The 56,606-nt window shown below is 46.8% G+C and carries 54 protein-coding genes, 1 tRNA gene and 1 other annotated feature; of the genes, 42 read left to right on the forward strand and 13 right to left on the reverse strand.

The window, feature by feature from the left end; genetic code table 11:
• The coding region (locus BI182_RS06015; RefSeq protein WP_286806248.1) for a formate--tetrahydrofolate ligase at positions 1-245 on the forward strand (245 nt) is incomplete at its 5' end.
• A 142-nt stretch (positions 246-387) separates the two neighbouring features.
• Entirely contained in the window at positions 388-1,161 is a 774-nt protein-coding gene (locus tag BI182_RS06020) for a formate/nitrite transporter family protein (protein WP_148638424.1), read from the forward strand.
• Positions 1,162-1,231: 70 nt separating this feature from the next.
• On the opposite strand, the gene BI182_RS06025 is transcribed toward BI182_RS06020, so the two are convergent.
• Positions 1,232-3,226 carry a fructose-1,6-bisphosphatase gene (locus BI182_RS06025; RefSeq protein WP_286806251.1) on the reverse strand — a complete coding sequence of 665 codons (1,995 nt, stop codon included), beginning with the start codon at positions 3,224-3,226 and terminating at the stop codon, positions 1,232-1,234.
• 214 nt (positions 3,227-3,440) lie between these two features.
• On the opposite strand from BI182_RS06025, the gene BI182_RS06030 reads away from it, so the two are divergent.
• From BI182_RS06030 to BI182_RS06055, 6 genes are all read left to right on the forward strand, one after another.
• Positions 3,441-4,070 carry a cobalamin B12-binding domain-containing protein gene (locus BI182_RS06030; protein ID WP_286806253.1) on the forward strand — a complete coding sequence of 210 codons (630 nt, stop codon included), beginning with the start codon at positions 3,441-3,443 and terminating at the stop codon, positions 4,068-4,070.
• A 14-nt stretch (positions 4,071-4,084) separates the two neighbouring features.
• Complete coding sequence (locus BI182_RS06035; RefSeq protein ID WP_070370427.1) at positions 4,085-4,789, forward strand: GntR family transcriptional regulator; 705 nt, start codon at positions 4,085-4,087, stop codon at positions 4,787-4,789.
• A 96-nt stretch (positions 4,790-4,885) separates the two neighbouring features.
• Positions 4,886-5,044, forward strand: a complete 159-nt coding sequence (locus tag BI182_RS06040) for a hypothetical protein (protein ID WP_187389321.1) — start codon at positions 4,886-4,888, stop codon at positions 5,042-5,044.
• Positions 5,045-5,112: 68 nt separating this feature from the next.
• The gene (locus tag BI182_RS06045) at positions 5,113-5,430 is read left to right on the forward strand and encodes a DUF4258 domain-containing protein (protein ID WP_148638430.1); all 318 of its coding nucleotides are present in this window, start codon (positions 5,113-5,115) and stop codon (positions 5,428-5,430) included.
• A complete protein-coding gene (locus BI182_RS06050) occupies positions 5,427-5,657 on the forward strand; it encodes a type II toxin-antitoxin system MqsA family antitoxin (protein WP_070370429.1) in 231 nt (76 codons plus the stop codon). The genes BI182_RS06045 and BI182_RS06050 overlap by 4 nt, the downstream gene beginning before the upstream one ends.
• On the forward strand, positions 5,641-6,024 hold the full coding sequence (locus tag BI182_RS06055; RefSeq protein WP_286806257.1) for a tyrosine-type recombinase/integrase: 384 nt from the start codon (positions 5,641-5,643) through the stop codon (positions 6,022-6,024). The genes BI182_RS06050 and BI182_RS06055 overlap by 17 nt, the downstream gene beginning before the upstream one ends.
• 66 nt (positions 6,025-6,090) lie before the next feature.
• Here BI182_RS06055 and BI182_RS06060 read toward each other — a convergent pair.
• Together BI182_RS06060 and BI182_RS06065 are read right to left on the reverse strand one after the other, a co-directional pair.
• Positions 6,091-6,166, reverse strand: a tRNA-Val gene (locus BI182_RS06060).
• Between the two features lie 302 nt (positions 6,167-6,468).
• Complete coding sequence (locus tag BI182_RS06065) at positions 6,469-7,230, reverse strand: hypothetical protein (protein WP_286806259.1); 762 nt, start codon at positions 7,228-7,230, stop codon at positions 6,469-6,471.
• 244 nt (positions 7,231-7,474) lie between these two features.
• Here BI182_RS06065 and BI182_RS06070 point away from each other — a divergent pair, with 244 nt between their 5' ends.
• The 3 genes from BI182_RS06070 (at position 7,475) to BI182_RS06080 (ending at position 9,630) form a co-directional block, all read left to right on the forward strand.
• Entirely contained in the window at positions 7,475-8,272 is a 798-nt protein-coding gene (locus BI182_RS06070) for a M50 family metallopeptidase (RefSeq protein ID WP_286806260.1), read from the forward strand.
• Positions 8,273-8,395: 123 nt separating this feature from the next.
• Positions 8,396-8,536, forward strand: coding sequence for a hypothetical protein (locus tag BI182_RS06075; protein WP_175440908.1), 141 nt, complete (start codon positions 8,396-8,398; stop codon positions 8,534-8,536).
• Positions 8,533-9,630, forward strand: coding sequence for a 6-phosphofructokinase (locus BI182_RS06080; RefSeq protein WP_286806262.1), 1,098 nt, complete (start codon positions 8,533-8,535; stop codon positions 9,628-9,630). The genes BI182_RS06075 and BI182_RS06080 overlap by 4 nt, the downstream gene beginning before the upstream one ends.
• A 138-nt stretch (positions 9,631-9,768) precedes the next feature.
• Here the strand turns inward: BI182_RS06080 and BI182_RS06085 are convergent, their stop codons facing one another.
• Positions 9,769-10,053 carry a hypothetical protein gene (locus tag BI182_RS06085; protein ID WP_070370436.1) on the reverse strand — a complete coding sequence of 95 codons (285 nt, stop codon included), beginning with the start codon at positions 10,051-10,053 and terminating at the stop codon, positions 9,769-9,771.
• Between the two features lie 225 nt (positions 10,054-10,278).
• Between BI182_RS06085 and BI182_RS06090 the strand changes: the two genes are divergently transcribed.
• Positions 10,279-11,082, forward strand: coding sequence for a ZIP family metal transporter (locus tag BI182_RS06090; protein WP_070370437.1), 804 nt, complete (start codon positions 10,279-10,281; stop codon positions 11,080-11,082).
• A gap of 47 nt (positions 11,083-11,129) precedes the next feature.
• The gene (locus BI182_RS06095) at positions 11,130-11,957 is read left to right on the forward strand and encodes a deoxyribonuclease IV (protein ID WP_286806266.1); all 828 of its coding nucleotides are present in this window, start codon (positions 11,130-11,132) and stop codon (positions 11,955-11,957) included.
• Between the two features lie 126 nt (positions 11,958-12,083).
• Here BI182_RS06095 and BI182_RS06100 read toward each other — a convergent pair whose 3' ends face one another.
• The gene (locus BI182_RS06100) at positions 12,084-12,236 is read right to left on the reverse strand and encodes a hypothetical protein (protein WP_228881208.1); all 153 of its coding nucleotides are present in this window, start codon (positions 12,234-12,236) and stop codon (positions 12,084-12,086) included.
• 11 nt (positions 12,237-12,247) lie between these two features.
• Entirely contained in the window at positions 12,248-13,405 is a 1,158-nt protein-coding gene (locus BI182_RS06105; protein ID WP_286806269.1) for a uroporphyrinogen decarboxylase family protein, read from the reverse strand.
• A gap of 191 nt (positions 13,406-13,596) precedes the next feature.
• Between BI182_RS06105 and BI182_RS06110 the strand changes: the two genes are divergently transcribed.
• The 8 genes from BI182_RS06110 (at position 13,597) to BI182_RS06145 (ending at position 22,157) form a co-directional block, all read left to right on the forward strand.
• Complete coding sequence (locus BI182_RS06110) at positions 13,597-13,908, forward strand: ArsR/SmtB family transcription factor (protein WP_070370440.1); 312 nt, start codon at positions 13,597-13,599, stop codon at positions 13,906-13,908.
• A gap of 24 nt (positions 13,909-13,932) precedes the next feature.
• Positions 13,933-16,143 (forward strand): heavy metal translocating P-type ATPase, encoded by a 2,211-nt coding sequence (locus BI182_RS06115; protein ID WP_286806271.1) that lies wholly within the window; start codon positions 13,933-13,935, stop codon positions 16,141-16,143.
• Between the two features lie 337 nt (positions 16,144-16,480).
• Complete coding sequence (locus BI182_RS06120) at positions 16,481-17,110, forward strand: cobalamin B12-binding domain-containing protein (RefSeq protein ID WP_070370442.1); 630 nt, start codon at positions 16,481-16,483, stop codon at positions 17,108-17,110.
• A 244-nt stretch (positions 17,111-17,354) separates the two neighbouring features.
• Positions 17,355-18,134 (forward strand): formate/nitrite transporter family protein, encoded by a 780-nt coding sequence (locus BI182_RS06125; RefSeq protein WP_148638446.1) that lies wholly within the window; start codon positions 17,355-17,357, stop codon positions 18,132-18,134.
• 249 nt (positions 18,135-18,383) lie between these two features.
• On the forward strand, positions 18,384-19,037 hold the full coding sequence (locus BI182_RS06130; protein ID WP_148638448.1) for a cobalamin B12-binding domain-containing protein: 654 nt from the start codon (positions 18,384-18,386) through the stop codon (positions 19,035-19,037).
• 24 nt (positions 19,038-19,061) lie between these two features.
• A complete protein-coding gene (locus BI182_RS06135) occupies positions 19,062-19,766 on the forward strand; it encodes a GntR family transcriptional regulator (RefSeq protein WP_070370445.1) in 705 nt (234 codons plus the stop codon).
• A gap of 22 nt (positions 19,767-19,788) precedes the next feature.
• Positions 19,789-20,484, forward strand: coding sequence for a DUF1638 domain-containing protein (locus BI182_RS06140; protein ID WP_148638449.1), 696 nt, complete (start codon positions 19,789-19,791; stop codon positions 20,482-20,484).
• Between the two features lie 185 nt (positions 20,485-20,669).
• A complete protein-coding gene (locus BI182_RS06145; protein WP_148638451.1) occupies positions 20,670-22,157 on the forward strand; it encodes a UDP-N-acetylmuramoyl-L-alanyl-D-glutamate--2,6-diaminopimelate ligase in 1,488 nt (495 codons plus the stop codon).
• A gap of 37 nt (positions 22,158-22,194) precedes the next feature.
• Here BI182_RS06145 and BI182_RS06150 read toward each other — a convergent pair whose 3' ends face one another.
• Positions 22,195-24,093 carry an ABC-F family ATP-binding cassette domain-containing protein gene (locus BI182_RS06150; RefSeq protein ID WP_286806275.1) on the reverse strand — a complete coding sequence of 633 codons (1,899 nt, stop codon included), beginning with the start codon at positions 24,091-24,093 and terminating at the stop codon, positions 22,195-22,197.
• A gap of 137 nt (positions 24,094-24,230) precedes the next feature.
• On the opposite strand from BI182_RS06150, the gene BI182_RS06155 reads away from it, so the two are divergent.
• Positions 24,231-24,704, forward strand: a complete 474-nt coding sequence (locus BI182_RS06155; RefSeq protein ID WP_084633523.1) for a gamma carbonic anhydrase family protein — start codon at positions 24,231-24,233, stop codon at positions 24,702-24,704.
• Between the two features lie 56 nt (positions 24,705-24,760).
• On the opposite strand, the gene BI182_RS06160 is transcribed toward BI182_RS06155, so the two are convergent.
• The gene (locus BI182_RS06160; RefSeq protein ID WP_070370449.1) at positions 24,761-25,255 is read right to left on the reverse strand and encodes an ECF transporter S component; all 495 of its coding nucleotides are present in this window, start codon (positions 25,253-25,255) and stop codon (positions 24,761-24,763) included.
• 221 nt (positions 25,256-25,476) lie between these two features.
• Positions 25,477-26,067 (reverse strand): hypothetical protein, encoded by a 591-nt coding sequence (locus BI182_RS06165; RefSeq protein ID WP_228881240.1) that lies wholly within the window; start codon positions 26,065-26,067, stop codon positions 25,477-25,479.
• A gap of 236 nt (positions 26,068-26,303) precedes the next feature.
• Positions 26,304-26,530 (forward strand) — a binding site (T-box leader).
• Positions 26,531-26,678: 148 nt separating this feature from the next.
• On the opposite strand from BI182_RS06165, the gene ileS reads away from it, so the two are divergent.
• Positions 26,679-29,777, forward strand: coding sequence for an isoleucine--tRNA ligase (ileS, locus tag BI182_RS06170; RefSeq protein WP_286806278.1), 3,099 nt, complete (start codon positions 26,679-26,681; stop codon positions 29,775-29,777).
• 66 nt (positions 29,778-29,843) lie between these two features.
• Here ileS and pheA read toward each other — a convergent pair whose 3' ends face one another.
• On the reverse strand, positions 29,844-30,740 hold the full coding sequence (pheA, locus tag BI182_RS06175; RefSeq protein WP_250933645.1) for a prephenate dehydratase: 897 nt from the start codon (positions 30,738-30,740) through the stop codon (positions 29,844-29,846).
• A gap of 1 nt (position 30,741) precedes the next feature.
• The gene (locus BI182_RS06180) at positions 30,742-31,377 is read right to left on the reverse strand and encodes a lactate utilization protein (RefSeq protein ID WP_286806280.1); all 636 of its coding nucleotides are present in this window, start codon (positions 31,375-31,377) and stop codon (positions 30,742-30,744) included.
• A gap of 121 nt (positions 31,378-31,498) precedes the next feature.
• Here BI182_RS06180 and BI182_RS06185 point away from each other — a divergent pair, with 121 nt between their 5' ends.
• From BI182_RS06185 to BI182_RS06205, 5 genes are all read left to right on the forward strand, one after another.
• Positions 31,499-32,233: an HAD family hydrolase gene (locus BI182_RS06185; protein WP_070370456.1), complete on the forward strand. Its 735-nt coding sequence runs from the start codon at positions 31,499-31,501 to the stop codon at positions 32,231-32,233.
• Positions 32,234-32,403: 170 nt separating this feature from the next.
• A complete protein-coding gene (locus BI182_RS06190) occupies positions 32,404-32,676 on the forward strand; it encodes a Veg family protein (RefSeq protein ID WP_026395084.1) in 273 nt (90 codons plus the stop codon).
• A gap of 139 nt (positions 32,677-32,815) precedes the next feature.
• Entirely contained in the window at positions 32,816-34,048 is a 1,233-nt protein-coding gene (locus BI182_RS06195) for an arginine deiminase (protein ID WP_286806284.1), read from the forward strand.
• Between the two features lie 57 nt (positions 34,049-34,105).
• A complete protein-coding gene (gene argF / locus BI182_RS06200) occupies positions 34,106-35,089 on the forward strand; it encodes an ornithine carbamoyltransferase (RefSeq protein WP_286806286.1) in 984 nt (327 codons plus the stop codon).
• A gap of 67 nt (positions 35,090-35,156) precedes the next feature.
• On the forward strand, positions 35,157-36,641 hold the full coding sequence (locus BI182_RS06205; protein WP_148638462.1) for a phosphohexomutase domain-containing protein: 1,485 nt from the start codon (positions 35,157-35,159) through the stop codon (positions 36,639-36,641).
• 67 nt (positions 36,642-36,708) lie between these two features.
• Here BI182_RS06205 and BI182_RS06210 read toward each other — a convergent pair whose 3' ends face one another.
• Positions 36,709-37,419, reverse strand: a complete 711-nt coding sequence (locus BI182_RS06210; RefSeq protein ID WP_070370460.1) for a FadR/GntR family transcriptional regulator — start codon at positions 37,417-37,419, stop codon at positions 36,709-36,711.
• A 456-nt stretch (positions 37,420-37,875) separates the two neighbouring features.
• Here BI182_RS06210 and lctB point away from each other — a divergent pair, with 456 nt between their 5' ends.
• From lctB to BI182_RS06245, 7 genes are all read left to right on the forward strand, one after another.
• Positions 37,876-38,679: a lactate dehydrogenase subunit LctB gene (gene lctB / locus BI182_RS06215; RefSeq protein ID WP_286806290.1), complete on the forward strand. Its 804-nt coding sequence runs from the start codon at positions 37,876-37,878 to the stop codon at positions 38,677-38,679.
• A 19-nt stretch (positions 38,680-38,698) separates the two neighbouring features.
• On the forward strand, positions 38,699-39,955 hold the full coding sequence (gene lctC / locus BI182_RS06220) for a lactate dehydrogenase subunit LctC (protein WP_148638463.1): 1,257 nt from the start codon (positions 38,699-38,701) through the stop codon (positions 39,953-39,955).
• Between the two features lies 1 nt (position 39,956).
• On the forward strand, positions 39,957-41,357 hold the full coding sequence (gene lctD / locus BI182_RS06225) for a lactate dehydrogenase subunit LctD (RefSeq protein WP_286806292.1): 1,401 nt from the start codon (positions 39,957-39,959) through the stop codon (positions 41,355-41,357).
• Between the two features lie 8 nt (positions 41,358-41,365).
• On the forward strand, positions 41,366-42,907 hold the full coding sequence (locus tag BI182_RS06230) for an L-lactate permease (protein WP_070370464.1): 1,542 nt from the start codon (positions 41,366-41,368) through the stop codon (positions 42,905-42,907).
• 234 nt (positions 42,908-43,141) lie between these two features.
• A complete protein-coding gene (gene larA / locus BI182_RS06235) occupies positions 43,142-44,413 on the forward strand; it encodes a nickel-dependent lactate racemase (protein WP_286806294.1) in 1,272 nt (423 codons plus the stop codon).
• A 122-nt stretch (positions 44,414-44,535) separates the two neighbouring features.
• A complete protein-coding gene (locus tag BI182_RS06240; RefSeq protein ID WP_070370466.1) occupies positions 44,536-44,799 on the forward strand; it encodes a type II toxin-antitoxin system Phd/YefM family antitoxin in 264 nt (87 codons plus the stop codon).
• On the forward strand, positions 44,792-45,052 hold the full coding sequence (locus tag BI182_RS06245; RefSeq protein ID WP_070370467.1) for a Txe/YoeB family addiction module toxin: 261 nt from the start codon (positions 44,792-44,794) through the stop codon (positions 45,050-45,052). The genes BI182_RS06240 and BI182_RS06245 overlap by 8 nt, the downstream gene beginning before the upstream one ends.
• A 59-nt stretch (positions 45,053-45,111) precedes the next feature.
• On the opposite strand, the gene BI182_RS06250 is transcribed toward BI182_RS06245, so the two are convergent.
• Positions 45,112-45,537: a pyridoxamine 5'-phosphate oxidase family protein gene (locus BI182_RS06250; RefSeq protein ID WP_286806298.1), complete on the reverse strand. Its 426-nt coding sequence runs from the start codon at positions 45,535-45,537 to the stop codon at positions 45,112-45,114.
• A gap of 267 nt (positions 45,538-45,804) precedes the next feature.
• On the opposite strand from BI182_RS06250, the gene BI182_RS06255 reads away from it, so the two are divergent.
• The 7 genes from BI182_RS06255 (at position 45,805) to BI182_RS06285 (ending at position 56,462) form a co-directional block, all read left to right on the forward strand.
• A complete protein-coding gene (locus tag BI182_RS06255; RefSeq protein ID WP_286806300.1) occupies positions 45,805-46,431 on the forward strand; it encodes a hypothetical protein in 627 nt (208 codons plus the stop codon).
• Between the two features lie 563 nt (positions 46,432-46,994).
• Entirely contained in the window at positions 46,995-47,588 is a 594-nt protein-coding gene (locus tag BI182_RS06260; RefSeq protein WP_286806302.1) for a type IV toxin-antitoxin system AbiEi family antitoxin domain-containing protein, read from the forward strand.
• Positions 47,585-48,472: a nucleotidyl transferase AbiEii/AbiGii toxin family protein gene (locus BI182_RS06265; RefSeq protein WP_286806303.1), complete on the forward strand. Its 888-nt coding sequence runs from the start codon at positions 47,585-47,587 to the stop codon at positions 48,470-48,472. Before BI182_RS06260 ends, BI182_RS06265 begins: the two co-directional genes overlap by 4 nt.
• Positions 48,473-48,870: 398 nt before the next feature.
• Positions 48,871-52,206, forward strand: a complete 3,336-nt coding sequence (gene hsdR / locus BI182_RS06270) for a type I restriction-modification system endonuclease (protein ID WP_286806305.1) — start codon at positions 48,871-48,873, stop codon at positions 52,204-52,206.
• Positions 52,203-53,612, forward strand: coding sequence for a class I SAM-dependent DNA methyltransferase (locus tag BI182_RS06275; protein WP_286806307.1), 1,410 nt, complete (start codon positions 52,203-52,205; stop codon positions 53,610-53,612). Before hsdR ends, BI182_RS06275 begins: the two co-directional genes overlap by 4 nt.
• Before the next feature lie 3 nt (positions 53,613-53,615).
• Positions 53,616-54,995, forward strand: coding sequence for a restriction endonuclease subunit S (locus BI182_RS06280; protein WP_286806309.1), 1,380 nt, complete (start codon positions 53,616-53,618; stop codon positions 54,993-54,995).
• Positions 54,996-55,241: 246 nt separating this feature from the next.
• Positions 55,242-56,462, forward strand: a complete 1,221-nt coding sequence (locus tag BI182_RS06285) for a nucleoside/nucleotide kinase family protein (RefSeq protein WP_286806311.1) — start codon at positions 55,242-55,244, stop codon at positions 56,460-56,462.
• The last annotated feature ends 144 nt before the right edge of the window (positions 56,463-56,606 follow it).

Below are 56,606 nucleotides of genomic sequence, written 5' to 3' on the forward strand. Positions count from 1 at the left end.
CCCTTGGCTTTGACAAGGTGCCAATCTGTATGGCTAAAACCCAATATTCTTTAACCGATGACCAGACCAAACTGGGTCGTCCAACTGGTTTTAGAATCACAGTACGTCAGGTTAATATCTCAGCCGGTGCTGGCTTTATTGTCGCGCTGACCGGAGAAATCATGAAAATGCCTGGTCTTCCTAAAATACCAGCGGCCGAAAAAATTGATGTTGATGAAAACGGCGTAATTGCTGGTTTATTCTAGAAACAGCTAAAATTTAGTAGAAAACTGAGGGATCCTTCGGGATTCCTCTTAATTCATTATTCATAAACAGTTAAGTGTGAAAACGATAAACTAATCCTGAAAGAGTCCTTATAATTTTTAATTTTGAAAGAGGAGAACGAATATGAATTTTTTTAGTCCCGCAGAAATCTGTGATAATATGGTAAAAGGCTGTAACAATAAGGCCAAATTGTCAATTGGAAAAATGATCGTATTGGGTATTTTTGCTGGCGTTTTTATCGGATTTGGCGCCTATGGCTTTACAGTTATTACATCTGGTGCTGGTACCGGTTTTGAAGCGACCTTTGCCAAGTACATCGGGGCGGGGGTTTTCCCGGTTGGCCTGATGTTGGTAGTAATTTGTGGTGCCGAGCTGTTTACCGGTAACAACCTGATGACTTTATCACTTTTCAAAAAAGAAATTACCGTCGGCGCAATGTTGCGTAACTGGGGTGTGGTCTGGGCAGCCAATTTGGTGGGATCTGTTTTACTGGCTTATTTAATGTCACAAAGCGGTCTCTATGGTGAAGCGATGACAGCAAAAGCTATCGGTATTGCCGAAGCTAAATGTGCGATTCCTTTAATGCCAGTGATTATCCGGGCGATTTTCTGTAACATGCTGGTTTGTTTGGCAGTCTGGATGCAATCCGGGGCCAAAGATATCATTGGTAAGATCTTTGCGATCTGGTTCCCCATCATGCTCTTCGTTTTGTCCGGCTTTGAACATAGTGTGGCCAACATGTTCTTTATTCCCATGGGGATTTTATGTGGCGCAGACGTAACCTGGGCTCAGGCATTCCTCAACAATATTCTTCCGGTTACCCTGGGAAATATTATTGGCGGAGCTATTATTATCCCTGTTTGCTATCATTTTACTTATGCAAAAAAAGCAGCTTAATGAAGGCTGAAAATAGAAAAAGAATCTCTACCAAAGTCTGGTGGAGATTCTTTTTTTTAGGGGTTGATTCTTAGTATTGTTTTTCCTTGATCAGGCCTTTGCGGTAGGCAGTGATCAGCATTTCCAAGTCCTCCACTTGAGCCATGATCGCTTTGCCGGTATCGGTGTCGCGAACTCGTTTTCGTTCGGTGGTTTTTTCCACTACCATTAGGGTGGATTTGATATCAACCCCGTCAGAAATGGCCTTTTCTACGGATTCAAAAGGATCGTGGCTGATCAGAATCAGCCCATAGGAATTGTAGGTCAGGGTATAGCCAGCGATGCCGGTGGTTTTCTGGTAGGCTCGGGCAAAACCACCGTCAATGACCAGTTGTTTACCCTTGGCCCGGATCGGGCTTTCGCCAGAGGTGGCTTTCACCGGAATATGGCCGTTGATCAGGTGACCATGATCCGGGTCAACCCCGAATTCGATCAGAATTTTTCGGGCCAGCTCTTCATCGTCGTCAATTAACAGGTAGAAGGGTGCATGATGTTCTTTATGGGGTACTTTGTCATCGATGAAATAACGTTCAAAGGTGGCCATTTTGTCTTTGCCAAAGAGGGGTGAATCCTCATGGCACCATAAGAACCACAAAAAGTCGGTGCGGGTGGGGTTTTCATCCTGATCAGTTTTGCCAAAATAGGCTTCACGAGCCATCTGGTCGAACTTGTCCATCAGACTTTTGCCGATATAGGTTTTCCCGGCGATCTCTTTGGCTTTAAAACTGCCGTCTTCATTTAGTAAGACACAGGCGTGAAAAAGCAGGTTATCATTAAAGACCTTGTACATACTGCCCTTGGCATACATAAAACGGATATGTTTCTGAAGCTTTTCACTGTGTAGAAAAGCGTAAACAAGACGATCCATTACCAGCGTTTCTTCTTCAGTCAGGGTACAGGGGTCGGACGGATTCAGGGTGGGGAAGTTGGTATCATTAAGCTGGTAAACAACCCCCTCGACATCGACGGTGCCATTGTCAAAGTCAATGCGGCGTAACAGTTGCCGTTTGGCCATGTTGTACTCGGGGTGGTTGTCGATCATGGTTTCTTCCAGCTTGAATTGGATCATGGCAATGGCCTTGTGCATTTTGGCCATTAGTGCTGTTTCCTGATCGGAGACGGTGTGGCTATCAGAAATTTTGGGAGTAAACTTGGTACAGGGATCGTCACCATAAACCCGGTTGGCAAATGAAGCCAGTGGTAACAGGTTAATGCCGTAGCCGTTTTCCAGAACATCCATGTTGGCATAACGCAGGGCGATTCGGACGGCGTTGGCGATACAGGCTGCGTTACCGGCAGCAGCGCCCATCCAGAGAATGTCGTGGTTGCCCCACTGCATATCCAGTGAATGATGGCGCATCAGAGTATCCATGACTTCGTCAGGACCGGCCCCCCGGTCATAAATATCGCCGATGATATGCAGGTGATCAATGGTCAGCCGTTTGATCACCCCGGAAATCTCCACGATAAAGTGTTGGGCTCGTTCCAGACTGACCAGGCTCTCAATAATCTCATGGTAATACTCCCGTTTATTAAAACGGTGCTCGTCTTCCTGAAGCAGCTCCTCCATAATATAGGCAAAGTCTTTAGGAAGCGCCTTGCGAACCTTGGAACGGGTATATTTTGAAGCCGCCGCCCGGCATACCTTAACCAGCCGGTAAATGGTCAGTTTATACCAATTATCCAGAGATTCCCGACTCCGTTCTTTTTTTATCAGATCAATTTTTTCTTCGGGATAGTAAATCAGAGTAGATAGTTCTTCCAGTTCTTCAAAGGCGATGGTGTTTCCCAGTTCCTGATGAACCTTGCGTTTAATGGCACCGGAAGCGTTTTGCATGACGTGATTGAAGGCCTCGTGTTCACCATGAATATCGGTAAGAAAATGCTCGGTTCCTTTGGGGAGGTTGAGGATCGCTTTGAGATTGACCACCTCGCCAACAGCACTGGTAATATTAGGGAAATTTTGAGACAACAGTTCCAGATATTTTTGATTTTCTTGTAATTGCGTTTTTGTATAACCGTTCATATCGACCTCTATCTTTAAAATTCAAATTATGATGTAAATGTTTTCGTCCTGATTATACACTTGAAACCATTAAAAAGCCATTAAAAAATATCAAGGTCAGCTAAAGACAAAAGTTGGATTCCATGATAAAATGAGACACATGAAATGGCCGGCCAGTCTGGAAAAGACCAGGTAAACGATCACAAATCTTAGTTTTAATATACAGGTGGGAAAAATGGAGACAAAAATTATTGCCGCGGTAGAAGCAATTGACGAAAAACGGGCGATGGCTCTGGTGGCTGCAGAACTGGAAAGCGGAAAAGACAAGAAAGAAATTGCCAATCAACTGAATTTTGCTCTGCAGCGGGTGGCGGTTCGTTATGAAGAAGGTGAGTACTACATCGCCGATCTGATTATGGCCGGGGAACTGGTATCTAACCTGCTGAGCATGATGGGCATGGACAGCACCCAGCTGATTGATGGGAAGAGTCTAGGGAAAATCGTGGTGGGTACAGTTTTTGACGACATCCACGATGTCGGAAAAAATATCTTTATCAGTATGCTTCGGGCCGAAGGTTTTGAAGTCATTGACATGGGAACCGATGTTTCCACGGAACGGTTTATCGAAATTATCCGCAAAGAAAAACCCGCTATTCTGGGAATCAGTGGAATTCTCACCTCAGTAGTAGAGAACATCAAGGAAGTCATTGATGAAATCGTTGCCCAGGGGCTCCGGGAAGATCTGAAAATCATTTTAGGAGGTGCTCTGGCGGGAACCGATTATGCCAAATATGTAGGTGCCGATGACTACTCCAGCGATGCCATCGAAGGGGTCAGTATCTGCAAGCAATGGCTTTTGAAGTGAATGGGTGATGGGCAATGAGAAAAATTCTATATCTTGATATTGTCAATGATATCAAAGGAAAAATTGAAAAAGGTATCTTAAAACCCGGAGATCTATTACCATCGGAAAACGAAATGGCTGAGCAGTTTGATGTCAGCCGAACCACTCTGCGCAAAAGTCTGGCCTTGTTGGTAAATGAAAAATATATCTACACCATTCCCGGCAAGGGGAACTATGTATGTGAACCCACGGCCAATCAGTACCAGTTCTATTTTGATGAAATCGACAGCCTGAAGGGGGAAGTGGAAGAAGTCAAACTGGTCAGTGTGGGCGTTATTACCCCGGGTCGCAAACTGATGCGGGAACTGAAGATCGGCTCCTTTGAAAAGGTCATTAAAATTCAGAAAGCCACCAAAATAAAAGAAGAGGTGATCCAATATGCGTCCATTTTTCTACCCTATCAGAAGGGAAATCCGATTGTGGAAGACGTGATCAACTTTGCTAATTTTCATGGGCTGATGGAAAAGGGGAAACTGCAGTTCCAGCATAAAAAAATTCTCAACATCGATATCGTTCACCCCCCTCTGGAAGTTCGGGAAAACCTGCAGCTTGATCATGACGACTGTTGTTTTCTGGTATCTCAAAATATCATTTCCATGGAAGATAACATGCCGATTAGCTATAATGAATTCTATATTAAACGGAATTACTTTACCCTGACAGCAGAAACGACTTTTTAATCGCGTTGGTGATAATGCGTTAGTTTAAAACGAGATACATTTCCTGGCAGGGGGCATTTTGCTGGCCAGGTAAACAATGGAAAGGCGTTAATTTGTATGACCTCACCAGTAAAAGAACCCAAACAAAATTTATTTGAACAAGAACTGTTTAAGGCACTTGATAAAGGAATTGATGAAATGGAATTGGGACAAACGATTTTTTTAATCGATTCCATTAAAAAAATCAGGGAGAAGCTCAAAATTTATGAAATTTAAGATGATATTGCAGACTTCAGAAGCTGAAAATGATATTTTTCAATTAGCAGATATAAGGTTGTAACAATATGAAAATTGAAGATTTAAGAGGACTATATGAAAAAGACGTTGTCTTTTTTACTCAACACGTTATTGAACGATGCAAACAGCGCAATATCCGACCAAAGCATATACGGATTGCCGTTATGTCAGGTTCAATTATTGAAGACTATCCAGATGATTTCCCGACACCAAGCTGTTTAATCTTAGGTTACATTGCACCAGACACCCCACTGCATATCGTAATTGCCAGTAATGGGGAATCTGCAAAAATCGTAACGGCCTATTATCCAGATCCGGATAAATGGATGTCGGATATGAAGACAAGAAAGGAGTTCGAACAATGAAATGTTTAACCTGTAAAAATGGCACAATGGAAACAGCGACCACCACCTATTTTGCCAACCTAAAAAACTGCATCATCATTATTAAGAATGTTCCCTGTTATAAATGCGATCAGTGTGGTGAAGAATACTTTTCATCTTCTGTCGCTGAAAAATTGGATATTCTCGTCGATAAAGCTGAAGCACTGGCCAGTGAGCTGACCATTATGGAGTATGATAAAACTGCTTAAAATTAAACACACTCTCAAAATTTGTTTTCAAAACTCCCAATTTAATAATATTTTCTGTGAAGTTTTAAAAACGCCTGTGAATACACCGATTGATTCTTCCAACGTTTTACAGGAACTAAAAAAAGTCTATGCCAGTATTGGTATTACTGACAAGACTTTTCATGATTTGCGGCACACCTATGCAACCCGCTTATTTGAACTGGGCGAACCGGCAAAAACGGTACAGGAGCTGCTGGGGCATAGCAACGTAAGTCAAACATTGGGCACCTATACCCATGTGCTAGAACAGCAAAAAATAAAAACAGCGTCTTTAATAGACGCCTTGTATGATCCACCTCAAAAAACAAATGTCATTTCTATCGGTTAAAATTCGGTTAAAATGGTAGTTTTTAACTAGATTACTCCATAAGAAATGGCTTTCTTATGGGAAAAATGGTGATCCCGATTGGACTTGAACCAACGACCCCTACCATGTCAAGGTAGTGCTCTGCCAGCTGAGCTACGAGATCACTTTTTACTGCTTGATCATTTTACCTGAATCCTTACAAAAAGTAAAGCTTTTTTTAAAAAGAACTTCACAATGAACTTCTGGAACACGGTTTACAACAATCAGTATCCTTCCTGCATTGACTGCGATCTCCGCAGTGGTTGTAGTCTGGTGGAAGATACCAAATACGACTGTTATTTCAATAACCTCTTCTGTTCAGACTGTTTGTGGGTTCGATATTTTATTCGCTGTCCCTGATCGTTAGACGAATAAAGGCCTGAGCATGTGCCCAGGCCTTTTGCGGTGTGATGGATACAGTCTCGATCAGGGTTCGGGGATAGTCGTGAGATCATCCAGGTTCATCGATGAAAAATCAGTGAAGACAACGTTGGATGGCGGGGTAAACTGACTGTCGGCAATGTTATCGGCGGAAATATCGGTGACGATCGAGCTCATAACCACCGTGCCATTGCTGAGAATTTCAGTTTTCAGCGGTACGCCATATTTAGTTGAAAACCACATATGCATATCCATTACCCCGTTTTCAGGGTCGTTTTCGGTGGTTTCAATATAGATCACTTTTTCACCGTCCAGGGTTTCTACCCGGGCTACCACGTTATCCGGGAAAATGTCGGTGATGTCGTCAATGCTGGTGACGCCTTCATCCAGGTTCAGATCGCCCAGATCAGTGGTCATTTCCTGATCCTTAAATGAAAATCCCGTTGTCTGTCCTTCGGTATACTGGTAGGTTATCCCTTCTGCGGCATTATAGATGGTGATCTGTTTGCCGATCTCCGGCATTTCCATTTCCATCCGGAAATTGTCCCCTTTGGTATAGGTGGTGGAGGTGGTACTGAGATTATCGGTCATAACTGTTTTTGTGGTCATCTTAAGAGAGTCTGGATAGCTAAAATTCAAGCTTTTGAGGAGCGCTGCGCCACTGAGGCTTTCATCGAGGGTAGCGCTTTTTTCGCCGTTGCCAGTACCATCATCGGTTTTGGCAGTATTATTGCTGCCACCGCAACCGGCAAGTAGAAGTACTGACAATAATACAAAGAAAACAAGTAAAACTCTGTTTTTTTTCATTTTGTTTATCCTTTCTTTTTCATTTCGAATGAGTTTTTCACAAATAACAGGTTATTGTTCTATGCTGCTCTAATGTATACCCTAGAAAGACTGTAATAATCACAGATACACAATAAAATTCCAGAAAAGTCGGTGGTGGATACGGCTAATGAAATTCTAAATCTTTTTTCGGTATAATGGTTAAAATCTCCGTCTGCCTGGTAAAGGGACGGGGGCAAAAAAATCATAATCAAAAGGAAAAACGATGTTTATTATTGATCTGTTTTCTAAAACCGGTCTGGAAACCCTTTATTTTACTGGGGTCATTATCCTCGCCGGACTACTGCTGGGAATATTGGAAACACAATCCAACCGCAATTTTCACAAGGGCTTGGGCAGAAATGCCATCATGGTCACCGGGATTGTTGGAACCCCTGTTCACGAGCTCAGCCACGCCCTGATGGCGCTGCTTTTTGGTCATAAAATCACCGCCATCAAATTGTTTCAGCGACCGGATCGGGATGGGGTGATGGGGTATGTGAATCATGCCTATAATCCTAAAAATATCTACCATCAGGTGGGGAATTTTTTTATTGGTATTGCCCCGATTTTTGGTGGACTGCTGGTAATCATGGCATTGCTGGCGCTGTTGCTACCCCAGGTTCTGGAAAGTTTTATGGGAGTGGTGACCCAGAGTCTGGCGGTGGAAACCCTGAGTTTGGAATCATTGAATGGGGTGTTCAGTGCTTATGGGGAATTGCTGAAGTTAATTTTCGCCAGCGAGAATTTTAAGAAGGGTCGCTTTTACCTGTTTTTGTTTTTGGCGATTGGTATCTCCTCCCATATCTCCCTGAGTCCGGCGGATATCAAGGGTGCCTTCAAGGGCCTGGTTTTTATATTTTTGGTCTTGCTGATTTTCAATGCCATTGGTTTGTTTCAATCCATACTGGCTGTTGATATACTGAGATACAATGTTCTGATGACCTCATTTTTAATGATTGCCGTCATTTTTTCTTTGATTGCTTTTGGTATCAGTCTAATTTGCAGAATTTTTGCCCGTTGAATTTACATAAAAAACCATCCCAATCAGTGGATGGTTTTTTGTTTAGTATGGAACAAAAATTATGCAATTATTCCCGATAATCTTTGTAATTTTTTGGTTGCTCCGATATAATATCAGTATGAGATGATAACAATCGAAGGGATCAATGCTATTTTAGAGTTGCATAAAGATCCCGATCATGCATCGGGCTGGTTGATGGCAACGAAAGACGGCTGGTTTGGGCAGATTAAATTTATTTACCCAGGAAATGGAGCAAAACAATGAACAATCAGGTAAAAAAAATTGGAATTCTAACAGGTGGTGGCGATTGTCCCGGTTTGAATGCCGTGATTCGGGCAGTAACCAAAGCGGCGATCGCCAATTACGGTTACGAGGTGATTGGCTATAAGTTTGGGTACCGGGGGTTATACAATAATGACTTTATCAAATTGGACGCCCATAGCGTATCGGGAATTCTCCACAAAGGGGGAACCATCCTTTACAGCTCAAATAAGGATAATCTTTTTGACTACCAGGTGGAAGAAAATGGCCAGTGTGTTAGAAAAGATGTGTCCGATGTGGCGGTAGAAAATATGAAGAAAGAAGGGGTGGATGTCCTGGTGGTTCTCGGCGGGGACGGTACCCTGACCAGTGCCCGGGATTTTGCCAGGAAAGGGGTCAAGGTTATTGGGGTGCCTAAAACCATTGACAATGATTTATCTAAAACGGATGTGACCTTTGGCTTTAATTCAGCGGTTGATGTGGTGGTGGATGCCCTGGATAAGCTGCATACAACAGCAGAGTCCCACCATCGGATTATGGTTCTGGAAGTAATGGGTCGAAATGCCGGCTGGATTGCCCTCCATGCCGGGATTGCCGGTTCTGCCGATGTGATTCTGATACCGGAAATACCCTTTTCGCTGGATGCCATTGTGGCAAAAATGAATGAGCGCAGCCAGCGGGGCCTGCCCTTTAGCATCATTGTGGTGTCCGAAGGGGCCATGGAAAAGGGTGGGGAGCTGACGGTTGCCAAAATTGTCAGTGACTCTCCGGATCCGGTGCGTCTCGGAGGCATTGGCAATAAGCTGGCCATAGCGCTGGAAGCACGAATCACTGATCACGAAATTCGCAGTACGGTTTTGGGTCATCTTCAGCGGGGGGGCATTACCTCGGCTTATGATCGACTCCTGTCGACCCGTTATGGGGTGGCAGCGGTGGAGCTGATTGCTGAGGGTAAGTTTGGAAATATGGTGGCGCTCCAGGATGGCAAGATGACCAGTGCCCCGTTGGAAGAGGTGATCGGCAACAATAAACAAGTGGGCGTTGATTCGGAGTTGATTCAGGTGGCTAAAAGTCTGGGGGTATCCTTCGGCGAATGACCGGGGATCACGTCCAAGCTGATTCGTGTTTAGTAAAAAAAATGCCCGGACAGAAAAGTATTTCTGCCTGGGCATTAAGGGAAATCAGGATAATTTAATAACTGCGGATAAAGACTGCAGTAGAAAATTACTCAGTTCTTATTCTGGAGTTACTTCGGGGGTGTCGCTGGTGATTTCGTCAAGATCTTCTTCGAGCACCACATCATCGTCGTCGACTAAAATTTCTGAAAGGACTTCAAAAAAGAAACCTTTTGCAGAAGCCAGCGATTCGTTGTGGGCGAACATTGCCAGTTTGTGGTAATCGACAAAACCATCTTCATCAGCATACGGTTTGAGTCGTTGCAGAAAAAATTCTTCGGTAATGGCATCTTCAAACTTTTCCTGAACCGTGTTAAAGACTGTAATTAATTCACTTTTTTTCATTGTTATTACCTTCTTCAGCGTTATTTCAGCCGGTGCCGACTGATAAATTAATTATAGGAGCGGGAAGCCAAATAAACAAGGTTTATTTGCAAAACCAGACAAGAAATTTGGGCGAAACCGTTTTAAAAGAAAAAATGGATTTTTGACGCCATTTTATAGTATACTTAATAATAAATTAGAATGATTTAAATTATCCACTGTAACGAAAGGAAGTGAAGCGAGTAAATGGACTTTTTATTGGAATATCCGCCAGTTTTGCTGGCTCTATTTGCCGGATTGTTCACCTGGTTTGTCACCGCTTTAGGGGCATCTCTGGTCTTCTTTTTCAAAGAAATTAACATTAAGGTATTAAATGCCATGTTGGGTTTTGCCGCCGGGGTGATGATCGCCGCCAGCTTTTGGTCGCTGTTGGCCCCAGCCATTGAGATGGCCGAGGGAAGTCCCTTGCCAGCTTATGTGATTGTGTCTCTGGGTTTTCTGGGGGGCGGTTTTTTCCTTTGGCTGGTGGATCGCCTGCTGCCTCATGTTCATCCTGGTACCAATCACCGGGAGGGGATTAAAACCTCCTGGCAACGCAGTGTATTACTGGTTTTAGCAATTACTTTCCATAATATTCCCGAAGGTCTGGCGGTGGGGGTGGCTTTTGGTGGTCTGGCTTCCGGTTCTCCGGCAATGACCCTGGCCGGGGCCGTATCGCTGGCTTTGGGGATCGGTCTGCAGAATTTCCCGGAAGGAGCAGCGGTATCGATTCCCCTGCGGCGAGAAAACATGAGCCGGCGCAAGGCCTTTTTGATTGGTCAATTCTCTGGTATGGTAGAGCCCGTTGCAGCGGTGATTGGGGCAGCCGCAGTAGTCTTTATCGCCCCGATGCTGCCCTTTGCCCTGGCCTTTGCCGCTGGTGCCATGATCTATGTGGTGGCAGAAGAGTTGATTCCGGAAGCTCGGCTGGGTCATGAAGGCGATATTGCTACCATCGGCGTCATGTTTGGTTTCACCCTGATGATGATTCTGGATGTGGCTTTGGGATAAAATTTAAGACTGGCAGTTAAATTGAGACCAGCGAACGAGGAGAAAAAATGTTAATAATCGGACCCCACCTGTCAATTGCGGGTGGATTTACGAAGGCGGGTCAGGAAGCCGTAAAAATTAAAGCCAATACCTTCCAGTTTTTTACCCGAAATCCCCGGGGTGGTAAGGCCAAAGCACTCGACCCGGAGGATGTGGCCGGACTCCGGCAGATTATGCTAGCGCACCAGTTTGGTGACCTATTGGCTCATGCGCCCTATACCTTAAATATGTGTTCGGCTACTCCGAAGACCCGGGAATTTGCCCGGATGGTATTTAAAGAAGATTTGCTGCGACTGGAAGAGCTGCCCTGTGAGCTTTATAATTTTCACCCCGGCAGCCACACCGGACAAGGGGTGGAGCAAGGCATTAGCTGGATCACCCAGATTCTCAATGAGGAAATGTGGCCCGAGCAGAAGGCCACCGTGGTGTTGGAAACCATGTCCGGCAAGGGCACCGAAATTGGCCGAAGCTTTGAGGAATTGAAAATGATCATCGATCAGGTGGCATTAAAAGATAAAATGGGGGTCTGTTTGGATACCTGTCATGTTTACTCAGGAGGATATGATGTGGTCGGAAATCTGGAGGGGGTGCTGGAAGATTTTGAGCGGATCATCGGTTTGAACTATCTCAAATGTCTGCATTTAAATGATAGCATGATGCCGTTTAACAGCAACAAAGACCGTCATCAAAAAATTGGTTTGGGAACCCTGGGGATTAATGCCTTTAAGCAGATTGTCATCCACCCCCAACTAAAAGACCTGCCTTTTTTTCTGGAAACGCCCCAGGAAGTGGCGCAGGATTATCAAAAAGAAATCGAATTGCTCCGATCTTTTTAGATCCGGGGGAAAATCCGGCGTAACATAACAAAAAAAGCAGGGATGGCTGACCCATCTCTGCTTTTTTGTTGTTTGGAGCTAATCCTTTACTGGCGCTGTGATACTGGCGCTGTGATTTTAATCGAGTTAGATTAATAAGGATAATACATAACCCAACAGGACATCTTCATTAATGTCCCAGGGATCCGCCATAATGCTTTCATCCGCTTCGGTTAATTCTGGATGTTGGGCCATATGGGTTTTAAAATAGTTCAGATATTCAGAGTCAATGGTTTCCATATCATACCTCGCTAGTACTTTCCGTGATCGACTACATATTGATGAACCGCCTGGAGTTTCTTAAGATCCAGGCCTTTGCCCCGGATAATTGCTTTGCCGGTGGTAAAGATATAGCCGCCGCCGGGTGCACCGGCATCGATCATCTTTTTTGCAATATCGATACACTCTGCGGTGGAGTGGGATTTCAGGACTTCAATGGGATAATTGCCCATGACGCACATGGTTTTACCGACCTTTTCTTTAATCGTCTTCATGTCGCCGTATTCAAAAATTCCGATCACATGGGGGGGGAGACTGGCCAGGTGATCATAAAACTTCGACCAATTCCCCTCAATAAATAAGGCGACGGTATAACCCATCCCAGTGAGGGTATTGACCAATCGGAAGAAGGTCGGCCAGTAAAAACGCTCAAACTGCTGGGGACTTAAAAAAGCGGGCATGTGCAAGGGCATAAAAATAGCAGGGATTCTTTTTGGCGGACCGGAATAGCTGGTCACCCCCCAGCGTAGCATCAGCGGCAGCAGCGCTTCACAGGCCTGCTCCACCAGATCGGGGCAGCGGTGCATATCCACCGAAATGCCCATAAAACTGCGGAGCTGATCGGCCAGAAAATCAAAGGGGGCTTCGATCATATTGTCAGAAATAATCGGAACTTCCGCTGTATCACGGCAATGGACATCAATTTCCTTTAGAATCTGGCTGTGGCGCAGATAACTAAGGGCGCCTTTGGCCAGGTTGAGTCCGCCCAGCATTCCGGGTTTTGCAAAGGCTTTGTACTGCCGGGGCAGAACCTTTTCTACCAGGGTTTTAAAGGGATCCTTGATCAGCTCTTCATACTCACTGGGCAGCATTCCGCAGACTTCAGGATGCTGCATAAAGCCATCCTTATTGGGCACGAAATTCTGAGATTCGATGATGGTGTACATTCCCGGACAGCGCAAAAAAGCCGCAAAGGCGGCATCGACCTTCATATCCTGATAGTAAACGGGCAGACATTCCCGGAGAATCTCAAGATTCCAGGTGGCTGTTTTAAGGTGTTGACCACAATAGTCTACCGCCACTTCCGGGCTGTTTAAGGCAAAAATAGGGATCCGGTCTGGTTTTTCCAGATTTACGGCTTTTTCAATACGGATCAATCGTTCGTCCAATAATCCTTTGGCATCACTCATTTATTGCGACCTTTATCCTTTTGCGTTGAAATCAGCTGAAATATTGTATGTGTTCAAATTATCATTATTTTTGACAATTGTCAATCTTTATTGAGACGAAAAGTGTTTGAAAATAAGGCTTGATTCGGGCACCAAAATGTGCTACTATGATGTTAATAAGTGAGCAAGTGTTCACATATTAAGGAGATACAATGAGTAAAGTTTTGAAAAACGATCATACCGAGGAAACCTTGTTTGAGGTGGCTGAATTTTTTAAGGTACTGGGTGATCCAACCCGCATAAAAATCGTCTCGGCGCTGTTTGAAAATGGCGAGTTGTGTGTGAATGATATTGTCAACCTGGTGGATGTCACCCGAACGGCGGTATCTCATCAATTGCGAATTCTTAAAGACAAACGGATCATTAGTTATCGAAAAGAAGGTCAAATGAAATTTTATCATCTGGATGATGCGCACGTGGAAGTGATTGTCCTCTTAACCATCACCCATTTAAGCCATCATTAGGAGTATTGAAAAGAGGTTATCAGCATGAAGCTATTTTTAGAAGGACTTAACTGTGCCAATTGTGCCGGAAAAATTGAAAAATTGGTTGGTAAAATGCCAAATGTTCAGGCAGTCAGTCTGTCTCTGGCCACCGGATCATTGGTGATTGATGAAGGGGAGGGATTTGCTCAGGACGAAACCTATGATGCCATTGTCAAACTGGTGCATTCGCTGGAGCCCCATGTTGTGGTTTCCAAAAATCGCAAATTAACAGCTGCAGTTGAACCCTGTGGTTGTGAGGGTCATGGTCACGAACATGTTCATCATTCGGGTGAGAAATCTCAATCCGCAGGGCATTCCCACGCAGGAGCTCTGGGCGATATGGATAAACGGCAGAAACTGGAACTGATTACGGCCATTGGATTGTTTATTCTGGGTTTTGTGTTTCAGGCTTTTCTGCCCGCAAATCTGGAAGTGGTCACGATTGGGATTTTTCTGGGGGCCTATTTATTGGCCGGGTATCGGGTGATTCTGTTGGCCTTTCGTAACATCGGACAAGGTCAGATATTTGATGAAAATTTTCTGATGACCATCGCCACCTTTGGGGCCCTGGTTTTAACCGAATGGCCGGAAGCTGCTGGGGTTATGATCTTTTTCGGCATCGGCGAATATTTCCAGGATCGGGCTGTCGACAATGCCCGCCGTTCGATTGCCGAAACGATCAGCTTTAATGCCATTACTGCCAATCGGGTTGGCCCCGAAGGGGAGGTAGTTATTGATGCCAAACGAGTAAAGGTGGGTGATGTGCTGGTGATCAAACCCGGCGAAAAAATCCCTGCCGATGGGATCATCATGGATGGGATTTCCCATTTGGATACCTCGCCGCTGACGGGTGAATCCTATCCCCGGAAGGTCGAAAAGGGGGATGAAATCCTCAGCGGGATGATCAATGGTAATGCGGTGCTGAAGATGCGGGTGACGAAAGACTACGAAAACTCCACGGCCATGAAAATTATGCACCTGATTGAAGAAGCCAGTGATAAAAAAGGTAAAACCGAAAAATTCATCACCCGGTTTTCTCATTATTATACCCCGATTGTGGTCTTTTCAGCAATTGCTATGGCCATTATTCCGCCGCTTCTGATTCCTGGTGCGTCCTGGGAAACCTGGTTTTACCAGAGCCTGATCTTTCTGGTGGTGTCTTGTCCCTGTGCCCTGGTATTATCGATTCCGATCAGTTATTTTGGTGGGATTGGCCGGGCTTCCAAGGAAGGGGTTCTGATTAAGGGTGGAAATTATCTGGATGTTCTTTATCAAGCGGATGTCTTTGTCTTTGACAAAACCGGAACCCTGACTCAGGGTGAATTCAAGGTCATCAAAACTGTAGCGGCTCCAGGCTTTAGCGAAGCAGAAGTGTTAGCGGCCGCAGCTGCCGGGGAACACTATTCCAACCACCCCATTGGGAAGGCAATTACGGCCCATGCCCAAATTATTGTTGATGAAACCCGGTTAAAAAATTATGCCGAAATTCCCGGCAAAGGTACCCGGGTGGAAGTGGACAATCAGGTAATCCTGGCCGGAAATAAGAGTCTTCTGATCGATCATCAGATTGAACTGGCCGAAAATGATGAGGCGGGTACCATTGTCTATATTGCCATCAATAAGCAACTGGCTGGGTACCTGGTATTGGGGGACAAAGTCAAAGATAATACCTTTGCCACCTTGCAACAGCTCAAAAAACTGGGCGTCAAAAAAACCGTGATGCTCAGTGGGGATAATGCCCAGGTTGCCAACCAGATCGGTCAGCAGCTGCAGCTTGATGAAGTGATGGGCGATTGCCTGCCCCAGGATAAGGTGACGGCCTTTGAGCAAATCAAAGCTGACAATTCGGATGGGAAAACCATCTTTGTCGGAGACGGCATGAATGATGCCCCGGTTCTGGCGATGGCTGATGCGGGGATCGCCATGGGGGCCCTGGGTTCAGACGCCGCCATTGAGGCAGCCGACATTATTCTGATGAAAGACGATCCCATGGATATTGTCAAGTCAGTGGATATTGCCAAATATACCCGTCGAATTATGATTCAAAATATTGTTATGGCTCTGGGGATTAAAATTACGGTACTGACTTTGACCTTCTTTGGCATGGGTGAGATGTATCTGGCAATTTTTGCCGATGTTGGTGCCGCCATCCTGACTATTTTAAATACCACCCGGATTCTCCGTTATCGGGGAAGCTGGCAGAAAACAAAATAGAAAAAATGAAAAATCGCTGTTTATCAGCGATTCAGACTGTCAAAAAAGATAACCTAGTACCGACAATTGTTACATCATGTTGTACGCATCGGAGCGGACACGGCATCGCCTGTCCGATTCCGCAGCGTACAACAGATTAACAATTGGTCGGTACGGGAGTTTTTCGACAACCGCAATCGCTGTTTATCGGCGATTTTTTTTGGTTAAAATTTACCCGTCAGAATTGGAAGCGTTTACTTGACAATCGGATGTTAAAGGTGTATCATACGACTAAACATGTACACACATGTCACACAAGTTTTTTATGAGATGATTTTTTTAAAGAAGGGGTATTAAAATGCTGGATTTAAAGGTATTAACACAGGCAGTTGGAGATTTAGAAGAAGAAGATGTAATGGATCTGCTCAATGATTTTGTGGCGACGAATCCTTCTGAAGCAGAAGCACAGGAAGCCGTTGCTGCCTGTCAGGGTGGTATGGCACTGGTTGGTGATCTGTTTGAAAAAGGCGAATATTTTGTTGGCGATCTGATCTTTGCTGGCGAATTGTTAACCGAAGCTATCAATGTGCTAAAACCGGTTTTAGGCGGTGATGATTCAGCAGTTGCTGGAACGATCGTTATCGGAACGGTTCATGGTGACTTACACGATATCGGAAAAAATATCTTTAAGAGTATGTCGGAAGCGGCAGGATTTGAAGTGATTGACCTGGGGATTGATGTGGCTCCAGAAATCTTTGTCGAGAAAGCCAAAGATTGCAATCCGGCGATCATTGGTATGAGTGGAGTCTTAACATTAGCGATCGATTCGATGAAAGAAACGGTCGATGCGCTCAAAGCTGCTGGCATCGATGCTAAAGTGATCATTGGCGGAAATCCGGTTACGAAAGAATCCTGTGAATATGTGGGTGCTGATCAATTTACCACCAATGCAGCAGAAGGCGTTAAAATCTGTCAGGGATGGGTCTAAGCCTTAATAACCCCAAAATAAAATAAAAATACGAGGATAAAGGGGAGCGTTAGCTCGGATCTTTATCCTTTTTTTATTTACACGGAAGAGAAATAGGATGACTTTTGATCAAATAGAGACATCTTTATTAGCGCTAAATTTATAAGATTTGTAGATATTTGTATATACAGGTCGATATAAGTATGGTATAATTTCGACAAACGATTTCATCAAAATCGGAAAACTTTATGTTTAGGAGGAGAGGGTGAATAATTTTTTTAGTCCCGCAGAAATCTGCGAGAACATGGTGAACGGATGTAATAATAAAGCCAAGCTACCAATCAGTAAAATGCTCGTTTTGGGTATTTTTGCTGGTGTCTTTATTGGTTTTGGGGCTTATGGTTTTACGGTTATTACATCGGGTGCCGGTACTGGTTTTGAAGCGACCTTTGCCAAGTATATTGGGGCTGGGGTTTTCCCGGTGGGCCTGATGCTGGTGGTTATTTGTGGTGCAGAACTGTTTACTGGAAACAACCTGATGACCTTATCACTTTTCAAAAAAGAAATTACGGTTGGTGCAATGCTCCGTAATTGGGGGGTGGTCTGGATGGCCAACCTGATCGGGTCGGTTTTATTGGCCTGGTTGATGTCCCAAAGTGGTCTTTATGGTGAGGCCATGACGGCCAAAGCCATCGGGATTGCCGAAGCGAAATGCGCGATTCCTTTAATGCCAGTGATCATCCGGGCGATTTTCTGTAATATGCTGGTTTGCCTGGCGGTCTGGATGCAATCCGGGGCCAAAGATATCATTGGTAAGATCTTTGCGATCTGGTTCCCCATCATGCTCTTCGTTTTGTCTGGTTTTGAGCATAGTGTGGCCAACATGTTTTTTATTCCCATGGGGATCTTCTGCGGCGCAGATGTAACCTGGGCTCAGGCTTTTCTGAACAATATTCTTCCAGTAACCTTGGGAAATATTATTGGTGGGGCCGTTATCATTCCTGCTTGCTATCATTTTACCTATGCTAAAAAATCAGCGGCATAAAAGTTGACAGTTTAGTAACTTTTGCTCTTCATTAAGAGAAGAGCAAAGGCCTCTAAACTTAAAGAAATAAAAATTTGTATGATAAATATCAATTATACCATTATCAAAAAAAATAATTTAGGTTATAATTAAAAGAACTTTGAAAAATATTAAACTAGAAATTCCAGGTGTGATCATTTAGATAAAGCCAGGTTGATAAACGTGGTGGTGGTATTCAATTTACACCTTTAAGGGAGTGGAACTTAAATTATGAAACATAGCATTGTAAGATCCATCGAAGGATTATATGAGGATCGAACCCTGGAACTGGTACGGATTGCTATTCGAAAAGGGTTTAAACCAATTGACATTTTTAATTGGCTCCAAACCGGAATGGAACGGGTTGGTAAATTATACGAAACCAGTGATTATTTTATTGCGGATTTGATTTTTGCCGGGATCATTTTTCAGGAAGTGATGGAGCTGGAAGAATTAAAAGAAGTTACTAAGGTAACCCCTAAAAATAAGATCGGGCGACTATTGCTTTTTTCGGTGTTTGGAGATTGTCACGATATTGGCAAAAATATTTTTGGTTCCTTTGCCAGAACTGCCGGATTCGAACTCATTGATTTAGGGACGGATGTATCGCTGTATCAGGTCATCGAAGCTATTGAAACCGTCAAACCGGATATCATCGGCATGAGTGGTATGCAGCAGGAAACCATTTATGAAATGCGGGCGGTAGTCTGTGAATTGGTTAACCGGGGCATCCGGGATGATTACCGGGTCATTATCGGTGGTGCTGTCATTGATGAAAAGGCAGCTCAGATAGTTGGTGCCGATTTTGCCACTAAAGATGTGATGACTGGGGTCGAGAAATGCAAATTATGGATGATTGAAAAAACCGGAAAAAACAATAAATAGAAAATAGACCAAGGTGGTAGAGAAATGGGATCCCCCGAATATTTAAAAATAGTCGATGCAATAAAAAATAGAATAACCAGTGAAGAAATTAAACCGGGTGATGCCATACAATCTGAGAATCTTCTCTGTGAAGAATTTAATGTCAGTCGCATGACGGTCAGAAAAGGGTTGGCTGTACTTGTCAATGAAGGGTATATTTACTCCATACCAGGTAAAGGAAACTATGTCTGTGAGCCGAATCTGGATTCGTACACCCTTCATTTTGATGAAATGATGACGACTGAAAAAAAAGGTGAGGAAATCCGACTGATTGAAGTCAACGTCGTGAAGCCCAGCTATGAAGTGGGCTTTAACCTGGAAATCCCCGAAAACAAACATGTCATCGTGGTCAAACGGGTATTTGTCAGCGATGGGGTGGTAAAGGCCTTTGATGTTAAGTATATTCCGTATTACCGGGGCATTCCGATTGTCGAGAAAGAAATTCGCTATGCGACCTTTCCCGAAATGGTGGCCAAAAAGAACTCCATTTTTGCGATGACCAAAAAGCTGAAGATTCGGGCCATGGCAGCAACCGGCGAAGTTAGTCAGGTGCTGGATATCATGGAAGGTGATCCGGTGCTGGTGGTGGAACAGAAGCTGATGGATGAAAAAGATCACCCCATTGGATGGGGTCTTATGTACTTTACCGGTGACGATTCAGGGTTGGAGGCAGTCGCTTCCTTCGATTAGTTATGAATAACTGAGGTATGGGATGAAAGAAAGTATCTTATTAATTGCGTGTGGAATGATTCAGGACGAGATGAGCTTGGCGATGAAAAATACCGGCATCAATTATGACACCATTTGGATGAGTGCAGAACTTCATAACAACCCGGATATGCTAAATCAGGAACTGCAGAAAGAGATTAACAATCATCAGGAATACGACACCATTCTGCTCAGCTACGGGAATTGCGGCAAAGCCCTGATCGGATTGCGTAGTGACCATGCCAGATTGGCGCTGTTGCGCTCTGAGGATTGTATCCAGATTCTGCTTCATAATAAGGAGAAACTCAAATCGATCCGGGGTGAAACCTACTTTATCACCCGCGGTTGGATGATGGGGAAAAAGTCTTTAAAAGAAGAATATCATTATGCCATCAACAAATATGGGCCCAAGCGGGCTGAAATGATCATGGAAATTATGTTTAAAAACTACAAGTCCCTGATGATGATTGATTCAGGTGCCTATGATCTGGATGAGTGGATTCATTGTGCCCGCCACCTAAGCCAGGTGCTGAAACTGGATTTTGTAATCACCCAGGGTGATGTGGAAATCCTGGAAATGTTTCTGTCGCTTAAATGGGATCACCGGGTGGCCGTGATCGAGCCGGGACAGGAAGTGACTAAGGACGATTTTGGGGTGGAATGTGTTGTGGCATCCTGTGCCAATATGTTTAAAATGTAAAAATGCGGATTTGATTGACTTACTCGGGAGATACGAAAAACGTGTCTCTCTTTTTATTTTGTGTTGCCGCAGACTATTGTGCCAAAGGGTTGACTCCCGGCAGTCATACAGGTGTAGACAGACAAATGGGAAAACAGTATAATAATAAATGAGTTTTACGGATGATAAACAAGAGAGGAAAACCAATGAAACTGGAACAATTATTAAACGAACTAAAAATAATCGAAGTAAGAAACAGTCTACCGGACTGTGAGATAGAAAAAATTTGCTATAATTCCCGGGAAGTTGTCCCCGGCAGTCTGTTTGTGGCCATTCCCGGCTACGTCACAGATGGTCATCGCTATATCGGTAATGCCATCGATGGCGGTGCGGTTGCCGTGGTTTATCAAAATGATCTGCCCGAGTATCAGCCGGAGGTCTGCTACATTAAAGTCGCCGATTCCCGCTATGCGCTGGGAAGCCTGGGAAGCTGCTTTTACGGGAAGCCATCGCAGTCGATGCTAGTGACCGGGATTACCGGAACCAATGGCAAAACCTCACTGACCTATATGCTTAAGCATATTTTTGAAAGCGAAGGTAAGAAATGCGGTTTGATTGGCACCATCCATAATCTGATTGGCGACCAGGTGGTTGATAATCGAGGCCGGACGACCCCGGAATCGCTGGAAGTCCAGGAGATCATCAAGGAAATGAAGGATGGCGGCTGCAGTCACCTGTTTATGGAAGTTTCTTCCCATGGACTGGCTCTGGATCGGGTCAATGGGGTGGATTTTGATTACGGTATTTTTACCAATCTGACCCAGGATCATCTGGATTATCATAAGACCTTTGAAAATTATTTTGAGGCGAAAGCCAAACTTTTTTTTAAGCAAAACAAGGCCAGCATTGTCAATGGCGATGACCCCTGGGGGCAGAAGCTCTGCGAACTGCTGGCACAAAAATCGGCGACGCCAGTGATTACCTATGGCTTAAAACCAGGGAGTGATTATTATGCCAAAGATCTGGTTTTGGGAACGACGGGAACGGCGTTTACACTGGTTACTCCAGTGGCAGAGGAAAAACTGTTTTTAAATATTCCCGGTGAGTTCATGGTTTATAATGCCCTGGCGGCGATCATTGTTGCTGTGGAAGAAGCGGTGCCGATGAGCGTGATTCGGGAGGCCCTGGCGACGATGCCGGGGGTTTCCGGCCGGATGGAAATTCTCGATGTGGAAGCCCCCTTTGATGTGGTCATTGATTACGCCCATTCGCCCGATTCGCTGGAGAAATTGCTCCAGTCGGTGCGAAAAATATTTCCTGGTCGGATTGTTCTGGTCTTTGGCTGCAATGGCGACCGGGACAAGGAAAAACGGCCAATCATGGGCCGGATCGCTGGCGCCTATGCCGATATGGTGGTGGTCACCTCGGACAACCCTGCCAGTGAAAACCCGATGGATATTATCAATGCGGTGGTGGCGGGGGTTCGGGAGAAAACCGATCAGGTTGCCACGGTTGAAGTCCGGCAGGAAGGGATCTATTATGGTGCTACCCTGTGCGGTCCGGGCGATGTGTTGGTACTGGCTGGAAAAGGCCATGAAAAACAGGAGATTATGAAAGACGAAACCCTCTATTATAACGAATGGGACACCGCCCGGGAAGCCGTTGCCCGGTTGAAAGGGAAGTCCGATAATTAGAAAAGGACAAGCAAAAAGCGCCCATGAGGCGCTTTTGTCATTTTTCCAGGGTTTCCAGGGTTTCCAGCCGATCCATGATGGCCAGCAATTCGTCTTCCAGTACGGCCTTTTCGTTGGCCAGTTCCTCTAAGACGGTGTAATCCCTGGTGGTTTCTGACAACTTCTGAGTGACAAAATCCAGTCGTTGATCCTTGGCTTCGAGATCCAGAAGCAGGGCTTCCTGCTCGCGTTTTTCCTTGTAGGTCAGGCCGGGCTTGCGGGTTTTCGGTTTTTCACTGGCCGGGGCGGCGGTTTTTTTCTCCGGCTGTTCCGGGCTATTGTCTTTGGTACCCAGGCCAGTCAGGGGATGTTTTTTGATATAGTCCGAATAATTCCCGGTTTGGCTGGTGATCTGGCCTTTACCGTCAAAAGATAAAATCTGTTCACAGGTACGATCCAGAAAATAACGGTCATGGGAAACGGTCAGTACCGAGCCCTGAAACTCGTCCAGGTAGGCTTCCAGAATCGTCAGGGTGTCAATGTCCAGATCGTTAGTGGGTTCATCAAACAGCAATACATTGGGAGCCATCATCAGGATGCCCAGCAGATAGAGCCGCCGTCGTTCGCCGCCGGAGAGTTCGGAGATATACACCCATTGGCTGTTTTTATCAAACAGAAAAAGCTCCATCATTTGAGCGGCGGTGACCGTTTCACCCCGGGAATTTTCCATGACTTCGGCTTTTTCCCGGATATAATCAATGGCCCGGAGGCTCAGATCCATATCCTCGGATTCCTGGGAAAAATAACCGAGTTTAACGGTATCCCCCAGGGTGATGGTGCCGCTATCCGGCTTAAGTTTTCCGGCCAAAAGATTGAGCAGGGTCGATTTGCCATATCCGTTTTTACCGATGATCCCAATCCGTTCACTGGGACCGAGGATCATCGAAAAATCGCTGATAATTTTCTGGGGGCCAAAGGATTTGCATAAATGCTCGATTTCAATGACTTTTTTACCCAGCCGTGAAAAGCCCACCGAGATTTCCATTTGATTTTCGGACAGATCGGTGGCCTGGTCTTTAATTTCTTCAAACCGTTGAATTCGGGCTTTCTGTTTGGTGGTTCGGGCCCGGGCCCCCCGGCGGATCCAGGCCAGTTCCCGGCGGTAGAGGTTTTGACGTTTGGCTTCAATGGCGTTTTGAGCTTCCCGGCGGTTCGCTTTCTGTTCTAAAAAGTCTGAATAATTGCCGGTATACTCATAGAGCTGGCCCTTATCCAATTCGATTGTTCGGGTCACCACCCGATCCAGAAAATAACGGTCATGAGTTACCATCAGCAACGCCCCTTTGCGGTTTAACAGGTAGTTTTCCAGCCAGGCAATGGTGTCATTGTCGAGGTGATTGGTCGGCTCATCGAGAATCAGCAAATCACAAGGTGTCAGCAGGGCCGAGGCCATCGCTACCCGTTTGCGCTGGCCACCGGAAAGCTGCTTGATTTTTTTATGGTAGTCGTGAATACCCAGCTGGGAGAGGATTGTTTCGACCTGGGATTTTAGATTCCAGAGGTTTTCGTCATCAATACGCTGAGATAACGACAGCAGCCGCTTTTGCAGGGGGGCATCTTCCGGGGAATCTTCCAGGGCGGCCAGGGTGGACTCATAATCCCGGACCAGGTTCATTTCCGGCGAGTTGGCGCAAAAGACCTGGAAAAGCACCGTGGTATCCGGGTTAAGATCGGGATCCTGGGGCAGGATTTCGACCCGCTTGGTGCCAAAAAATTTAACTGCACCAGCGTCGGGGCTGTCGAGGCTTCCAATAATCTTAAGCAGCGAGGTTTTACCTGAGCCGTTGACCCCAATCACCCCGATCTTGTCAGTGTCGGCGATGGAAAAAGAAATATCATGAAAAAGGGTTTTGACCCCATAGGTTTTTTTTAAGTTCTCAATACTGGCTATATTCATTGACTCGTCCTTTGTGTTTTTGTTTTGCTGATATTTTATCATAAATTGGGGGATCTTGGAAAAACTTTACAAAAAGTCCTGAAAATAGTATCATGTAGTCATAATAATTCGAAGTAGATTAAGGTGGGGTGAACAGAATGATGTTGGGTAAAACCGTTTTTATTGCAAAAAGTGCCGATGTAGTGGGTAAAGTAAAGCTGGGTAATTTTATCTCGGTGTGGTTTCAGGCAGTCATCCGGGGGGATGTGGACAGTATTACCATTGGCGATCGCACCAATATTCAGGATGGTACGGTGGTGCACGTGGCTCCAGGTTATCCCACAGTCATCGGTGCTGGCGTGAGCATTGGTCACAATGCCATTATTCACGGCTGCGAAATCGGGGATAATGTCTTAGTGGGGATGGGGGCGATTATTCTTAACGGAGCCAAAATCGGCGATAACTCCATTGTCGGTGCCGGTTCACTGGTGACTCAAGGCAAGGTCTTTCCGCCCAACTCACTCATCATGGGCAGCCCAGCTAAGGTGGTTCGGGAACTGAAGCCGGAAGAAATCCAGAGCATCCGGGACAATGCCGAAGAATATCTGGATACCATGAAGGGTTATATGTAAAGCGTCTGCTAACTCTGAGCAAATAAAAAAAGACCCAAGGGGTCTTTTTTAGATGGTTAAAACTTGACCGGGGTCAGGCGAAAGCGTTCCAGTGGTTTGTGTAAAATGGTGACCAGGACAACCCCAAATACGCCCTGCAACAGGCTAAACGGGACGTTGACCAGCGGACCGGCAATATTGCCGTACATAATCACTTCAGAAACGTAGTAAACGGCCGTCATGGCAATCACTGCCGGGAACATCCCAAGGAGGATATTTTTGTCAGGGAAACGCTTCATCAGATAGCCAAAAATAAAGGCCATTGAGCCTTTGGCAATAAAAGTCGGCAGCACATAGGCGCCGTAACCGCCAAAATAGTCAGCGCTGGCCGAGCCGATGGCGGCAGCAATCAGACCGCCCCAGGGCCCCAGGATATAGGCAGATAACAGTACCGCCCCATCGCCGGGATGGATGTAACCGGTCGGCAGGGGAATCTTGATCAGGGAGGTCATGATGAAAGTCAGGGCCATCATCAGGGCAGTGTAGGTGATTTTTCTGGTTTGTTCGTTCATTTTCTTTCCTCGTTTTCTAAAAAATGCCAGGCATTTGCAAAATGGATCAAGATTGCGCAATCATGATGGGTGAAAACAGGCCACAGCGGCCAGGTGTTTGTGCAATTGCCGATAAAAAATACTAAGCCGCAGAAAACCCTTGGCTTAGTATAGAATTATCCCATATTATTTTTAGAATACAAGGGTTTGAATGACCTGATTTTTTTAAAAATCTGAACCCATCAAACCTGCTCAATAAAGATACCAACAGCACTCACGCCGGGAAGGTCAGTTTTATCCGGATTGTTGGGGGAAATGGTCAGGCTGATGGTATAGCCGCTGACAGTTCCCTTCAGATTGGTGGATTCAGAAACGGTTTCCTCGCTATAATCCGGGGCGACAGCCAGCAGACTCTGGTAAAAACTAAGGATTTCATCAGTGGAAAAATCCGAAACATAGGCCGCTTTCCAGCCTGGTTTGCCTGCGGCGGTGGTGATCTGGTTCGATTCGGAAACGCTGGTTACGCCATACAGCGGAACCATCTGGATGGGATAATTGCCCGCCAGTAGACCGGCTTCATCAACATAGAGATCGGCCTGATTTTCGGAAATGACCGTTTGCATGTCCTGGGGCACCACAATCGCAGTGGTAGCGGTGGTATCCGGCAGATTATTTTTAATTTGGTCAGGTTGTTTGGTCGTTGTTGTTTCTTCAGCGGTTGTTTTTTGATCGGTCGTTTTTTCGTCATTCATCAGCTTTGGGATCATAAAGACGGCGCCAGCAATCAGAACCCCAATTAGGACAACCGAAAGAATAATATAACGTGTTTTCATAATGACTCCTTTTTGGAAATGGACAGATCAATTGGAAACGGCGGTAGTCAAATCGTTTTGTTTCCCAATGATCTGTGTAACGAATGAATAGTTCGCCCTTATTATAACCCATATTCTTAATTTTTTGAATAAACATTTCAAAAAACTTGATTTTATTAAGGATATTGGATAGAATATAAAACAGACCTTTTTACTTTTAAATCGTTATTAACTATTGTATTCAACTAACTAAAAAAATAAATGTCAGGAAAAGGACGCTGTGGGGAATGCTTTAACAGAGAGATAATCACTTCGGTGAAAGATTGTCGAAAGATACCTCAGAGAGATCACCTTTGAACAGGATTTCTGAAGACTTAAGTTGGCCATTGGTTAATTAAGCTTAGGAAATCCCGGGGAATCGTTAACTTCATGGAGTGGGCAGTTGCTGCCAACTTGGGTGGTACCGCGATTTTTCGTCCCTTGGATTTTTCAGGGGGCGTTTTTTGTGTTTGGCGAGTCTTGTGCGACCACGGATTGCGTGATCCCAAAGCGTATTACTTAAGAGCAGAAAATAAACACAGATTAAGCAATGCAGTTATGTAAACTAAGAGAGACTTAATGGAGGTAGAAATATGGCGCAGTTTAAAACATTAATAGAAGGAAAAATTGGCGACAGAGAAGATGCAATCTCAAAACAATGGGAAGCGATGAATCTGTTGCAGCAGAGTATTGATAACCGGGCGGGGAAACAGGACTTTGTTTTTTATGAGGGTCCCCCAACGGCTAACGGCCGTCCCGGAATCCACCACGTGCTGGCCCGGACACTGAAAGATACGGTCTGTAAATATAAGGTCATGGATGGCTATCGGGTGCTGCGTAAAGGCGGCTGGGATACCCATGGTCTGCCGGTGGAAATCGAAGTGGAAAAACAGCTGGGGCTGTCCAGCAAACCGGAAATTGAAGCCTATGGCATCGATAAGTTCAACGAAAAATGTAAGGAGTCGGTCTTTAATTACGAAGGTCAATGGAAGGAAATGAGCCGCAAAATGGGTTATTTCATTGACATGGAAAACCCTTACATCACCCTGGATAACAATTATATTGAATCGGTCTGGTGGATTCTCGATAAATTCAATAAAGAAGGGTTTCTCTATGAAGGGCATAAGATCATGCCCTATTGCCCCCGCTGTGGTACTGGTCTGGCCTCCCATGAGGTCGCTCAGGGCTATCAGGAAATCAAAAGCAACACCGTTGTTGCGGCCTTTAAACGCAAGGATGCCAACGAATACTTTTTAGTCTGGACCACTACCCCCTGGACGCTGGCGGCCAATGTGGCACTGGCCGTTCATCCCGAGGCCGATTACATCAAAGCCCGCAGCAATGATGACGTGTATATTTGCGCCAAGGTGCTGGCGCCCAAACTCCTGGGCGATGACTACGAAATCATTGAAGAAATGAAGGGAAAAGACTTGGAGTACGTTGAGTATGATCAGCTGATGCCCTTTGTGACGCCCGATAAAAAAGCTTTTTTTGTCACCTGTGCCGACTATGTCACCACCGAAGATGGTACCGGGATTGTTCATATCGCCCCGGCTTTTGGGGAAGATGACTACAAGGTTGGCCGGGCCTACCATCTGCCGGTGCTGCAGCCGGTGGCCGAGGACGGCAAATATACCGACACCCCCTGGAAGGGACAATTTGTCATCGATGCCGATCTCGATATCATCAAATGGTTAAAAGCCGAAGGCAAGCTGTTCAAAAAAGAAAAGGTGCTCCATAATTATCCCCATTGCTGGCGCTGTAAAACTCCGCTTTTATATTATGCCAAACCGAGCTGGTATATCGAAATGACCAAGATCAAAGATACCCTGATCGCAAATAATAATGGCGTCGAGTGGTACCCGGATTTTGTCGGCGAAAAACGTTTTGGCAACTGGCTGGAAAACCTCAATGACTGGGCGATCTCAAGAAGTCGCTACTGGGGAACGCCGCTGCCGGTGTGGCGCTGTGATGCGTGCGGTAAGCTGGAAACCGTCGGTTCCCGAAAAGAACTGGTGGAACGGGCCATTGAGGGGATTGACGAAAGCATTGAGCTGCACCGCCCTTATGTGGATGATGTTCATTTCACCTGCCCGGATTGCGGTAAAACCATGACCCGGGTCAAAGACGTTATCGACTGCTGGTTTGATTCCGGCTCGATGCCTTTTGCCCAACATCACTATCCCTTTGAAAACAAAGAACTGTGGGAAGAACAATTCCCGGCTGATTTTATCTGTGAAGGGATTGACCAGACCCGGGGTTGGTTCTATTCATTACTGGCGATTTCTTCCTTTGTCACCGGTAAAGCGCCCTATAAAAAAGTGCTGGTCAATGACCTGATCCTCGATGCCGACGGCCAGAAAATGTCCAAATCCCGGGGCAATACGGTTGATCCCTTTGAAATGTTTTCTGAATATGGGGCGGATGCGCTGCGTTGGTATCTGCTTTATGTCTCGCCAGCCTGGACGCCAACTCGTTTTGATGTCAAGGGGATTAAAGAGGTGCAAAGTAAATTTTTTAATACCTTAAAAAATACCTACCATTTCTTTGCCCTGTATGCCAATACCGATAGCATCGATCCAAGAGAATTCTTTGTGCCCTATGCCAATCGTCCCGAAATTGATGCCTGGATTCTTTCTAAATACAACCGTCTGGTTAAAGAAGTCCGGGAAGAAATGGACGTCTTTGACCTGACCAAAGCGGTCAAAAAAATCCAGAATTTTGTTAACGAAGATTTATCCAACTGGTATATCCGCCGCAACCGTCGCCGGTTCTGGGGAACCGAACTGACGGAGGATAAAAAAGCCGTTTACAACACCACCTGGGAAGTGCTTGAAGGGGTGGTTCGGCTGTGTGCGCCCTTTGCGCCATACATCACCGAAGAACTGTATCAGAAGCTGACCGATGGCGTATCCGTCCATCTGGCGGATTACCCGACCGTCAATGAAGCGCTGATTCAGGATGCCATCGAAGAACCGATGGATCTGGTACGGGAACTGGTCAGCCTCGGTCGTGGTGCCCGGGAAGAAGCCCAGATCAAGGTTCGCCAACCGCTATCCAAGATCATTGTCGATGGCAAGTACCGGGAAACCCTGGGCGATCTTTGCGTCCTGATTGAAGAGGAACTAAATATTAAAAACGTCGTCTTTGAAGATAATCTTGGTGACTTCATGAACTATGCCTTAAAACCCGACTTTAAGGTCGCGGGCCCGATTCTCGGTAAGAATGTCAAGCTGCTGGGCAAGGCCCTGGCTTCAGTGGAAGCCAGTGAGGTGGTGGCCAAGCTGGAAACTGACGGCAGCTTTGTGATTGAGCTGGATGGCGAAAGCCTCGAACTGCGCAAAGATTTCATCGACATCCGGATTTCCGCCAAAGAAGGCTTCAATGTCCAGATGTTTAACAATAAGTTTGTCATCCTCGATACCAGCCTCACACAGGAGCTACTCGATGAAGGCTGTGCCCGGGAGTTTGTCTCCCGGATTCAGCAGTTGCGAAAAGCCAACGGCTTCGAAGTGATGGATCGCATCGATATCACTTACAGCAGTGATGAAGCGATGGATCGGGCGATTGAGATCTATACTGATTTTATTAAAACCGAAACCCTGGCTGATACGATTACGGTTAAGGCCGGTGTTGGGGAAGTGTTTAATCTCAATGGCCATGATACCGGGATTGAACTGACAAAGAAATAAAATAAACCCCGATCAAACAGGTGTGATGCTTGATCGGGGTTTGTTGTTTTTTGCAATGAAATAATCCTATTTTTCTTCATACTGGGGATAATAGCCCAGAAACTGAAAATATTCGGCCTTTTCCTGAATAATCGGCAGTAGGTTGACCAGAGTGTTTTGGGAGATATTTCCGGTGAAATCGACAAAAAACAGGTATTCCCAGTTCTCTTTTAACAGTGGCCGGGATTCGATCTTACAGAGGTTGAGTGAAAACACCGAAAAGATCCCGATGATTTCATAGAGCGCCCCGGGACGATGGGGCAGATGAAAGGCGATGCTGACCCGGGTGGGGTTTTCAAACAGTTCAATCTGCCGTGAAATTATCACAAACCGGGTGACATTGGTCTGGGAAAAGTTGATATTCTCCGCCAAAATCGATAGATTATAGATTTCCCCGGCCCGTTTGCTGGCAATGGCTGCCATTGTCGGGTCGTTCTGGCTGGCCACGTACTCGGCGGCAATGGCGGTATTGAAATAAGGAATGCATTTCCAGTCGGGATAATCCTTTAAGAATTCCTCGGATTGGGAAAAACCCTGGGGGTGGGAATAAACCTCGCTAATGCGCTCCAGACTGGCGCCCTTGGGGGCCAGTAGACAGTGCCTGGCCTTAATTTCCTGCTCGCCGACGATATAATACTGGTAGCGGGACAGCAGATCATAAACGGCTGCAATTGATCCGGTGGAGGAGTTTTCAATTGGTAGCACTCCGTAATCAATGGACCCCTGGCTGAGAGCGACAAACACATCTTCAAAGGTCTTGTAGGCAAACAGTTCACAGTCATGTTTAAAGAAAGACAGGCTGGCTTCTTCACCATAAGAACCCCGGGTACCGGCATAAGCCACCCGCGGTTCTTTTTTTAAGGTATGGGGATAGACCGCAAAGGCCTCATTTAAACAAACAATGGGATTGGCTTGATGCTGCATCTCAGTAGCCCAAGTTCTGGCCCACCAGAATCACCTTGATCCGGCCGGGAATGCGGCTGTGACGGGTAGTCACGATATTGACACACATGCAGTCATCACTATGGCAATTGGCACAGTTGCCGGTCTCATAACAGGGGGTTTTGGCGTTTAATCGGATGGCGTTGATTGGTGCCGCCACGTTCTGGGCCCGATAAATGGCGGCGTCGACATTGGCCACCACCTTGTTGATGCCAGCGATAACAATCACCTGTTCCGGGCCAAAACACATCAGGGCCACCCGGTTGCTGAGTCCGTCGATATTAACCAGTTCACCAGACATAGTGATGGCATTGGTACCGGTCAGAAAGGTGTGGGCCAGTACGCCCTGGGCCACCACCTCTCTTTTTTCCTGGTGGGTTTTAGCCAGGCTGCGGTCAATATATTGATAGTTGCCATTTTTAACCGCATCAAGTAAGCCAATTTCCTTGATCGATTCGGAACCGCCATGGGTGACGCTGGCACCTTCTGGAATCAGTGACAGGGCCAGTTCCAGGGCCTCACTGGCAGTTTGGCAATAGTAGCCTTCAAAATTTCGTTTTTCAAGTTTTTTGATTAAAGATTTACTGAGATTTTGATAATTCTCTTCCTTATAACCCAAAATATTACCTCCAGAGATAAGAATAATCTTATTATAATCCAAAGCTGTTAAAAAAACAAAATTTATTGTCAAAATGGGGTATAATATTAAAAAACATGCAATCGCAGAAGAGGAGGACGTCATGCATAAGTATAAAGGAATTGTTTTTGATTTAGACGGTACCCTGGTCAATTCACTGGAGGATCTGATCGATTCGGTCAATGGGATTATGAAATATCATCAATTTCCCACCCATTCCTATGAAGTGGGAAAACGGTTTATTGGCAGAGGGCTTAGAAATCTGACCCGGGATGCCTTGCCGGAAAAGTATCGGGATGATGAAGCCTTTGTTGACAAGTTGACAGAGATGGTACGGTCGGAGTATTCCGCCAACTATTTAAAAAAAACCAAACCCTACCCGGGGATTACCAAACTGCTTGATTATCTTAAGGCCAATGATATCCCCTGGGCGGTTTGTACCAACAAGCCTGATCTTGAGGCCAAAACATTGGTTAAAGCCCTGCTAGGGCAGTATGATTATGTGGATGTCCGGGGCTTTACCAAAGATGCCCTGCGAAAACCCAATCCGGCGGTGTCCCTGGAGTTGGTGGCCAAAATGGGGCTGACACCCCAGCAATGTCTTTACGTCGGGGATTCCACTGTCGATTATGAAACCGCGATCAGAGCCGAAATGCTGCCGGTTTTATGTACCTGGGGCTTTGAATCTTTTGAAGTTCTGACCAAGCTGGAAGATGCCATTTGGCTCCATAACCCGATGCGGATTGTCGATGCCCTGCGTTACGGTCGGGAAATGTACTCGGTATTTAATGAACACCCGGACCCCAACCCGGATGCTCAGAAGAAAAAACATCGCTAAAGCACGGAAAAAAGTTCAGCAATGAAAACATGTAAACGTTAAACAAGATGTAAACGAAAATCAAATTTACATATTGACAATAAAAGCAGGTCTTGTTATAATAAAAAATTTTACTTTTGCTTTAATCTGTGGTATACTGACATAGAGAAAACCACAGAGAGGTGAAGTTCATGCCAAAAGCTACGATTATGGACATTAGACGCGAGGTGGAAAATTATCTGGGCAGACGAGTCAAACTTGAAGCACATAAAAGCAAGAAAAAACTCTACCAAAAAGAAGGGGTAATTGAAAGCACTTATCCCAGTATTTTTACCGTCCGGGTTCAAGAAGATCAACGGAAAGAACAGAAATTATCGTTTAGTTATTCCGATCTCTTAACTCAGAGTGTGAAAATTGTATTACTAGATGAGAATGAAGCGGATGGGGCACTGTTGGTTTCATAACGACAAGATAAACGATTCACATAAAGGGAAGAACTCCGGTTCTTCTTTTTTTGTTGCGACAATCTTGCGTAATTCTAGTAGGTTTTTTAGCAAACCGATGGTATAATAACCGGGTATTGAAAATTTTGGAGATAAAAAAATGAATGATAAGAACCTGAAAATCGAATCGGAAATTGGCAAGCTCAAAAAGGTGTTGCTCCATCGGCCAGGTAAAGAACTGGAACGGATTGTCCCGGATTCGCTAAAAGAACTTTTATTTGAAGATATCCCTTGGCTTAAGCGGATGCAGGAGGAACACGATGCCTTTGCGGCTATCTTAAGAAAACGGGGGTCCGAAGTCTTCTATGTTGAGGATCTGCTAAAAGATATACTAAAAGACACCTCAGTCCGGGAAAGCATCATAGCTGAAGTGATTGATAAAAATCCCTCATCGGGCAACTATATCGATGGGTTTTTAAATGAATACCTGATGTCTCTCGACAGCAATGCTCTGGGCGATGCGTTGATTGCGGGAGTGCTGCAAAAGCAGCTTGATCATCTGGAACGGCATCTGGTCTTGACCGATTATTTAAAAGGCCCGGAACCTTATGCCTTTTATTTAAACCCGCTGCCGAATTTATATTTCATGCGCGACCCGGCGGTGACCATTCATGACGGAATGGTGATTTCGGCCATGGCCACCCGCACCCGCAAACGGGAAAGTCGCTATCTGGCAGCGATTTATGAGCATCATCCGCTGTTTAAAAACTGTGACAATAAAACCTTTTACCAGGATACCAACTTCTTTTCGGTGGAAGGCGGCGACATCCTGATTTTAAGCCCGACGGTAGTGGCGGTGGGCTGCAGTGAACGGACCGAGGTTCAGGGGGTGGAAGAACTGGCCAAAAACCTCTTTGCTGCCGAGATTGGGATCACAAAGGTGCTGGCCGTAAAAATTCCCAGCAACCGAGCCTTTATGCATCTGGATACCGTCTTTACAATGGTGGACGTCGATAAATTCATTGTTTACCCGGGGATTCTGGAGCAGGTGGAAACCGTGATTATGACGCCGGGAAAAGGGGACTATCTCAATTATCAGAAGCATGACAGTCTTAAAGAAGCCCTGAAAGCAGTGCTTGGCTTGCCAACCATTAACCTGATTGAAAGTGGCGGTGGTAACCCGGTGGCAGCTGCCCGGGAACAATGGAACGACAGTACCAACACCCTGGCGATTGCCCCGGGGGTGATTGTTGCCTATGCCCGGAATGAGCGCTCCAATGAGGTACTTACTCAAAATGGCATCGAAGTGATTGGCATCGAAGCCTCCGAGCTGGTTCGTGGCCGGGGCGGCCCCCGCTGCATGACCATGCCCTTGTATCGGGACGGGTTTTGATTTTGAAAAAAATGAATTTATAAAAAAGCTTAACAAGCGATAAACGGAGGAAACGTGATGAATTTAAAAGGACGTCATTTATTGACATTAAAAGATTTTAGCCCGGCGGAGATCCAATATCTGATTGATTATGCCGCCAAACTCAAAGCCAAGAAAAAATCAGGAGTGGTGGGCGAACTGCTTAAAGGTAAAAATATCGTACTGATTTTTGAGAAAACCTCAACAAGAACCCGTTGCGCCTTTGAAGTGGCGGCCTTTGACGAAGGGGCCAATGTCACCTTTTTAACCAACAGTCAGATGGGGAAAAAAGAATCGATCGAGGATACAGCCATTGTGTTGGGTCGTTTTTATGATGGTATTGAATTCCGCGGCTTTGAACAAGAGACGGTCGAAATGCTGGCTGAGCATTCCGGGGTACCAGTCTGGAACGGCTTAACCGATCTGGATCACCCGACTCAGGTATTGGCCGATATGCTGACCATTCAGGAAAATTTCGGCAGTGTTAAAGGCAAACGCCTGGTCTATGTCGGCGATGCCAGAAACAACATGGGCAACGCCCTGATGATCGGTTGTGCCAAACTGGGAATGCATTTTGTGGCGGTAGCGCCCGAATCATTATTCCCGGAAGAAGCCTTGGTTGCTGAAATGAAGACCCTTTGTGAAACAACCGGTGGAACCATCACGCTGACCGCTGACATCAATGCTGGCGTCAAGGGCGCTGACGCCATCTATACCGATGTCTGGGTTTCCATGGGCGAAGAAGATCAGATGGCCGAGCGGATCAAACTGTTATCGCCCTACCAGGTGAACATGGAAATGATTAAGGCCACCGGCAATGACGAAGTGATCTTCCTGCATTGTTTACCGGCCTTCCATGACCAGGAAACATCGGTGGCCCGGGAAGTTAAAGAAAAATTCGGGCTGGACGAAATGGAAGTCACCGATGAGGTTTTCCGCAGCAAGCATTCCAAGGTCTTTGATGAGGCCGAGAATCGGATGCATACGATCAAAGCCGTCATGTGCGCCTCTTTGGTTAGCTAAAAGGCCTGGTTACGTCGTTGGCTAAAAGGCCCGATTGATACGGGTGATTGATAACCAGGAGAACAACATGGAAATTAAAGATATTAAAAAATTACAAAATGGCTCTGACGTTAGGGGGGTGGCCCTGGAGGGGATTCCCGGCGAGGCCGTTAATTTTACCCAGGACATGGCCATGAAAATAGCCTTTGCTTTTGCCACCTGGCTTGAGCAAAAGCTGGGGAAAACCCTGCTGACCTTTGCCGTTGGCCGTGACAGCCGACTGTCCGGGCCTCACATCGCCCAGGCGGTGGCATTGGGGCTGGTCAGTCGGGGACACCAGGTCTATCAATGCGGCATCAGTACCACCCCGGCGATGTTTATGACCACCCTCGATCCGGTTATCGAGGCCGATGGGGCGGTGATGGTTACTGCCAGTCATCTGCCCTTTAACCGCAACGGACTGAAGTTTTTCACCAAAGAGGGCGGCCTCAATAAAGAAGATATCTCAGCAATTCTGACGCTGGCCGAGACCATTGAAACCAGCTTTACTCCGGGTGGACAGGCCCGGGACTACGATTTTTTACCCAGCTATTCCCAGAGTATCTTAAACATTATCCGCGCCAAAACTGGCAGCGAGCAGCCCCTGGCAGGGGCCAAAATTGTGGTTGACGCCGGTAACGGGGCCGGGGGATTTTTTGCCAGTCAGGTGCTTAAGCCGCTGGGCGCCGACACCACCGGTAGCCAGTATCTGGAGCCTGATGGCCATTTCCCCAACCATGTGCCCAACCCCGAGGATGCCGTAGCTATTGCCCATATCACCAAAGCGGTGCTGGATAATCAGGCCGATCTGGGGATCATCTTTGATACCGATGTCGATCGGGCGGCGATTATTGATGAAAAAGGAAACGCCATCAACCGTAATGGCTTTATCGCCTTTATTGCCAGCATGCTCTTATCTGACTATCCCGGCTCGACAATTGTTACCGATTCGATTACCTCCACCGGTTTAACGGCCTTTATTGAGAGCCATGGCGGTCACCATCACCGCTTTAAACGGGGCTATAAAAACGTCATTAATGAGGCCATCCGCTTAAATAACGAGGGCATCGAAACCCACCTGGCCATGGAAACCAGCGGCCACGGGGCCATTAAAGAAAATTATTTTCTCGATGACGGGGCCTATCTGGTCACCATGGCGCTGATCAAGTTTGCCGAGCTGTTTAAGGCCGGCCAACCAATCAGTTCTTTTCTGGCCGGTTTAAAAGAACCGGTGGAAGCTAAGGAAATCCGCTTAAAAATTATGACGGGTGAATTTAAAGCCTATGGCGAAAACGTGTTGACGGAGTTTGCCGCCTTCGCTGCCAGCCAACCCGGCTGGACGGTGGTCGATCCCAACTATGAAGGGGTCCGGGTCAGCTGTGACGAGGCCGCCGGAAACGGCTGGTGCCTGCTGCGGATGTCCCTCCATGACCCGATTATGCCACTGAACATCGAATCTGATACAGTGGGTGGTTGCGCGGTCATTGAAACGGTCCTGCGCGACTTTCTGCATAAATTTGAAGCATTGGTATAGTCAAAAAAACGATAAAAAAGCCGGATGGCAAACCCCATCCGGCTTTTTTTTCGTTTAAACCATTAAATCAGTGTTCATCAATTTCCAGCCCGGCCACAAAGCCGTCAATCAGATCCATATGCTGGGACATGGCAAAGGCGGCGTTTAAGGGCTCCTTTGCTTTCAGGGCGTTTAAGATATGGCGGTGCTGGGTGTCAATCACCGGTCCCCGGTCGGGATCATCGAGAATGGCAATCCGGATATCCTTGATCAGGGCTTCAATCAGGGTTGCCGAGGACTGCAGAACATTGCGGATCATCCGGTTTTCCGAAGCCAGGGCGATTTCGTAGTGGAAGCGCTTGTCCAGTTCGGCCCGAACCGTTTCGTCGGTTTCGGTTTCGATGGCATCACAAATTTTTTCCAGACTGGCAAACCGTTCCGGTGTCATTTTTTTCGCCGCCAGCTTGGCCGCCTCCGTTTCCAGGGCCCGCCGCAGCTCCTGTACCTCGCTGAGCTGACCGTTGCTGAGCCAGAACATAATCGTCAGCGGCTGGGTCAGGGTATCTTCAAAATTCTCGGCAATAAAATTGCCTTCGCCCTGCTGACAGACCACCAGACCGATCATCTCCAGGGCCCGGATGGCCTCCCGGATCGTCGCCCGGGAAACCCCCAGCTGTTCCGCCCATTGCCGTTCCGAGGGCAGGCGGTCGCCGCTTTTTAAATTTCCCCGGATAATATTCTCTTTAATCTGCTCGAGGATCTGCAAATAGATTTTCGTATGGGCTATTTCTTTAAACATCGCAAAGTCACTTCATTTCATTCAATTTTTTATAAACATCATAATACATCATTTTACCACAGCCGCTTTTAAAATTCAAAATATCAATTGTCGGCAAATAAATAATTTCTGAAAACGTTATTTTATTACTTGACAAAGATTTACGAAAGACATATAATGGCAACAGGTTAGTGGTCTGACCACCAGACCAATAGTAGAATTTTATCAGAATTTTGTCAAGTGGTTTATGAATGGGTTTAAGAGGGTTAAACAGTTTTCGTCAACGGAAAATTCAGTTGACGGCGAAATTTGTCCACCAGGAGTGAAGTCCTTGCTGTCTGTGCCGAAACGGACAGCAAAAAAAATTTCGCAGCGGTCTTCACTTAAACAACGATTAGTAGAATCAGGCGTTTGTCAAACGGGGCGCAAAGCTCACGGCAGCTCGCAATAATCAATTTTATTTTATGGAGGGTGAGTATGAAAATACTGGTATGTATCAAGCAGGTTCCCGGCACGTCCAACGTCGAAGTGGATCCGGAAACAGGGGTTCTGATTCGGGATGGGGTTGAATCGAAGCTCAATCCCTATGATTTATATGGTCTGGAAACGGCATTCCGTTTAAAAGAAGAGTTGGGCGGCACCATTACGACCTTGTCGATGGGGCCGATGCAAAGTAAAGAGGTGCTACTCGAATCCTTCTATATGGGCGCCGACTCTGGCTGTTTATTATCAGACCGAAAATTTGGCGGTGCCGATGTCGTTGCCACCAGCTATACCCTGGCTCAGGGTGCCAAAAAACTGGGCGACTTTGATCTGATCATCTGCGGCAAGCAGACCACTGATGGCGACACTGCCCAGGTCGGTCCGGAAATGGCCGAATTTTTGGGGATTCCCCACGTCACCAACGTCATTAAAATTCTGGTGGCCGATGAAGCGGGCCTGACTCTGCAAATGAATATGGAAGAATCCTTAGAAATCCAACGGGTCCCATACCCCTGTCTGATCACGGTTGACAAGGACATTTACACCCCCCGGTTGCCATCTTATAAACGAAAACTGGAAATTTCCGAAAATCCCGAAATTACCGTTTTGACCCTGAAGGATATGTACGACACCGATGCCAAAAAATATGGTCTCAGCGGGTCGCCGACCCAGGTGGAGCGGATCTTCCCACCGGAAAGTAATGTTGAAAAAGTAAGCTTTGAGGGCGATGGAACCGTGCTGGCCCAGGCACTTCATGGCATTTTGACTGAAAAAAAATATCTGAGTAAAGAGAATTAGGCAGGAAAGGAATAGAATCATGGCAGGAATTAAAATAATTACCGAAAACGTCGATCAGAAAACCTTTGAGGCACTGGCAGAGATTTGCCCCTTTGATGCCTTTTCATATGTAAACGCTCGTCTGGAAGTCACCGCCGCCTGTAAAATGTGCAAGATGTGTTTAAAAAACGGCCCCGCCGGGGTGCTGGAACTCGAAGAAGACGAAAAAATCAGTATCGACAAAAGCCTCTACAAGGGTATTACCGTCTATGTCGATCACATTGAAGGAGTGATTCATCCGGTTACCTTTGAACTGATTGGCAAGGCCCGGGAACTGGCCGCCGTCATCGGTCATCCGGTTTACGCCCTGTTTATGGGCACCAACATCACGGCCGAAGCCAGTGAGTTGCTTAGCTACGGGGTCGATAAGGTCTTTGTCTATGATCAGCCGGAACTCAAGCATTTTGTCATTGAACCCTATGCCAACGTCCTGGAAGACTTTATCGAAAAGGTTAAACCGTCTTCGATTTTAGTGGGTGCTACCAACGTCGGCCGGTCGCTGGCCCCCCGGGTGGCTGCCCGTTACCGCACTGGCCTGACCGCCGACTGCACCATTCTGGAAATGAAAGACAATACCGATCTGGTTCAGATCCGGCCAGCCTTTGGCGGCAATATCATGGCCCAGATTGTTACTGAAAACACCCGTCCTCAGTTTTGTACCGTCCGTTATAAAGTCTTCTCGGCTCCGGAACGGGTCGCTGATCCCTGGGGCAGCGTGGAAGTGATGGAAATTGGCAAAGACAAGCTGGTATCCGCCATTTCGGTGCTGGAAGTCATTAAAAAAGAAAAAGGGATTGACCTGTCGGAAGCTGAAACCATTGTGGCCGTTGGCCGGGGCGTGAAATGCGAAAAGGATCTGGAGATGATCCATGAGTTTGCTGAAAAAATCGGCGCCACCGTGGCCTGTACCCGGCCTGGTATCGAAGCTGGCTGGTTTGATGCCCGCCTGCAGATTGGCCTCAGCGGCCGAACCGTGAAACCGAAACTGATCATCGCACTGGGGATTTCCGGGGCCGTTCAGTTTGCTGCCGGGATGCAGAATTCAGAATATATCATTGCCGTGAACAATGATCCTAAAGCACCGATCTTTAACATTGCCCATTGCGGCATGGTCGGCGATCTCTATGAGGTCATTCCGGAACTGTTAAAAATGATTGCCGATCCGGAAAGTGCTGCCGCCGGGAAAACCGTGGCAATGCCGGAAGCCATGGAAACACCAGAAAGGATGGTTGGCTAAGATGAATTACAAAAAAGTGGAAACAAACGATATCGATTTTTTAAAGGCCCTGATTCCCGCCGAACGGATTTTTGTTGGCGATCAGATTGGTGAAGATTTTAGTCATGATGAGCTGGGTAGCATTCATTCCTATCCGGAAGTGCTGATCAAAGTCACCACCACCGAAGAAGTGTCTAAAATCATGAAATATTCCTATGATCATAATATCCCAGTCGTCGTCCGGGGGTCCGGTACCGGCCTGGTGGGGGCCTGTGTGCCACTGTTTGGCGGGATCATGTTAGAAACCACGCTGATGAATAACATTCTTGAGCTGGACTCAGAAAACCTGACCGTTACCGTGGAACCCGGCGTCCTCTTAATGGAACTGTCGAAATTTGTGGAAGAGCACGATCTTTTTTACCCCCCCGATCCCGGTGAAAAATCGGCGACCATTGCCGGTAATATCAGCACCAACGCCGGTGGGATGCGGGCTGTCAAATACGGTGTTACCCGGGACTATGTCCGGGGCCTGACCGTGGTGTTATCCAATGGCGAAATCATCGAGCTGGGGGGTAAAATTGTTAAGAACAGCTCCGGTTACAGCTTAAAGGATCTGGTGATCGGTTCCGAAGGCACCCTTTGTGTGATCACCAAAGCGATCTTAAAACTGCTGCCGCTGCCCAAGATGACCTTAAGCCTCTTGATTCCCTTTGATAATATCAGCGATGCTGCCGGAATTGTGCCCAAGATCATCAAATCCAAGGCGATCCCGACGGCCATCGAATTTATGGAACGCCAGACGATTCTCTTTGCTGAAGATTTCCTCGGTAAAAAATTCCCCGATTCTTCCAGCAATGCCTACATCCTCTTGACCTTTGATGGCAACTCCAGGGAACAGGTGGAAGCCGAATACGAAGTGGTGGCAAACCTTTGTCTGGCAGAAGGCGCCAAAGATGTCTATATTGTTGATACCGCCGAGCGGAAAGAATCGGTCTGGTCAGCCCGGGGCGCCTTTTTGGAAGCGATTAAAGCCTCGACCACCGAAATGGATGAGTGCGACGTGGTGGTACCGCGAAATCGGATTGCCGAGTTTATTGAGTTTACCCATGAACTGGCTGCCGAAATGGATGTTCGGATTCCCAGCTTTGGCCATGCCGGTGACGGCAACCTGCATATCTATGTCTGTCGGGACCAGCTTGACCAACAGGCATGGGAAGCCAAGCTTAACGAAGCGATGGACCGGATGTATGCCAAGGCCCTGACTTTTAACGGACTGGTTTCCGGCGAACACGGCATCGGCTATGCCAAACGACAATATCTGCTCAACGATTTTGGCACAGAACATCTGGCCCTCATGGCTGGCATTAAACAAACCTTTGATCCGAAAAACCTTTTAAATCCTAAAAAAGTCTGTCAGATGTAGGAGGGCATATGGATAACCTGTTACTCTTCTTTATCGCCCTGATCCCGGTGATCTGGCTGATTGTCTCGCTGGGGGTCTTAAAGATCCCCGGCCAGAAGGCCTGTCCAATTGCCCTGGCGATGACCATTGGACTCAGTATTCTGGTCTGGCAGATGCCGGTACTCGATAGCCTGACGGCTGCCCTGGAAGGGGCGGCGATGGCGATCTGGCCGATCTTTCTGGTCATTATTGCGGCCGTTTTTACCTATAACCTGGTCACCCACACCGGCGGCATGGAAACCATTAAAAAAATGATGAGCTCGGTCTCCACCGATCAGCGGATTCTGGTTTTAATTCTGGCCTGGGGTTTTGGTGGTTTTCTGGAAGCCATTGCCGGTTTTGGTACCGCCGTGGCGATTCCCGCCAGCATTCTGGCTGCACTGGGCTTTAACCCAGTCTTTGCTGCCATAATCTGTCTGATTGCCAACACCACTCCGACGGCGTTCGGGGCCATTGGCTTGCCGGTCAGCACTCTGGCCTCGGTGACGGGCCTCAATGTAAACGATTTGTCCTTTACCATTGCCATCCAGTTGTTTGTGATGATCGTGATTATTCCTTTCATCCTGGTCAGCATTACCGGCAAAAGTGTCAAAGCCATCAAAGGGGTCTTCCTGATTACCCTAATGGCCGGTTTATCCTTCGGCTTACCGCAGATTTTTGTCGCCAAGTATTTAGGCGCCGAACTGCCAGCGATTGTCGGCTCGGTCATCTGTATGGCGGTGGTGATTACCATGGCCAAGGTCTTTTATAAGGATACCGCTGCTAAAAATATCGAAAAGATTCCGCTCAAGACCGCCGTTATGGCCTGGCTTCCCTTTATTCTGGTCTTTGCCATTATTATTCTCTGTTCGTCGCTGTTCCCGGCCATCAACGGGCTGCTCAAACAAGTCAGCACCACGGTGCAGATTTACACCGGCCCCCACGGCAAGCCGATGACCTTCTATTGGCTGGCCACCCCGGGAACCCTGATTATCATCGCCACCTATCTGGGCGGCCTGATTCAAGGCGTCAAGTTCGGGACGATTTCTACGATCCTTGGCAAAACCGTCAAGCAGATGTTTAAATCGGCGATTACGATCATGTCGATTGTGGCGCTGGCCAAGGTGATGGGTTACAGCGGCATGATTGGCGTCATTGCCCAGATTCTGGTGCTGGTCACCGGCGATTTCTACCCCCTGATTGCGCCGCTGATCGGGGCCCTGGGGACCTTTGTTACCGGCAGTGACACATCCGCCAACGTCCTCTTTGGCGGGCTTCAGGTCGAGGCCGCCAACGCCATCGGCATGAGTCCCTACTGGCTGGCCGCCGCCAACACCGCTGGTGCCACCGCCGGCAAGATGATCTCACCCCAGAGTATTGCCGTGGCCACCGCCGCCACCGGGATTATTGGCAGCGAGGGCAAGATTCTCCAGGCCACGATGAAGGTTTGCGCCGTCTATGTCATCATCATCGGACTGGTGGTCTATTTCGGAGCGCCGCTGATTGTCGGGCTGTTGAGCACCTTTGGATAATTCGTATGTCAAATGAAAAAAGTAACGTATCAGTTGAATGAAATAGTGCAATGTAGGGGCGATCCGTGATCGCCCGTCACTGCTCAAATGCCATATGAATCGATGAAGTACTTAAACTCAACTGATATCAAATAAAAGAAAAATTAAATAAAGAGAAGTCATCTTGGAAAGTTAAGACATTAGCAGAAATTAGAATTCTGTTAATGTCTTTCGTCTAATCAGAAAGGAACGTTTATGGAAATCAAAATACCTTATGGAAAAGAAAAACAAGCGTTGGTGCTTGATGAGGCGTGCCTAAATGGCGTGTTGCTCTCTCAGATTGAAGACTATCATCCCGAGCAAACTGAGAGCGAGCTGGTGGCAGCAGCCATTGCCAACCCCGAGGGCTCAGATAAGCTTTGTCAGCTGGCCGTGGGCAAACAAAAGATCGTAATTATTGCCAGTGACCATACCCGGCCGGTGCCCAGTAAAATTATTATGCCGCAGATGCTAAAAGAAATCCGTCGGGGCAATCCGGATGCGGAGATCACCATCTTGATTGCCACCGGTTTTCACCGCCTGACTACCCGGGAGGAACTGGTCGCCAAATTTGGCGAAACCATCGTCGATCAGGAGCGGATTGTCGTCCATGATTCCGGCGATGACAGCAGCCTGGTGGAAATTGGCACCTTGCCCTCCGGCGGGGCGCTGATCATCAACAAGTTAGCAGCGGAGGCTGATCTGCTGGTTTCGGAAGGCTTTATTGAGCCCCATTTCTTTGCCGGTTTTTCCGGCGGCCGGAAGAGCGTGCTGCCGGGCATTGCCAGCCGGGTCAGTGTGCTGGCCAATCATTGCGGTGAATTCATTGCCCATCCCAAGGCCCGGACCGGGGTGATTGAGGGCAACCCCCTCCATATCGATATGCTCTACGCTGCCCGCACCGCCAAGCTGGCCTTTGTGGTCAATGTCGTGATCAATTCCGAAAAAGAGGTGATCTATGCCGTCGCCGGAGATTGCGATGCCGCCCACATCAAGGGCCGGACCTTTCTGGAAAAACTCTGCAAGGTCAAGGCAACCCCCAGCGATATCGTCATTACCAGCAACGGCGGCTACCCGCTGGATCAGAACATCTATCAGGCCGTGAAAGGAATGACCGCTGCTGAAGCCGCCGTCAAGCCCGGCGGGGTGATTATCATGCTGGCCAAGTCAGGCGATGGCCACGGTGGCGCCGCCTTTTTTAACACCTTCCGGGATGAGAAAAATCTGGAAAAAATGCTGGCCGGTTTTGTCAGCACCCCCCGCAACGAAACCATCCCCGATCAGTGGGAAGCCCAGATCCTGGCTCGGATTCTTTTAAAAGCCAAGGTCATTTATATCTCGGCTGCCCCGGATGAGATGATTAAAGAATTCCAGATGACCCCGGCCAAGGATGTCAATGCGGCGCTGGCAATGGCAAGAGCGTATCTGAACAATGAAGCCGCCACCGTCACGGTGATCCCCGATGGGGTGGCGGTGATTGTGGAGTAAAAAAACCGAAAGGGAAAAAGCCCATTTCTTAAATTTGAAGCAGTAGGCTTTACAGATGATGAGTAGCATGGTACAATTATTTGTACAAGATATAGTACAAATAAGAATATGAGGTGGAAAAAATGTTAGCCGTAAATTATTCAACCATTCGCAGTAAGTTAAAAGATTATTGTGATAAAGCCACCGACGAAAATGAGACTGTCATTGTAACCCGTAAGGATGAAAAGAATGTGGTCATTATGAGCCTGGATAAATACAACGAAATCATGAGAACGGCCCGTAATGCCGAATATCTTGATATGATTGACCGCAGCATCGAACAAGTCAGACAGGGCAAAGTGGTTGTCAAATCAATGGCCGAGTTAGAGGCGCTGGCTGATGAGTAATCTGACCTTTTCGGATAAGGGCTGGGAAGACTATCTCTATTGGCAATTGACCGATAAAAAGATGTTGCGGAGAATAAATGAATTGCTAAAAGATATTCAACGAAATGGCTATACCGGAATTGGTAAGCCTGAGCCCCTGAAGTATCGTAAAGCATGGAGCCGGCGCATCGATTTGGAACACCGTCTGGTCTATGCCCTGGATGAAGATGGAAATATTTATATTCTTTCGCTCAAAGGACATTATCAGGATTAAAAAAAAGCGAGGTTTAAGCGGTTAAGCTTAGACCTCGCTATTTTTATAAAGCGGTAAACTTATAATTCACCCTGCTCAGCGGCCACCGGGCCATCGAGCAGCAGATAGGACGTTAGCTTAATCGCAAAGACAAGGCTGTCGGGATGATTAAGAATTTCTGCCAGTTCCGGATGTTTTTCGGCGAACGTGGTCTTGATCGGGAGGACTTTGGCATCGGTCAGGGGCGTAAATAAACCGGCAAAGGTCACCGAAACGATGTTGGCTCCCTGGCCTTGGTGCTGGCGGCTATCGACCAGGATACTGACCCGGGGATTGGCCAGCAGATTCTTAAATTTGCGCGACTCCCGGGTGGAGACCAGATAAAGTGTCCCCAGATCGTCGCTGGGCAGATAGGTCATCAACGAGCAATAGGGGTTGCCCGCGGCTTCGGTACATAAAACACAGAGGGAATTGTCGCGCAGAAGCGATTCCAGTTTAGCTAACATATTACCACCTTTCATCAGGCGGGAGGAAGGGGAAGCCATCCTCTGGGCCGCATAAATAAATTTTGACAGGCCAGGGATGGTTCTTCTGAACCACCCGGATAATCACCGTAAAGGAATCCTTAACGGTTGCGGATGTTAATCTGATTATAGCACAGGTAGGTAGCCTTGGGTAAAAAATCAGCTTGAATGGGTGGGGTGGTGATGATTAATCAGCTGGAAACGGGGTATAACATAAACACCATAAACTAATTTTACAGGAGGTGCACGATGATGAAGGTTAGTGCTAAAAACTGGGGTTTGATCGGGTTTGTGTTGCTTTGTTCACTGGTTCTACTAACCGGCTGCGGTCAGCCGGCGGGGCAAAAAGACAGCTCTGATCAAGTGGCTGGACAGACGACGGAAAAAGAGAGCACGGATCAGGCTGGCGAAAATGTCAGTGATTTTTTCAACAAGGTGCAAATCGGCCAGACCAAAGCGGAAGTCGATGCGGCATTGGGTGTCACCCCGACATCCCCGGTGGAAGGGGCGTTTGATTATGTGGATGAAAATGGTAATGGGGTGACCGTCATTTTTATGGAACGGAGTCTCGGCGATGGCAGTCCCAAGGTTGCTTTATCTAAAAAGTTGATCGGGACCGAAAAATATATCATCGCAGCGACGGATGATCAACGGATAACCGAGGAGCAAGCCGAAAAGATTATCGAAGGGATGACCTACGACGAGGTTAAAAGTATCCTGGGACAAGACGGGATCGTGGTGAGTGAGGCCGAAGGTGCTGGTGGGGCCATTACAACCGAGCGCTATTGGATTAAACCGGGCTTGGCTTCAATGCTCAGTGTCACTTTTGCCGGTCCCGGGGGAAGCGATCTCAGTACCTTTATCTTGAATTTTTAGCGACGATCAAGGATCAGATAAGGCTTAACAATTTCAGCTTATCAAAAAAGTGCCACCGCTTTTAGTTGTGGCACTTTTTTTAGTGAGGACAGGGATGGGATGATGGGGGGAAGGCAGGGCTTGGTGAGCAGCCCGGGACTACCCCCTGGAGCTGGCCTTTCTTTATCAGGGGGTGCAGTTTTGTGAGCTGAAATCGGCAGCGGCGCTTAAAAATTTGACATTTGTTAAATAAAGTTTTGTTATTACAACGATACCGTGTGCTTTGGGCCCAGTTTCGCACGAAACACTTTCTACACTGTACGGCGTACAGGCTATCGCCAGTTCGCCTACACGTTACGAAAGCGTTTGTGGAAACTGCGCCCAAAGCAATGATTGTTTGCTGTTTTTAAAGTGAATAGGGGGAAGGAACGTGGCGAAAAAGTAAAAAATCATCGATTTTTGTGAAGTATCAGCGGATCACATTGATAGTGAGAAAAAAGAAGCTGAAATTTATGCGGTGTCAGCGGTTTCGTTTGTGCTATACACGTGGTATAATCATAGCATCAATGAAAAAAGGTGAAGAAATGAACTATCAGAAAAAACTCGAGTCACTGATCATCGCAAGAGATGGTCTGATTCTGACAAAAGATGTGGAAAGTGAAAACATTCCCCGTACCTATTTATACAGAGCAGTCAAAGCGGGGCGGCTTAAAGCCCTCAGTCGCGGCGTTTACCTCAGTGAGGATGCCTGGGAGGATGTTTATTACTGGAAACAGGCCATTAATCAGAAAATGATCTATTCCCATGAAACGGCACTTTATTTTCTCGATCTGACAGACCGGGACCCGCTGGTGATTACCGTGACCGTGCCCTTTGGTTATAATGCCAGCCGGTTAAGAAAGGATAATTTCCAGGTCTTCAGTGTCAAGAAAGAATGGTATGCCATTGGAATTATTCCGGTTAAAACCAATTTTGGCCGGGACATTCGCTGCTATAATCAGGAACGGACGATTTGCGATCTGCTTAGTCACCGTTATCAGTCGGATCTGAGTCTGGTTACCGAAGCGGTCAAACGTTATTTCCGGCAAAAAGATCGCAACGTGCCCTTGCTGCTGGACTATGCCAGAACCTTTGGTGTCGAAAAACGGATTAAAGCCTATATGGAGGTATTGATGTGAAAACAGCCACCCAGATAAAAGATAAGATCAAAAATATGGCCAAAGAAAAGCAGCTTGATCCGCTGATTCTATCAAAAAATTATATGATGGAGCGATTTCTGGAGCGGATTGCCTTATCCCGGTTTCGTGACCATTTTATCCTTAAAGGTGGTTTCCTGATTGCTTCGGTGGTGGGAATTGATAGCCGTTCAACCGTCGACATCGATACGACCCTGAAAAATTACCCCTTAAATTCAGAAGTGCTGGAAGAAATCATTCTCGAAATCCTGGCCATCGATTGTGACGATCACATTATTATGGCTCTGAAAAAGTTGGAAACCATCCACGAAGAGGGTGACTACACGGGGATACGGGTTTATATCGAAACAACAATTGACCGGATGCGCATTCCCATTAAGGTGGATATTACAACCGGCGATACGATCACACCCAAAGAAATAATGTATAGATATCCCTTAATGTTTGAGGCACGATCTATCTCAATCTGGGCTTATAATCTGGAAACAGTCTTAGCAGAAAAATACCATGGCATTTTATCATTTGGTTCCTACAACACCCGGATGCGGGACTACTACGATATGCATATTCTCTTGCATGCAACACTCCATCCAATTGATCCGGATATTCTCGCTAATGCAATATATCAGACCGCCAAACAGCGACAGGGCGAACATTTGCTAGCCCGTCAAAAGATGACATTAAAAGAGATTTTTGAAAGTGCCGAGATGAAAGTATTGTGGCAGGCTTACCAAAAGAAAAATCCCTATGCCAATGAATTTGCCTGGGAAGACGTCTGCCAATCAGTGGAAAAAGTGATGCTGATTAGCAGCAGAAGAGATACGACGACAATCAATAACAAAACAGATGAGGAGAATTATTCTTGAAAGAAACCTAACGAACCGGCCAGCCCCCTGGAGCTGGCCTTTCTTTATCAGGGGGTGCGGTTCAGTGAGCTGAAATCGGCGGCGGCGCTTAAAAATTTGTCATTTGCTAAATAAATTTTCGTCATTGCGACAGTATCGTGAGCTTTGGGCCCAGTTTCGCACGAAACATTTTCTACACTGTACGGCGTACAGGCTATCGCCAGTTCGCCTACACGTTACGAAAATGTTTGTGGAAACTGCACCCAAAGCAATGACTGTTCGATGTTTTTAAAGTGAATAGGGGGAAGGAACGTGGCGAAAAACGGTGATTTTACTGGTTTTTTGAGGGGTGGGGGCGTATAATATTAAGCAGTGAGAAAATTGGAATCGATTGAATTCAATACAGAAGGGGATGTTTTATGAAGTCCAACTACGCTTTTTTAACGGATCATTTTCCGGAACTGGCCACCATCGGCAGCCTGGCCGAAGACTACCTCCATAGTGACAGCAACAGCTGTATCATCAAGCTGGGGCTTTTTGGCGAAACCATCGTCAACCGGATGATGGAGTTTGATGGGGTGGCGCCACCAGAGACTGACAACACCCATGCCAACCGGATTAAAGCCCTAAAACGTGAGGGCCTGCTGACCCCGGAACTCGACGATCTGCTTTATGGCCTGCGCAAAGCCCGGAATCGGGCCGTCCATGAAGGTTATGGCAGCTTTGCTGAGGCGGCCATGCTGTTGGAGATGGGCTGGAAGCTGGGCGTCTGGTTTATGCAGGTTTATGGCGACTGGGCCTACCAGCCACAACCTTTTGTGTTGCCGCCGCCGGTGGGAGCCGGTAAAGAACAGCTTTATCCGGCAAAGGCCAAAGCGGCCCTGAAGGCCTGGCAAAATCAGCAAAAAGCCGAAGCCCAAGCCCTGAAAAAAAGCCTGGCCGAAAAAGAGGCCCAGATTGAAGCCCTTAAACAACAGGCCGCAAAAACTGATCAATTGACCCCGGCGACCCGTCCCCAGCGGGCCAAACAGGCCCAAAGTGCCGCCAGTCAGCTAACCTTAAGCGAAGCCGAAACCCGCTATTTAATTGACATTCAGCTGCAAAAAGTCGGCTGGGACGCCGACACCGTCAACCTCACCTACGCCAGTGGCGCCCGCCCCCAAAAGGGTAAAAATCAGGCCATTGCCGAATGGCCCACCGACTCCCATGTCAGCACCAGCGGCTATGCCGACTACGCCCTCTTTGTCGGCGAAAAGCTGGTCGGGATCATTGAGGCCAAGCGCGCCGCCAAGGATATCCCCGGGGTGATTGACTACCAGTGCAAGTCCTACGCCCAAACCCTTCGGGAAGCCGACGCCCCCTACCTGATCGGCAACTGGCATGGCTACAAGGCCCCCTTTCTCTTTGCCACCAACGGCCGCAAATACCTAAAACAGCTGGAAACCAAATCCGGGATCTGGTTTCGGGATGTCCGCAAGGATGCCAACATCCCCAGGGCTCTCCAAGGCTGGATGAGCCCCCAGGGGATCATGGAGCTGCTGGAGCGGGATCTTGATGCGGCCAATGGGGCGCTGGCTGCCATGTCCCGGGATTTTCTGTCGGACAAAAATGGCCTGAATCTGCGCCCCTATCAGATTGAGGCCATTGCCGCCGCCGAAACCGCCGTCCGGGCGGGGCAAGACCGGGTGCTTTTGTCCATGGCCACCGGCACCGGCAAAACCCGGACCATCCTCGGGCTGATCTACCGCTTTCTGAAATCCGGCCGCTTCAAGCGGATTCTCTTTCTGGTGGATCGTTCCGCCCTGGGGGAACAGGCCCAGGATGTCTTTCGGGAAGTGAAACTGGAAGACCTGCTGACCCTGGATGCCATTTACAACATTAAAAATCTCGAAGACCGGTCCATCGATAAGGAAACCCGAATCCACGTGGCCACGGTTCAAAGCCTGGTCAAGCGGATTCTCTACAACGAAGAGGACACCATCCCGGCGGTGTCGGACTACGATCTGATTGTGGTGGATGAGGCCCACCGCGGCTACATCCTCGACAAGGAGCTGGGGGAGGATGAAATCCTTTATCGCAGCCAGGATGATTTCATCAGCAAATACCGGGCTGTCATCGACTATTTCGATGCCGTCAAGGTGGCCATGACCGCCACCCCGGCCCTCCACACCAGCGAGATTTTCGGGCCGCCGGTGTTTTCCTACAGTTACCGGGAAGCCGTCATCGAAGGCTATCTGGTCGATCACGATGCCCCCCATACCCTGACCACGAAACTGTCCACCGGGGGGATTGTCTATCACCCCGGGGATACCCTGGTGATCTACGATCCCGTCACCGGGGATATTGTCAACAGCGACCAGCTGGAAGACGAGCTGAAGTTTGAGGTGGAACAGTTCAACCGCCAGGTCATCACCGAAAGCTTCAACCGCACGGTGCTGGCCGAAATTGCCAATGATCTCGACCCCGAAGGGGAGGGTAAAACCCTGGTCTTTGCGGTGGATGACAACCACGCCGATCTGATTGTTAATATTTTAAAAGAGCTTTACGAGCCGATGGGGGTGGATAATGACGCCATCCTAAAAATTACCGGCAGCGTTGGCGGCGGCAACAAGAAAAAAGTGCTGGAAGCCATCAAGCACTTCAAGAACGAAAAATACCCCAACATTGCCGTGACGGTGGATCTGCTGACCACCGGCATTGACGTGCCGGAAATTACCACCCTGATCTTTATGCGTCGGGTCAAATCCCGGATTCTCTTTGAACAGATGCTGGGCCGGGCCACCCGGCTTTGCCCTGCCATTGGCAAAACCCACTTTGATATTTATGACCCGGTGGGGGTCTATGAAGCCCTAGAACCCTACAACACCATGAAACCGGTGGTGAAAAACCCCAGCACCAGTTTTGAGGATCTGCTGGCGGGGCTGGCGGTACTGCCCACCGAAGCCCAGCAGAAAAACCAGATCGAGATGATCCTGGCCAAGCTCCAGCGGGGCAAAGGCAGCCTGGATGAAACCGCCCGGGCCCAGTTTGCGAGCCTTTGCGGCGGGGACTCTCCGGAGCAGTTTATAAAAACCATCAGAAAGCTGCCGGTGGCGGAAGCCAAAGCCAAGCTGCAGGGGGCCGCCGATCTCTTTGCCATCCTGAAGCAAAACAGCAAAGCGGGGAGCCGTCCGGTGGTGATTTCCGATGCGGCGGACGAACTGCTTGGCCACACCCGGGGCTACGGCGCCGGCAGCCGACCCGAGGATTATCTGGACGCCTTTAAGGTCTTTATCAACGACAATAAAAACAAGATCATGGCCTTGAAGATTGTCTGCACCAGCCCCGGAGAAATGACCCGGGAGAGCTTAAAAAGCCTGAAACTGGAACTGGATCGCCATCAGTTTACCGAAGCCCAGTTAAACAGCGCCTTAAAGGCCGTCACCAATGAGGACATTGCCGCTGACATCATCAGCCTGATCCGCCAGCAGGCCCTGGGTTCGGCGTTAGTCAGCCACGAGGACCGGATTAAAAACGCCATGGCCCGCCTTAAAAAGCAGCATCATTTCAGTAAAATGGAAGAAAACTGGCTGGCCCGGATTGAAAAGAACCTGTTGGCCGAAACCATTCTGGAGCCGGACACCTTTAACACCGGGGCTTTTAAAGATCACGGCGGCTTTGACAAAATCAACAAGGTGTTTAAAAACCAGCTGGGTCAGATCATTACCGAACTGAATCAGTATTTATATGACGATGGAGGAAACGCAGCATCATGAATAATCAGGAAATTGTATCCAAACTCTGGAATCTCTGTAACGTGCTCAGAGATGACGGCATCACCTATCACCAGTACGTGACCGAGCTGACTTATATTTTGTTTCTCAAAATGGCCAAAGAAACCGGCACCGACGGCGCCATTCCGGCAGCCTACCGCTGGGAGGAGCTGGTTAAAAAACAGGGGATTGAACTGAAACGCTTCTACAACCAGCTCTTAACCCACCTGGGCGAGGAAACCAGCGGCCGGATTCTGGAGATTTACGCCGGGGCCCGGTCCAACATTGACGAACCCAAGAATCTGGAAAAGATTATTTTAAATATCGATGCCCTGGACTGGTACTCTGCCAAGGAAGAAGGCCTGGGCAATCTCTATGAAGGACTGCTGGAGAAAAACGCCAACGAAAAGAAATCCGGCGCTGGCCAGTATTTCACCCCCCGGGTCCTGATCAATGTGATGACCCGGCTGATTGCCCCCCAGCCCGGGGAACGCTGCAACGATCCCGCCTGCGGCACCTTTGGCTTTATGATTGCCGCCGACCGGTTTGTTAAGGATGCCACCGACGAGTATTTTGATATTCCCGAGTTGCAGGATTTTCAGAAGTATCAGGCGTTTTCCGGCTGCGAGCTGGTTCACGATACCCACCGCCTGGCTCTGATGAACGCCATGCTCCACGACATTGAAGGGGAAATTCTGCTTGCCGACACCCTGTCGAGTGCCGGCAAGGCGATGAAGAATTATGATGTGGTCCTGACCAATCCCCCCTTTGGCACCAAGAAAGGGGGCGAGCGGTCTACCCGGGACGACCTCACCTTTCCTTCCTCCAACAAGCAGCTTAATTTTCTGCAGCACATTTACCGCAGCTTAAAAGCCGACGGCAAAGCCCGGGCCGCCGTGGTGCTGCCGGATAATGTGCTTTTTGCCGACGGCGACGGCGCCGCGATCCGGGCCGATCTGATGCACAAGTGTAACCTCCATACGATCCTTAGACTCCCCACCGGGATTTTCTATGCCCAGGGGGTTAAAACCAATGTGCTCTTCTTTACCCGGGGCCAGAGCGAAAAAGACAATACCAAAGAAGTCTGGTTTTATGACCTGCGCACCAACATGAAAAACTTCGGCAAAACCAGCCCCCTCACCGAAGCCCATTTTGACAGCTTTATTGCCGCCTATACGGCGGACGACCGCAGTGCCGTTAGCGATGAGCGTTTCTCTTGTTTTAGCCGGGCGCAGATAAAGGAAAAAAACGACAGCCTTGATCTCGGCCTGATCCGGGATGACAGCATCATCGACTATGAGGATATGCCCGACCCGATTGAAAGCGGCGAAGAGGTGGTGGCTAAACTGGAAGAAGCCGTGGATCTGATTCAGAGCGTCTTAAAAGAGCTGCGCTCCCTGGAGGCCTAGGATATGGCCAAGAAAAAACAGGTATTGACGGTGGAGGAAAAGCTGGCGGCAGCGCTGGTGAGGGAGGATGAGCAGCCTTATGAGGTGCCGGGGAATTGGGTTTGGACGAGGCTGGATAAACTAAAAAACAATGAGAATGGCTTTTTTGACGGGGATTGGATTCTTAGTCAAAATATGGACATAAATGGTGAGGTAAGACTCATTCAACTTTCTGATATTGGAATTGGTAGTTTTCTAGATAAATCATCAAAACACATTAATTCAGAGAAATTTGATGAATTGGGTTGTAAGGAGTTGATTGAAGGTGACATCCTTATTTCGCGTATGGCTGAACCAATTGTACGAAGTTTTATTTTTCCCAAATTAACTTACAAATGTATCACAGTTGTAGATGTAGCGGTATTGAGGTGTAACAATAACTTGGTTAACATAAAATTTGCAAATTATTTATTCAATACGCCATGGTTTACAGAACTTGCTATGAGCATAGCACGCGGAACTACTAGAGTAAGAATCACAAGAAAGAATCTTGGTGAATTGCCTATCCCTCTCCCGCCCCTGGCCGAACAGCAGCGCATTGTCGACCGCATCGAAAGCCTCTTTGACCAGCTGGACCAGGCCAAAGCCCTGATCCAGGAGGCCCTGGACAGCTTCGAAACCCGCAAAGCCGCTATCCTCCACCAGGCCTTTACCGGTGCCCTCACAAAAAAGTGGCGGGAAGAACATATTATTCAGAAACATTTAGAATACAAAAAGCTGATTGATATCACGACAAAGATTACAGATGGCTTTCATAATTCTCCAAGTCCTCAAAATATAGGTTATCCATATGTTATGGCAGGTAATGTAAAAGAAACAGGTATTAATTTCAACAGTGGTTTATTTATGGATGAAAAAAATCATAGAGAATTATATAATAAAGCGCATCCTAAAAAGGGTGATATTTTACTTGTAAATATTGGAGCAGGTTCTGGTACTTCAGCCGTTATTGATGTAGATTTCGAATTTTCATTTAAAAATTCGGCAATATTAAAATTGAAAGAGGATGTTAATCCATATTATGTAAATTACTATCTACAATATACAAAAGAGAAGACATTAGCAGAAATAAGCAAAGGTGGAGCGCAACCTTTTTTGAGCTTAAAAGTTATAAAAGAGATGAAAATAATGATGCTACCATTTGTAGAGCAAAATCAAGTAGTTTGTATCCTAGACGACCTCTTCGCAAAAGAACAGGCCGCCAAAGACCTCTGCGACCAGATTGATCAGATTGACACCATCAAAAAAACCATCCTCGGCAAAGCCTTCCGGGGAGAACTGGGGACGAATGTGGCGGGGGAAGAGAGTGCGGTAGAGTTATTAGCTGCTTTTTTAACAGGTTAAAGTCAATTGGTAAAAACTATACAATTAATATAGAGAAGTTAGTAAATGCGACTAATGCTAGACTAGCTTAACGGCTTTGTAAAAAATAAAGCACTGATGCCAGTCACACTAACTTAATTTTTCAATTTCCGAAATTGCGATTTCAGCGCATAAGAATATTCAGAGTTTCAATAATGAAAATTGAAGAAACTAGAGAAATGTTTAAAAAAGTTCTAAATTAAAAAAAATGGAAGGAGAAATATTATTTTGAATGCGTGTGAGGCGATTAATAAAATTTTTGAAGACAGAGAAGATTTTGTTATTATTGGTTTAACAGGAAGAACAGGTTCAGGTTGCACAACAGTTGCAGATATTTTAAAAGAGCCGGAATTCAAAAAATTAAAATTAAGGAAGCCGAAGAACTATGATTTTAAAGATAGCGAGGAAATAAAATATTCAATATTGTATGAATATGTAAATAAACCCGAAAATAAATGGAGACCATTTCAAATTATTTCAATCAGTAGTATTATTGCATCTTACATATTTGAAAAAGGATACGATGAGTTTGAAAAATACTTATCAGATTTTATGGAAAAAGCAGATGCTAAAGAAAAGATATTAACAAGTCTTTCGGATTTAAAAACAGACATAAATCAAATAAAAGGGGATCTTGATTCCGTTCATTCTGAGAATTCAGATGATTTTAAATTATACGATACATACGCTAATAAAATTCCTCCTATGGCTTCACGATTGAAAAATATTCTAACAGATTACAATATAAAAGATAATGGAAAGGATGCTCAATTATATACATATATATTTCAGAAGATAGGCAATAATATAAGAGCATCGGGCGATCCTTTTAAATCTGAATTTAATCCTGAAAAAATATTTGCTTTAGCAGAACGTACAAATACTTTAATAAAAGCAATACGAAAAAATAATAAAGCAAAGAACAAACATACTCTAATTTGTATTGATGCGATAAGAAATCCTTTTGAAGCAGTATTTTTCAAAGAACGTTACAGTGCTTTTTATTTGATTTCTGTAAACACCGATGATGTATCAAGGCGAAAGAGATTATCTAAATTAAGTTCAGATGAAATTCAAAGTCTGGATAAAACAGAGTATCCCCAAAAGTTAGAACGTGAAGAAAAATTTTATAATCAAAATATTTTAGCCTGTTTAGAAATATCAGATATTCATGTTTACAATCCTGATATAGAAAACTGCGATTATTATTTTTTGACTGTACAATTATTAAAATATGTTGTTTTAATGCGACATCCTGGATTAATTACGCCTACTCACATAGAAAGATGTATGCAAATTGCTTACAATGTAAAATTTAATTCAGGGTGCCTTTCGAGACAAGTGTATATTCCGACCGGCAAACTCCATTTGCACGATCATTTCGACCCAGCTTCACGGAGGGTGAGATCCACCCTCACGGAAGCTGAACCGGTAGTAACTAAATGCTAATACTCAGAATCATCGTGGCCATTAGCGAGGCGGCAGATATGTTCGCACCACTCATCGGTTTCCATGGGATCCTGGTTATTATATAACAACTGAATATAGACTTGATAAGCGGGATGATCACTGTATCGCCGGCCCAGATCGGAT

It is taken from the genome of Acetobacterium sp. MES1 (assembly GCF_002237635.1).
In the GTDB taxonomy this organism is placed as follows: domain Bacteria; phylum Bacillota; class Clostridia; order Eubacteriales; family Eubacteriaceae; genus Acetobacterium; species Acetobacterium wieringae.

Coding starts and splice junctions, on each gene's coding strand:
- BI182_RS06020 (WP_148638424.1), top strand. CDS start 388: ATGAATTTTTTTAGTCCCGCAGAAATCTGTGATAATATGGTAAAAGGC.
- BI182_RS06025 (WP_286806251.1), bottom strand. CDS start 3,226: ATGAACGGTTATACAAAAACGCAATTACAAGAAAATCAAAAATATCTG.
- BI182_RS06030 (WP_286806253.1), top strand. CDS start 3,441: ATGGAGACAAAAATTATTGCCGCGGTAGAAGCAATTGACGAAAAACGG.
- BI182_RS06035 (WP_070370427.1), top strand. CDS start 4,085: ATGAGAAAAATTCTATATCTTGATATTGTCAATGATATCAAAGGAAAA.
- BI182_RS06040 (WP_187389321.1), top strand. CDS start 4,886: ATGACCTCACCAGTAAAAGAACCCAAACAAAATTTATTTGAACAAGAA.
- BI182_RS06045 (WP_148638430.1), top strand. CDS start 5,113: ATGAAAATTGAAGATTTAAGAGGACTATATGAAAAAGACGTTGTCTTT.
- BI182_RS06050 (WP_070370429.1), top strand. CDS start 5,427: ATGAAATGTTTAACCTGTAAAAATGGCACAATGGAAACAGCGACCACC.
- BI182_RS06055 (WP_286806257.1), top strand. CDS start 5,641: ATGATAAAACTGCTTAAAATTAAACACACTCTCAAAATTTGTTTTCAA.
- BI182_RS06065 (WP_286806259.1), bottom strand. CDS start 7,230: ATGAAAAAAAACAGAGTTTTACTTGTTTTCTTTGTATTATTGTCAGTA.
- BI182_RS06070 (WP_286806260.1), top strand. CDS start 7,475: ATGTTTATTATTGATCTGTTTTCTAAAACCGGTCTGGAAACCCTTTAT.
- BI182_RS06075 (WP_175440908.1), top strand. CDS start 8,396: ATGATAACAATCGAAGGGATCAATGCTATTTTAGAGTTGCATAAAGAT.
- BI182_RS06080 (WP_286806262.1), top strand. CDS start 8,533: ATGAACAATCAGGTAAAAAAAATTGGAATTCTAACAGGTGGTGGCGAT.
- BI182_RS06085 (WP_070370436.1), bottom strand. CDS start 10,053: ATGAAAAAAAGTGAATTAATTACAGTCTTTAACACGGTTCAGGAAAAG.
- BI182_RS06090 (WP_070370437.1), top strand. CDS start 10,279: ATGGACTTTTTATTGGAATATCCGCCAGTTTTGCTGGCTCTATTTGCC.
- BI182_RS06095 (WP_286806266.1), top strand. CDS start 11,130: ATGTTAATAATCGGACCCCACCTGTCAATTGCGGGTGGATTTACGAAG.
- BI182_RS06100 (WP_228881208.1), bottom strand. CDS start 12,236: ATGGAAACCATTGACTCTGAATATCTGAACTATTTTAAAACCCATATG.
- BI182_RS06105 (WP_286806269.1), bottom strand. CDS start 13,405: ATGAGTGATGCCAAAGGATTATTGGACGAACGATTGATCCGTATTGAA.
- BI182_RS06110 (WP_070370440.1), top strand. CDS start 13,597: ATGAGTAAAGTTTTGAAAAACGATCATACCGAGGAAACCTTGTTTGAG.
- BI182_RS06115 (WP_286806271.1), top strand. CDS start 13,933: ATGAAGCTATTTTTAGAAGGACTTAACTGTGCCAATTGTGCCGGAAAA.
- BI182_RS06120 (WP_070370442.1), top strand. CDS start 16,481: ATGCTGGATTTAAAGGTATTAACACAGGCAGTTGGAGATTTAGAAGAA.
- BI182_RS06130 (WP_148638448.1), top strand. CDS start 18,384: ATGAAACATAGCATTGTAAGATCCATCGAAGGATTATATGAGGATCGA.
- BI182_RS06135 (WP_070370445.1), top strand. CDS start 19,062: ATGGGATCCCCCGAATATTTAAAAATAGTCGATGCAATAAAAAATAGA.
- BI182_RS06140 (WP_148638449.1), top strand. CDS start 19,789: ATGAAAGAAAGTATCTTATTAATTGCGTGTGGAATGATTCAGGACGAG.
- BI182_RS06145 (WP_148638451.1), top strand. CDS start 20,670: ATGAAACTGGAACAATTATTAAACGAACTAAAAATAATCGAAGTAAGA.
- BI182_RS06150 (WP_286806275.1), bottom strand. CDS start 24,093: ATGAATATAGCCAGTATTGAGAACTTAAAAAAAACCTATGGGGTCAAA.
- BI182_RS06155 (WP_084633523.1), top strand. CDS start 24,231: ATGATGTTGGGTAAAACCGTTTTTATTGCAAAAAGTGCCGATGTAGTG.
- BI182_RS06160 (WP_070370449.1), bottom strand. CDS start 25,255: ATGAACGAACAAACCAGAAAAATCACCTACACTGCCCTGATGATGGCC.
- BI182_RS06165 (WP_228881240.1), bottom strand. CDS start 26,067: ATGAAAACACGTTATATTATTCTTTCGGTTGTCCTAATTGGGGTTCTG.
- ileS (WP_286806278.1), top strand. CDS start 26,679: ATGGCGCAGTTTAAAACATTAATAGAAGGAAAAATTGGCGACAGAGAA.
- pheA (WP_250933645.1), bottom strand. CDS start 30,740: ATGCAGCATCAAGCCAATCCCATTGTTTGTTTAAATGAGGCCTTTGCG.
- BI182_RS06185 (WP_070370456.1), top strand. CDS start 31,499: ATGCATAAGTATAAAGGAATTGTTTTTGATTTAGACGGTACCCTGGTC.
- BI182_RS06190 (WP_026395084.1), top strand. CDS start 32,404: ATGCCAAAAGCTACGATTATGGACATTAGACGCGAGGTGGAAAATTAT.
- BI182_RS06195 (WP_286806284.1), top strand. CDS start 32,816: ATGAATGATAAGAACCTGAAAATCGAATCGGAAATTGGCAAGCTCAAA.
- argF (WP_286806286.1), top strand. CDS start 34,106: ATGAATTTAAAAGGACGTCATTTATTGACATTAAAAGATTTTAGCCCG.
- BI182_RS06205 (WP_148638462.1), top strand. CDS start 35,157: ATGGAAATTAAAGATATTAAAAAATTACAAAATGGCTCTGACGTTAGG.
- BI182_RS06210 (WP_070370460.1), bottom strand. CDS start 37,419: ATGTTTAAAGAAATAGCCCATACGAAAATCTATTTGCAGATCCTCGAG.
- lctB (WP_286806290.1), top strand. CDS start 37,876: ATGAAAATACTGGTATGTATCAAGCAGGTTCCCGGCACGTCCAACGTC.
- lctC (WP_148638463.1), top strand. CDS start 38,699: ATGGCAGGAATTAAAATAATTACCGAAAACGTCGATCAGAAAACCTTT.
- lctD (WP_286806292.1), top strand. CDS start 39,957: ATGAATTACAAAAAAGTGGAAACAAACGATATCGATTTTTTAAAGGCC.
- BI182_RS06230 (WP_070370464.1), top strand. CDS start 41,366: ATGGATAACCTGTTACTCTTCTTTATCGCCCTGATCCCGGTGATCTGG.
- larA (WP_286806294.1), top strand. CDS start 43,142: ATGGAAATCAAAATACCTTATGGAAAAGAAAAACAAGCGTTGGTGCTT.
- BI182_RS06240 (WP_070370466.1), top strand. CDS start 44,536: ATGTTAGCCGTAAATTATTCAACCATTCGCAGTAAGTTAAAAGATTAT.
- BI182_RS06245 (WP_070370467.1), top strand. CDS start 44,792: ATGAGTAATCTGACCTTTTCGGATAAGGGCTGGGAAGACTATCTCTAT.
- BI182_RS06250 (WP_286806298.1), bottom strand. CDS start 45,537: ATGTTAGCTAAACTGGAATCGCTTCTGCGCGACAATTCCCTCTGTGTT.
- BI182_RS06255 (WP_286806300.1), top strand. CDS start 45,805: ATGATGAAGGTTAGTGCTAAAAACTGGGGTTTGATCGGGTTTGTGTTG.
- BI182_RS06260 (WP_286806302.1), top strand. CDS start 46,995: ATGAACTATCAGAAAAAACTCGAGTCACTGATCATCGCAAGAGATGGT.
- hsdR (WP_286806305.1), top strand. CDS start 48,871: ATGAAGTCCAACTACGCTTTTTTAACGGATCATTTTCCGGAACTGGCC.
- BI182_RS06275 (WP_286806307.1), top strand. CDS start 52,203: ATGAATAATCAGGAAATTGTATCCAAACTCTGGAATCTCTGTAACGTG.
- BI182_RS06280 (WP_286806309.1), top strand. CDS start 53,616: ATGGCCAAGAAAAAACAGGTATTGACGGTGGAGGAAAAGCTGGCGGCA.